This window comes from Chryseobacterium jejuense (assembly GCF_900100075.1).
GTDB lineage: Bacteria > Bacteroidota > Bacteroidia > Flavobacteriales > Weeksellaceae > Chryseobacterium > Chryseobacterium jejuense.
Window position 1 is genome coordinate 115344 of record NZ_FNEG01000003.1, and the last position, 57671, is coordinate 173014.

Sequence of the window (57671 nt, forward strand, 5' to 3'; positions counted from 1 at the left end):
AGCAGAATATTAACCCGTTGCTTGACTACAAAGAATTTCAGGATGAACAGGAAGAAGATGTAAACATCTGCGAATAAACACAAACACAAATATGGGAAAATTAACAATCATCGGAAACGATAAACCTGTGATAGGAAAACAGCAAATGTATTCCGTTACTACAATAAATGGCTGGCTGAATCCTTTACAACCTATTAAGAACCCTTTACAAGTACCTAAAGCACATTGGGAAGTGATGGTACAGACAAAAACAGGTTGGAGAAAAGGAGGAAGCGATAAAGAGGGGCAAATGGTTCCTTATATTTTCGGACAGAAAAGTTTATTTCATAAGGGGATAAAGATCATTGTACGTCAGGGTGAAGACTATGGAGAACTGATTGTACATCCACAAAGGGCTAAAGAACCTAAAATAACCAGGGTTGAACTTCTGGATGCTAACTATAAATCTATTCCAAAAGATAAAAAGTTAAGCTATAAAGATACCATTATTGCAAGGGCATATTGTGTAGAGATGTTCGAGATGAATATTGCTTTTACCCTTTGGGAAGATGATGCTCAGGGAGAAGGACACAATCCCACAGTAAATGCTTTGAATAAAATAAACCTTGTCCCTGTTCTTAGCAGAGTGAATGAAAAAGGAATGGCAGAAGCTGTTTTCAGATTACCTTTTTACACGATGGCTGTAATGATTGCCAATGCACGTACTGCATCAGGTGATAAAAGTGAGGGAGCCACTCACGAATATTATGTAACAGCTGATGTAGTTAGTAAACATATACAAAAAGCAAGTCCTAATATTAATGTAGTTAACCCTACTCATAATCCAGAACCTCCAAGAAAAAGAGAGGTTCCTAAAGGGCATACTTCCTCACCACCAAAGCCTAAAACAACTCCTGCTCCAGAAAAACCCAAACCTAAACCTGATGGCAATTCAGCAAAGTTCCCAGTCACCACAGGCGGAAAAAAAAGTGATGATCCACAAGGAAAGATACTAAGTGCTGAATTTGTTGATGAAAAAGGAAACAAGCTCCATTCTTCCAAAGTAGGAACTACTGTAAAAATAAAGATTGTTACAAAAGAGATGAAAGGCAAAAAAGTGAAGGTGAAAATATGGGAGGAAGACAATTTCACATGGAGTAATGATTTGATATATGAAAAGGATTGGGTATTGGCAGGTGATAATAGTTTTGTAAGAGTACAACTGACAAAACAGCTGTTTGATAAAGCCAAAGATGGTGGTAGTGATAGCAGTAGGCAGGATTATTTTATTGAAGTGATACACCATGATACTTCTGTAACTTCTACCGTGATGCCTGTGAGTGCAGATGCTGAGCCTACAAAGGTGGAGACTGGGAATAGTGCAGTGATGGTGGAGAAAACGAAATTAAAATTTGATAAAGTTATAGGGCTAGGAAAAGAAGCTATTTTATATATAACTAGTGAAATTGCAACAGAAATAACCGTTGATAAAAATGGTAAAATAGCCTCTTATCCTGATTATGGAGGATATAATGGAATGAATGAATATAAAGAAGGAAATAAAATATATTCTAAAAAATTACCTAATGGTAAAAGTGCATTTCCATTGTATAAAATGTATATTTATAGAGGAAATAAAATAGGTGAAGCCGTTAATAAATTAAAACAAGATATAGAGAATAAAACCCATGAAAATGCAGAAACTACGGTTTTAACTGTCGCAAGACATGCGCAAACTAATAATAAAGATTATACAAGTTACGGACCTATCCCACCAAACATACTCAAAACATTGTATAGAGTTCGATATATGCAAGCATGGAATCACGCAGGAAAAGAAAGTTTTAGGTATAGATTTGTTGATAATACGACATCAAATTTAAAACCTGTGGCTGATTTAAAAAAAGAGGTTTCAAGTGGTGCAATGACATTAGGAAATAGGAGTTCCATATCTATTGACCCTTGGAAATCTAAAGATTTGATAGGTTGCTTAGGTATAAGAAATTCAAATGGAGAAAATCATTCAAGTTATGCAGGTGAAATTGGAGACTTAAGTGCTTCAAACTATAAGTTTGTTTACCATGCGTTAAACAATTATTTGGAATCAATAATTCCTGAATTAACTGGTGTATATGGAAGAAGAGGTTATTCTAGCAACGGGAAAATAGTTGTTAAAGCCTCGGAGTATAAAGAGGAAATTAAAGTTTATGCACTTGTAGAACCTTTACCAGAAATCAATAACTGTAAATGTAATGAATTAAAAAATGATGGTAGGAAAGAGTATTATGATTCTTTTGGTACTAAAGTAATTAATTATGTATCTACACATACGTCTGCAAATAAATTCAAAGGATTATATATGATTGCACAAAGAAGGCAGGAAAATGGTTTTAGTTTGAAAACACCGTTGAATAACCCGATGAATATAAAAGGTTCTGGGGATGCTGGTAAAAAAAGCATGTCAACACACGAAACATATGAAGGTAAGTACCAAGCAAGAGTTGAAAGTTTTGCTAACTTCACATCTGAAGAAGCAGGTTTTAATGGATATATTGAGCTTCTGAAAAAGAATTTCCCAGATGCATATACTGCATTGACCGACAATTCAAAGACTATAGAAAATTTTGTTGTCGGATTAGAGGATACTGGAAAAAAAGGTGCATATGCCACTGGAGAGCCTAAGAATGGTTTGACAGGACCTCAACAGTATAAAAAAGCAGTCAAAGATAATTTTGTGTCAACATTAAAGGATTATAAAAAAATGTTAGAATGTAAGCTTTGTAAAACAAAAAATGAAAAAGAGAAAATAGAAATCCAAAAGGATATTGAACTTTTAAATCAATTAAAATGAAAAAAAGAATAGCATTCCTAATTTTGTTTCAATTATTATCTTGCAAAGGTCAAGACAATGATAATTGCAGTAAAGAAAATGCTTATAATAAAGTAACTCAAATACAAGAGGTTGCTGAAGCTATGCAATTGTATAAAAATAGTAATCAGAAAATAATTTTTGAAATTGACGAAAGCGTTTATAATAAGAAAAAATATTATGTTATAAAAGAAGAGCAAGAAGGTGAATTTCATAACAGCGTTTGGAATATTTTTTATGTTGACAAGAAGGATTGTTCATTATATTACTACGACACGGTAAATGGAAATTTACTAACATTAGAAAAATGGAGATTATTAGGGAAACAAGATAATGACAAAAATAAAATTATGGAAGAAACAAAGTTTACTGACCTTTTTAATGAAGGAACAGTAATAAAATTTACTCCTCAGGATTTAGATAAAAAATCCCCCAAAATTCAAAATTTTAAACAAAAACTTGAATTATACGAGAATGAGAATCCTTTAATAGAAGATTTTGACAATAAGAATTTATCATATTTGATTAATAATGAAACTTTTTTTGATGTACAGTATTATATTGATAATAGTTGGTTACAATATTTTATTACTAAATATAAAGTTGATGTTTCAAAACTAAATGATTTAATGAATCTTTCTATACATCAAGAAGACTTTAATGCAGTTAAATTGCTTGCTGATAATGGTTATATTATTTCAAAAAAAGACTTGAATATTCTAATTGATACAGAAAATAATATAAAAGAGAAGGTACAAGAAAATAAATCAGATGGATATGAAAGTTATACAATTACAAATTCTAAAATAAACCAAATTTCAAAATATTTAAAAGAAAAGCACCTTCTCAACAAAATTGTTGATCCAGATGGCTATACCAATTTAAGAAAAGATAAAAATACTTCCTCAGAGGTTCTACAAAAGTTAAAATCAGGAGAACATATTGAGGTTCTGAATAATACAGGTGATTGGTTTTTAGTGAAAACTAAAGAAGGAAAAGAAGGATATATTCATAAGAGCAGGATAAAATCAAAGTGATGTATTAGTAAGAAACTATCAGTAATGAAATATTTAATCGGCTTATTAATTGGTTTTTTTTCAATATTTAGCTGCCAAAAAAATAACCAGAAAGAAATTAATCAATCATCTGGAAAACTCCCAACAGAGTCAAAAAATTATTTAAACATTAAAATTAATAATGATTTGAATGTATCAATTGGTGAACTAACATCAATAGATGAAAGCATTAATGAAGACTATGAAGTTATAAACAAGCATGATACAATCTATATTACTAAACAATTTTTAGAATCGGATAATATTGATGGAAAAAACATAAAAGTTTTAAGTAATCATAAGACTGATATTAATATAAAATATGATATTAGTTTTAATTTTATTGGGAACGAAAAAGAATCAAATTATTTACCTATAAGTTATATTATTTCAAAAAAAATAAATTCAGAATCAATTCTTCCCTCATTTGAAAAGATTTACAATGATATTGGGGTTCAAAATTTTGTAAAAACGAATAAACAAAAAATTTATAATCAATCATATAATACTTTTATAAAATATTACGGAAGTATGACAGAGAATGATTTGAAATCCTGTTGTCCCGCAGACTATGAAAATTATTCCAAGATTAAAAAAATAGATAATAATCATCTACTTAGCTTAGATTTAGAAAAAGATCTGATTACGGTTCCAGATTATAAATCTATAATCATTGATATTAAAGATCTTGATTCATCAAAAAATTATGTAGTAGTATTTAAAAAAGACAAGGTAGAAGATTTATCTAAGAATTCAATGATAACGCAAAAAATAAATTGGGATGGTATTTACTGGCTGTATCCTTATAATATTGACAGCGAAAAACAAGGAAACTACTACATAAATATTTCTAAGGATAATAATGAATTTGGATTTAGTGGAGATATTCAATTTAGTTATAAAATTAACTACAAATCCACAGACAACAAGTTATATATTTTTGATAATAATCAATCAACTGTAGATCCTTTAGCGGTTATCTACAAAGAGAAAGATAAATATTATATAAAAAGTGATTTGATAAAAATGGAACGTACCGATTTAAAAGAAACTAAAAATGGCTACCCAATACGTTGGGCAAAATCAAGTGATGATGTTCCAGACTCTCCCCAGTAATTAAAAGACAATAAACACAAAATGAATTACGAACAATACAACAGGCAAAGTTTTGATAATTTAATTCAGATTCAAGAGAAGTTTAAAGAAACTTTTGAAATTGATTCGTATGCAAACTGGTTTTATGACGGTGAAACAGAACTTTTAAGGTTGTACAACAATGATGATGATGAAATATATTTTAAATATGTTTCTGTAGGAACTCACTCTTTAAAATCAGAAACATGGATGTGGAGCTGGTTTAATAAACATTCCATTGAAAAAAGTAAAAATCAACTTTTGGTAGTTAAAGAATTTGGAATTGAAAATAATTATGAAAAACTTCATAATGGGACTTTTTCAAGTGATGAATATGACGGTTGGGAATTATCGTCAATCTGCTTAAATTTTGTTAACGGTATAGGTGTTTATAAAGTCAATACTGATAATTTGGATATATTTATGTTGATTACAAATCTTGTTGATAAATCTTCACCTGAAATAAAAAAGCTAAAACAAAAAACAGTTGATTGTGGCAGTCATGGTTATTCAAGACCTGCATTTGTTTGCCAACACCTAAACCTTGAATCCCCAAAAGGTTTTGAAGAAGCATTTGAAACTTATCTTGGAATGGAATTAGATGAAGAAGATGATTTTCAAGCATGGTGTAGTGAATGTGAAAAAGTCAGAACTGAATATAATGGCTGGAATGAAGAATCAGAAAAATTTGCTGGGATAAAACTAATTTGTGAAAACTGTTATTTTGAATTAAAAGACTTTAATCAGACAAATTTACTTGGTTAAAATGGATTCAGATAAAGAAGAGTGATCCTTATCGAATAAAAATCTAGCATGAACAACATCGAAAAATTATTAAACTCTTTGATGGAGCAAGCAGAATTATTTCTAAAAGAAAATGGTGAGTTTGCTCTTTTTGGTACATACGTTAGAGCAAATGGCGATTTGACTTACATTGGTGCTTATTCTGAAACAATTGATTCAAACGAAATGTATGATCTACTAATACAAGGAGTAAGAGAAGATCTAAAGGACGAAGATATCCCAGCTACTGCTATTGCCTGGAATGGTACAGTTGATGGAAAAGATGTTATTGTTACAGAAGTATTTCTTTCTTTAGATGGTAATTACCAAAGTATTCACCCATATACAATTGAAAATGGAACAGTGATTTTTGGTGATGAAATTAAACCCCGTATTAACCAATAATAAATTAATTTTATAAAAAAAAGAAAATGACAGAAAATATTGAGAAAATATCAAAAATTATTCCCTTTTTTTCTATACTAATTTTATTTAGTAGTATAATTAGAAACTTTATTTTTTATCAATATTTTGGCATTAATATAAATGAATATATTGGATTATCAGAATTCACATTGTTATTTATTAATGATTTAGCATTTTATTTAATATCTGTTTTATCTTTTCTAATTTATTTACCTTTTATATATATCAAAGATTATTTTAGAAAAAAATATGGTGAAGAAATTCTTAGATTTACAAATACGAAAAAAATTGCGAAGACTGTAATGGTTTTAGCAGTAATAAACTCTATTCTAATATTTATCATTGATTTCCCTTTAGATATTCAGTTATATTTTTTACAAACGTTTATAATAGCTTTTTTTGCTTCATTATTACTTTGGCTGGATAAAAGCATTGAATTTTCTAAAAAATATAGTTTAATATTCATTTCTTCTTTACTAATAATATTTCCAATACTAAAAGCATTTACTGATATTAATAATATTAAAAATGAAAAGCCTTATAATGAGATTATTTTTAACTATAATAACAAACAAATTCAATCAAATAGATCTTTTTTATTTTTAGGCAAAACCAATGAATACTTATTTTTATATAATAAATCTACTAAGTATACCGAAGTATTTAAAATGTCAGAAATTAGCAATCTGAAAATAAAAAAAATATAGGGATCGCTTTTATAGCAATCCCTTTTAATATTAGACTTTTAAGCCACTTTCAGGCACTCATCCGTATACACATAACTCACCTCCAGAATAGCTTAAAAATAGCTCCTATACCATATATTCCAGAACTGGAAACCAACTTTGTGTAGTACAGAAAGAATCGTGTATCGTCCAAAGTGGCATATCAGGATTTGTTTTTGCAATCTGTTTTGTAATAGTATCAATCACACAATCCGATTCAACATGTTGCAAAAGTCTAGGAGACAGCTTGAACGATCCTTGCTCATCTATAGTAACCTTAAAGATCTCAATATCCTCATACAACAAAGGAAAATGAGTTTGAATATTAGATATTCCTTTGAAGGTTTTTTGAAATTTAGCAAACCTATAAATAATTAGCTCATATTGTATACTTGTAAAAAAGTATAAAATGATTTTAGAAATTAATAACAACAGGGTTATTTATAAAGCTCATGTAACTAAGGAAAAAGATTTTTACATTTTCAGACTCTTAAGATGTGATGGGTTTAGAGATTATTATGAACCGTATAATTTTGGTCGTTTCACCTGTTCACTACAATGCAGGCTAAAATATTACAAAGATTTTAAGGATCGCATTTTTAATAATGATAATTCACCAAGAGTGTTTAAAACAATTACAAAAATGTAAATAAAATTAACCTTGACTTAATTCGGTCAAGGTTTTTTTACAATATCAAAGTATCGACTACTTCATTAATCTTATTCAGTATATTCTTCCAAGTAGATATTTTGTAGCGCTCTTATTAATCTATTTTGATTTCTTATATATTGTTGAACAAAATCTTTTATAATAAATATATCAGCCATAATCACCATATATGCAACCATAAATAAAGCTAATAAAAGACTTATGGCTCCTGCTTTAAAATCCTGTATATCTTTTGCAAAATCTAAAAACTTGGATAAAAAAGCACCTGTAACAATTGATATATAAATTATAATAGTTTGAACTGTGATTGTGTAAGAGTATTTTTTTTGTTGATTAGGAAGTATATCTATCAGAAAAAGCAGACTATCTTTCTTAACCAAGGTATTTCCTAACAATTCCTTTAATTCTACTTTTTGGATTTCTAAAAATGATTTGTAATTAAAATCATTATCTTGATTCAAAGCATAGCTATAATTTTTTCTCAGAATAATTTTAATTTTATTATTTCTAAATTTCAATAATTTAACCAATAGGTAGGTCATAATAGCCATAGATACAATTGTCCAAATATACATTTTGAATGCTAAAAAGATAAACGCTCCTATTGCAGGAATCAATTGTGGAATAATAATTATGAGCCACCATTCAAACTTAAATTTCTTATAAATTAGATTGTAAATAGAAATCTTGGCATTGTACTTAATAATTTCTTCTGTGTAATATTTCATAATAAATAATTTAAATAAATATAATGATTGTCTGATATTAGATATATTTGACAATACAATTTGAATATTGTAAATGATAATTTTATTATTCAATCTTAATTATTATCTTGGCATTTCTAAAGAGAAAATTAGTAATGATGAAAGATTTACAGATTAGTTATCTAAGTAATCTTAGAAATTCAAATTCGACTGTTATAACTTTACATGATATTTTTGAAGAAATTAAAAGTGATAAAGCTAGGTTATTTACTCTTGAATTAAATGATTTATATAAATCTGGAAGTGAGCTATATTCAATTAAGAAAAAGAATCTTCCTGTGGTCACCTTTTGTGCTTTATTTAAAGAGAATAATAGGAAGAAAGAAGGAATTATTAAATATAACAATATATTAGTAATTGATATTGATAAACTAGATACTCAAACGATTGAATCTATCAAAGAAATTTTAGATAATGATAATTTTATAATTGCTAATTGGGTTTCCCCATCGGGAGCAGGATTAAAAGGGATTATTAAACTGAAATTTAATGATGTTCAATTAAATAATGAAAATATAGACTTTCATCATAAAAGAGCATTTAAAAAAGTTTCTGCTTATTTTTTAGAAAAATATAATATTGAGCTTGATAAAAGTGGCAGTGATTATACTAGACTATGCTTCATCTCATGTGACGAAAATATCACCATAAAAAATTCATATTTTGAGTTTGAAATTAATCAAGATGAATATCTAGAATTAATAAGTCAATCTGCATCAAGGATAAAGATAAACATTAATAAAAATTTAGGTGCAACAAATAAGTTCGCATTACATAATGCTATTGGAAAAAATTCTCCATCTAATAAGAGAGAAATACTAAAAATCATCAATTATCTTAAAAGAGAAAAAAGGTCTATAACTCATTCCTATGATGAATGGTTAAGAGTGGCATTTGGAATATCAAATACATTTACCTTTGATTTAGCAAGAAAATACTTTATTGAATTGAGTAAGTTGGATGAAATGAAATTTAATGAGTCGGAATGTTTAATATTATTACAGGATTGCTATTATAATTCAAAAGAAACTATTAACTTTAGCACTATAGTTCATTTAGCAAAAGAAAAAGGTTACAAATAATAGCTAATAGAGAGTACCTAGACAGCGGCTAAATTTTATTTAGCAGGTTGTTAGTGTTGACACTGTAATCAATATTGAAATTAAGTGGCAGGAAATTCAAAGACAATGTTCAGTATTTATCTTTTTAATTCAGGGACTCTCTATTGCTTATAAAAAAACTATAATCGTGTTACAAACTTATTTTTCTGAAGAAGAAATATTAACTCTCATTTGTAAAATTAGAGCTAAAATAGCTAAACAAAGAAGTAAAAAACACTTGATTCACCTTCTTTCATCAGATAACAGAACCAATTATCATCTAAACCACAAGAAAAATCAAGATAAAACTGATGAAGATTTAGATTTATTAAATTCTATTTTGCCACCACGCAGAAAATGGAAAACACTTAAAAAGAAAAGACGTTATATTACTAATTATCAAAAGATAGATAGTATAAAAAACAATGCTGATTCTTTATTTGAAACCATCCGTTATTATAAGGAAAAACATCCTAATGAATTATTTATAATAAACCTTAATAAGTTCGTAAAAGATATTCAGGACTCAATTTTAAATACTAATTTTTGTTTTACATCTCCAAAAATAATTCCTCTTTCCAAAAAAGATCAATCAAAATGCCGTCCAATTGCCCTTTATAATTTAAAGGATAGAATAATAATAAGTTTAACTAATAAATATTTATCAGAATATTTTGATGAGCATTTTTTTCCAGAGTCACATGCATTCCGACCAAAAAGAATTTATAAAGGAAAAAAAGTGGTTACATCTCATCATCACGCAATGGATTCTATATTAAAATACAAATCAGATTATAAGGGGAAAAAACTGTATGTTAGTGAATGTGATATTAGTAAGTTTTACGATTCAGTGAACCATACAATTGTAAAAGAGTGTTTTAAAAAACTAATTTCGCAAAGTAATCTAGTTATTGATTCCAACGCTAAAAGGATTTTTTATAAATATTTAGAATCATATTCCTTTGTTCACAATGTTAAAATTTACAACCATAAAAAATACTCTGATTATTGGCAACAGTATAAGATTGATAATGGTTATTTTGGATGGATTGATGATGATTTGAAAGACCTGAAATATTATAAAAGCGTCAATCATAATAGAGTTGGAGTACCACAAGGCGGAGCAATATCAGGACTTATTGCAAATATGGTATTACATTTTGCAGATTTAGAATTATTAAAGAAGAAAGACAGCAAACTACATTATGTAAGATTTTGTGATGATATGGTAATTATTCATCCCAATAAAAAACAATGTGAGGATTACTATCAAGTCTATAATGAAAGTCTAAAGAAACTTAAATTAGTTCCTCATCTACCTTTGAACTTCAATTTTAATAATAAACAAATTTTAAAGGAGTTTTGGTCTGAAGATACAAAATCGAAAAGCCCATACAGATGGTCAGGTTCATTTCGTAATTCAACAAAATGGATTGGATTTGTAGGATATGAGGTTTCTTTTAATAATGAGATTAGAGTTAGAAAAAGATCATTAAAGAAAGAAAAATTAAAGCAACAAAACCTTATAGATTTAACATTAAGAAGCCTAAAAAAAGGACAAAGAAAATCTAAAGATACTATAATAGAATCTGTATGTAATAGATTGGTTGGGATGTCTGTTGGTAGAGTTAACATAAAAAACTACGCTTATATAGAAAATGATTTTTGCTGGGCAAAAGGTTTCAATCGGTTATCAAAAAACAATCATATTGCTAGACAATTAAAGAATTTAGATAGATGTAGAAATAAACAAATTGCTCGTTTGAAAAAGGAATTGTCAAATGCAAATAATAAAAAAGATGTATTCATTCCTAAGTTTTTATTTAGTTGCATTCCTAAAGTATCCATTTTTGATTCAATAATAATTCGAGATGAATTGGTTTCGCTCAAAGTATTATCATCTAAGTTCAAGCTAACATCTTCAATGTATAATAAAATCAATGAGACTGATTTTAAGTTACAACTAAGTAATAAGTATATTAATAAAGAGAGGATTATACTAAAAACCCTAATATCTTATAAAAATAAGGAAAGAAATGTAAATTACTATGGAAAACCTTTTAGCTATTATTTCCATTTATTGGAAAAACAATATAGTTAAATAAAAAATAAAAAATACGACACCTTTTGACGCATTACTTTTATATGTTTGGAAGGAATATCTAAGAATCAGATTTAAAAAGTAATAGCATTGAATAATTATGAAGAATAAATACAATAGTAAAATTTGGAAAGAATTTCGTGATGACATTATTGAATCTGATGGTTATAAGTGTGCTATATGTGGTAGGAACTCATTTGAAGTTATTCTTCAGGTTCATCATAAAAAATATGTAAAAGGTAGAATGTTATGGGAATATGCTTCCGAAGAATGTATCACTTTATGTAAAGGTTGCCACGCGATGGAACATGGGAAAATAAAACCTAATTTTGGATGGGAATACAGTGGTGAAGAAGATTTAGAAGATCTAATTGGAGAATGTGAAAATTGTGGAAGTAATATCAGATATATTTTTCATATTTATCATGAAAAATGGGGGGCATTGCAAGTTGGGACACTTTGTTGTGATAATTTAACTGATAGTAGAGAAGCGTCAAATCACCTCGAATCATTAAGAAGATTTGAAAGTCGAAAAAAAAACTTTATTAATTCTGTGAAATGGAAAAGTTCTGGAGCCATGCAGTCAATTAAGAAGAATCTATTTGAAATCATAATAGAGGGAGTAGATGATTATTTTAGTCTTAAAATTCATAATATTAAGAGTAAAAAACATTATGCAACAATAGAATGTGCAAAGTCTTCAGCATTTGAAGTAATTGAAAATGGTAAATTCATAGATTATTGTATAAAACATGACATAGCCTTACCTGGTAAGGTCAAAATTAGATTATCACATTAACTGATTTATAATTTAAAATTCGATTTTAAAAGACCGAAAATCAGGATTGAAGTTTTTGGTTGGAAGATTACAATAATGAAAGAACTCATACAGGAAAACATTGTTATGGCAAAACTCCTATGCAGACGTTTTTAGATACTAAAAATTATAAATAGGAAAAAAGAGAAATTGTTGGAAACTACACCGCTGCGCAAAGTCTCCAGACTTTGAGCCTAAAGAAAGTTATACCAATTATAAACAAGAAAAATCAACTCTGATTTCATGCAAGGTTGGCTAATGATGTTTTTTGGAGAATGCTCTACAAAATTTATTTCTGCAAATGAAAATCAGCCATTATTCAACCGGAAAGCAACAACGGGAAAAAGTTTTTGCTAAATTTGGAATATCGGTTTCATAAAGAAGTTTTGTGGTGAAAATCTAATGACATTATGGATTTAAAATCGATAACTGCTAATAATTCCAAAAGAAAACATATTTTCAACGAATGAATATTGACAATCAAATATTATTTTTTTTAAGCGCTATAGGTGTTTTTAATAGTGTTATTTTGGGGTTCTATTTTTTATTCTTCAAGAGAAATAAAGAGATATCAGATTTATTTTTGGGGCTTTTGTTGCTAGCTTTAAGTACGAGGATCGGAAAATCTGTATTTTATAATTTTAATCCTCAGTTGTCAAAAACATATTTGCAAATAGGTTTGTCGGCTTGTTTTTTTATTGGTCCGCTATTGTATTTTTTTGTTAGGTCAATACTGCAAAATCTTAATTATTCTTTTGCAAAATATAGTCTCATTTTTCTCATGATAGCGATAAGCGTTTTTGGTTTTCTTCTTCCATACAAGGAAAACCCTGAGCTATGGAGACGAATAATTTATTATTTTATAAATACTCAATGGTTTATTTTTATTGTATTATCCATTTATGAGGCCAGACAAATTTTTAGGAAGCTGGTAACCTATCGCAACCAAATTAGCTATCAAGAAACTTGGGTATTATCAGTTATTGGTGGTGTTTTTGCCATTTGGCTTTCCTATTCTTTATCCAGATATACCTCCTATATTTCCGGAGCCTTGACTTTTTCCTTCAGTTTTTACATTTCTTTCCTTTTGATTTATTATGCAAAAAACAAAACGTTAATTTCGGTCATTAGTAAAGAAAAATACATCAACAAAATAGATGAAAAGTTGGTAAAGGAGATTCAGGAAAAAATTAATATACTTTTTGAAACAAAGAAAATCTATACTAATCCTGATCTCACCTTATCCATTTTAGCAAAAGAATTAAGTATTCGCCCTCAATTGCTATCACAATTTATTAATGCTAATTTGAATAAAAGTTTTACTCAATTCATCAATGAATATCGAATTGATGAAGCAAAACGACTTTTAAAAGAAAGTACTCAGTTGAAAATAGATGCTGTGGGTTTTGAATCCAGGTTTAATTCAAGCAGTACATTCTATAGTTCATTTAAAAAAATTACAGGAACTACGCCTTCAAATTATCAAAAAACGTAATTTTTACTCCTAAAATATACATTCGTACTTCATGATGATAAACTTGGAATGATTTAAAAGGGAAGCAATATATTTTTGCGAAACGTTTTTAAATCATTAAAATCCAACGTTTATGGAAAAAATCTTTTTCGCAATTTTATGTGTATTCTTATCAAATGGATGCTTTGCACAATCGGAACAATCTCTCATTGAGAATTGTATTCAAAACTATATTAATGGTACATCTTATAATGAACCTGATAATATAAGTAAGGCTTTTTATGCCGAAGCCAATCTTTTTCTAAGCCACAAAGAAAAACCTTTATGGATCGTTCCGGCTTCAGAATATGTCAACTGGTTTCAAAAAGGAAATAAAGGAGAATTTAACGGTCGTATCGGGAAAATTATCTCTATAGAATACTTTAATGATATTGCTATGGCAAAAGCAGAGATTCTTATTCCTGAAAGAAAGCAAGAATTTATGGATATGTTCTTGTTAAAGAAAATTCAGGGTGAATGGAAAATAATCAGTAAATCAGCAAGCAGCAAAACAAGCAATAAAAGCGGGGAAAAAATATTATTCATTGTTTCCAATGCTCATTATTATGGAAAATCTACAATTTCGACGGGAAATAGCTTTGCTGAAATTGTAAATGCTTACGATACTTTTGTCAATTCAGGGTATACTGTTGATTTTGTAAGTCCGAAAGGCGGTGATATTCCTTTGGCTTATATCAATACCTCTGATAGCTTGCAAAAGCAATATTTATATAATCAAGACTTTATGTACGCTATAAAATATACTTTGAACCCTAAACAAGTTGATTATAAAAATTACAAAGCAGTTCATTATATTGGAGGTGGAAGTGCGATGTATGATGTTCCTGAAAATTCAGATATTCAACGCATTTCGATGCAGATATATGAAGATAACAAGGGTATTATCTCTTCGGTATGTCATGGAACAGCAGGTATTGTTAACTTAAGAACTAAAAATGGCAAATTCTTAGTTCAGGGAAAGATAATAAGTGGCTATCCTGATTCTTTTGAAAAACAGGATGGTGAATATTTTAAACATTTTCCATTCTTAATTCAGAAGACCATAGAAGAAAGAGGAGGAACTTTTAAATTTTCAAAAGGAAATGTATCTCATGTTGAACAAGATGGTAGAATTATTACTGGACAAAATTTTCAATCCTCAAATGGTGTCGCTCTAAAAATTATTGAACTGATTGAGAAAAATAAGTAAGATAAAATTTCTCGTCGGTTAATACACATTCACGCTATTGCTTTGTTTTTGGAAATTTAAAATTTCGAAACAATGCTTGATCAGTGAAGATCTTAAAGTCAAATTGATAGAACTATAAAGAACGTAATAGAAAACGAGATCTTAATTAATCCAATGAAATATGTAATAAAATTTGATTAGCATTTTGTAATTAGTTTTATTTGGTTATATTTGGAAATAAGAACTATATGTTCTAAAAAACTAATATATTAATAAATAACTATGAAAAATTTAAAGAAAATCACAAGAGACAGTATGAAGTCAATCAAAGGGGCAGGTCCAACTTATTGTAGAGTTGGATATATCTATAGATGTGAGTCTATTTATGAATGCCATCCAGAGCAGGACATTTGGGACTGTGCTTGCGGATGTGTACCTGTAACGAAAATTGTGTAATTGATATCTTTTTATAAAGTACATAATTAAGCCTTCTCTTTGAGAGGGCTTTTTTATTATAATAACTGGAAAACTATTTTACTCAACTCTATATAAGCAAACAAAGTCTACCCTGATTGACAAGGTAGACTCCTATTGAGATAAGTGGATTTCTTATTTTGGATATACTGTTGCGATAAATTGTTTATCTGTGGGAGATAAAACTGTATTGCTTCCAACACTGAATCCATTTGTGGTTAGCGTTGAGCTGATGCTGTAGTGCATAATAGATTGTGTATCGTAAGCACTATATTGTGTTTGTGAAGTTGAATATTTTGCAAAAAGGTTATTGTCTACCTGAGCTTGAGTCCAGTAATTTGGAGCACCTGCATAATAAGCATATACTTTTGGCTTATCCCATGGAATAGCAGCTAAAGGATGTTGATGTTCATGGATCATTCCAAGGGCGTGACCGAATTCATGAATGACTGTTCTGCTGAATTCTGTATCACTTGTGGAGTCTGTAAACCAGCCGAAGTTCATGGTTTCTTTATTAGAGGCGATACTAAGAGCATCTTTTCCTATATATGAATAAGATCCGGCACCAGATGTAAATGTTACACGAATCTGTGGTGTTCCACTGGAAACAAAATTAAAAGTAATATTGGCATATTTGGACCATTCATTAGCGTATTGTATCACTTTGTTACGAACATAGGTACTACCTCCATAAAGGCCTACAGTGATAACACTACCATTTGTCCATTTTTTACTGGTAATAACAGCTCCCTTTGAGGCTGCTCCTGGAGCCTTATCCTCTCCTGGAAGATAAACATCTTTACACATTTGTGTTTTTTCGAAACCTGCAGGGATGTCTGATTGAGGAATGGCTAATAATCCTGAAAGTGATTGTTGGTCTTGTGGAGCTTTTTCTTCTATGCTGTCATTTGTAGTATTACATGATACCATAGCCATTGAAATTAATGATCCTAATAAGATCTTTTTGTGTAGTTCCATAACGTTGTTTTTTTATATTGATTAGTGGTTTTTTTGAACACAGAAAAAAAATAATCTATTCTGTGTGAATTAAAATTAAAATAAAAAACAATGTTCCTTCTTATTTTCTTTTGTAAATTAAGATTAGGCTATGTCTACACACATACTACATTTAATTTAATTGCCCTTCAATAAAGGGATTTCATAAATGTGAAATCATATAAGTTTAATTTTATGCTATTCTATATTAGTCTTGTATTATTGTAGATTAAACAAAATTTAGCATATGATGAATGTAAATATAGTTAAGTAAATTTCCTTTTATTAGTTTTTTTGTCTTAAAAAATCAAAAATTAGTAATTAAAGTGTAAGCGTTTTTTGTGCTTTTCAATTGGATTTTAAAGTGTAAATAAGCTAGATATTGATGAGCAACTCCTGATGATTTTTTATGATAAAGATTTTCATTTTATTATGTTAGAAAGATTGAAATATCACAAAGCTATTGGAGAAAAAAGGTTAATTATATTGCTATCATCCTATATAATGTTATTTAAATTTATGGGTCTGATTTTTATCTCCCAATCTCACAAGATCAACTGTATTTTTTATATTCAGTTTTTTATAAACCCTTGCCTTGTAAGTGCTCACGGTTGATAGGTGAAGGTTGAGCTCATTTGAAATCTCGATATTGCCATACCCTTTCACCAGTAAGTCGAATATTTCTTTTTCTCTTTCAGATAATATTTCAAGCGGGTTGATAGGAGTGTCTTTTTTAGCCGAAGAAACCAGTCTTTTTACGATATCCTGGGAATAATAGGTTCCTGTTTCAAATATCTGTTCTACTGCTTCCAGAATATTATTTTCATCAGATAATTTATTAATGTACCCGTCTGCTCCTTCAATAATGTATTGTACCGCAATATCATTATCATACACTGAGAATACTAAAATTTTAAGGTTAGGCTGTATTGCTTTTAACTCACCAATCATGCTCAAATACTTACTTTCCGGCATATTGATATCTAGAATTAATAAATCAAAATGCTCAGCATATAGCTGCTCAGTGAGGTCTGTATAAGATTCTGCGCAGGAAATCTTTACATCTTTGTAATGTGACTCCAGAATAAGTGTGGTTCCTAATCTTACTACAAAATGATCATCTGCAATAATGATTTTTCTATCCATATTTTTGTTTTTTTATTTTGATTGAAACAATTGTTCCCCTAGGTATATTGTTTTTAAATTCTATTTTCCCGTTAATCATCATGAGTAACTGAAGGATAAGGTGTAGCCCTAAGCTGTATTTCTGTAAAACCAGTTTTTCATTTTCAATATTGTTCTGCAGTTTTTCATAATATTTCATTTGTTCCTGGCTCATGCCTTTTCCTGTATCTCTTACTTCCAGGAAAAAGATATGTTCATCTTCAATGGTAGACAGTTCTATGATCCCATTGGTGGTGTTTTTTATAGCATTGTCTATTAAGTTATGGATAATGACAGCAATAACATTCTGGTTAATATTTGATTCAGTAGGGTCTTTCACATTATTGATAATACGGGTGTTCTGTTCCCTGGCTGCAACCTCGAAAAGAGTACTTTTATTTTCAATGACCTCAAAAAGATTATAGACTTCATTTTTTTTAGGAATATTATAAATTTCGGCATACTCTTTTAAGGTTTTAACGAAATTGTAGAATTCTATAGAAGATTTGTAAAAGCTTTCAAAATGCTTTTTTTGTATATAATGATCATGTTCATCGGTTTCGTATAATTTCTTGGCAGTGATTGATAAGAACTTTACTGGAGTGATAATGTCATGGCTTATAGTCTCTAATAGTTTTTTCTGCTGTACACTCTCTTTTCGTAACTGTTCTTTAGTATATTCAAGTTTTGAAACGGTTTTTGATAATTTCTGAGTTCTTATTTCAATGATTTTTTCAAGTTCCTTCTTTTTCAGTTGCTGCCTTCTCATTCTCAATCTTATCAGTTTTAATGTTATAAGAGAGAGACATAAAACAAAGAAAAACTTAACGATGAATATTTGATAGAATAGATGTTGTACATTGATGTTGAGTGTTCTATAAATATAATTTCCCTTTGGAGATGTTAATACCCTTACCAAAAGCTGATACTGGCCCGGCTCTAGGTTCGATATATAATATTTACCATCCTTGTTTACTTTTTCCCATTTTTCATTGTTAGAGCCTTTCAATTTAGCTTCAATAATAAGGTTGGCCCTATTGGCGTAATAAGGTATGTCTATTAAAATCAAAGCTTTATAGAAATCATTTTCAAGATTGATTGTATTCCCTTTTATATTGCTTTTGGGATCGTAGAATACAACTCTTTCCATAAAGAAGTTTTTGGGATAATAACTTCGTATTTTTTGCGGATTAAAAAATACCATTCCTTTCATAGAAGGCAAAACGAAATCTCTATTCGGAAGAATGGAGGAACTGGGAGAACATCCTCCATTAAATTCATTGGTATTAAACCCGTCTTCTTTACTGTATCTATAATAATACACTGGAGATTTTTGATCTTTAGAATAACTGAGCAGGTTATTTTTCAGTACTTTAAATAGCCCATTATTCGTGCTGATCCAGAAAAATCCTTTTTGATCTTCCAGAATGGTATGGGAGAATAGGAGATATCCATCTTTGTCTTCAGGCATTTTGATGAGCTGGCCATTTTTATAGAGAAAAAAGCCGCTTCCCTGGGTCATGATCCAAAAATTTCCATCACTTGTTTTTACAATCTCTCTAATATTTAGAGGCCTGGCAGATATTTTTCTGAGTTTGTAGGAAGGTGCTTCTATGATATATAAAGCATCCCTTGTTCCTACCATCCATTTATTATGACCATATTCATGTAAAGTAGTTACAATATTGGGGATAGCAAACTGTAAAATAGGGGTGGTGAAGCTGTCGTCTTTGTAGAAAACAAGTTGGGATCTTAATGAAGGGTCATGAAAAACAATAATATAATGACCATTAAGATTCCAAGCATAAGAGGGGGTTTTTCTGAAATATAAATGTTCTTTTTTCGTGTAACCGGAGTTGCTGAAGAAACGAAGTAAAGACTGGTTATTTTGAACAATTATATTTCTATGATCGTCATATAATAGGAAATATTTGCTGGAAGTCTTGAAGTGATATTGTTTTACCAGTTTGTTGTCATCGTATACATCTCCCGAAGAAGTTATTACTTTGTCATTTTCGAAAGGCAGTATTGAATAGAAAATATTCTCATAAGACGTATTTGATTTATTAACCACATGAAAATTATTAAACTTGATGACATTCAACCCATCAGATAAAGTTCCCAGATATAGTTTGTTGTTTACTTCATCATGATAGATAGAGGAGAGCGAGTTTTTATTAAAATCATACTCTGCTATTTTTTTTATGCTAAGGGTGTTTTGTTCATAGAATATTTTATATAAGCTATGATCCCGGATAATAAAAGACTGATTGTTGATTTGGCTCCAATACACTGTCATATCTTTTTTGAAAAAAATCTCAGGGGCGTCCAGATACGTTATTTTTTCACCGTTAATTGTAATCACTTTTTTCAGTGCCTTAGAAATAATGAAAATGGTCTGGTCAAAACAGAAGGTTCCTAATATATAATCCTTACGAAGGTGCTTCAGGGTTTCAATTTTACGATCTTTGTATTGGATGGTGGCATCGTTCAGTAAATGATAGTAATTGTTTTTATCAAAATAGATAAAAAAGTCTTTACTATCAAGCTTCTCCAATATTCCGTTTTTTGTAAAAACTGAATGAGACTTACTTTCATACAACACTTTTTGTAAACAGTTTGACGGTTGGTTTAAGCTGCTGATATTCCTTTTAGAAATCAGTACCGTATTTTCATTATAAGCTGTTAAATTATAAATAGAATCTTTCTTTTTACTTCCAAAAAAAGAAGTAAATCTGTTATTTTTAAGGTTAAGATGGTTATAGGTAACAAAATTATATCCATCATAACGCACCAACCCGTTTTCTGTACTCAGCCAGATAAATCCGTAGTTGTCCTTAGTGATGTCTTTTACGCTGTTTTGGGGAAGTCCGTTATTCGTATCATACCATACAGCAGCTTGCTGACTATTAAAAAATTGTATGTTTATTAAAAATAAAAATAGAAGTGTTTTATAAAACATTTTTTAATGTTAGAAATGATAAATATGCTGATAATGTAATCGTTTAAAGTTAGTACTATCTGGCAGTTGACTGAAAAATCAGATATCGTTTTTAAACTACAGAAGATTAGATTTAAAATTACAGGTTATGTAGATTATGGAAGTTTTACTCCATCTTTTTTTGATCAGATTTAAGAGTGTAATATTTTGTAAATGTGATATTTAAGTATGTTAATTTTAGCCCTGTTAAATAAATGCGAAGTCTTTCGTTGTTACATAATTCTAGAGTGATTTTGAAAAGATCTTATTCTTATATTTTCTATTGCTATAAATACAGGAATAGCCTTACACAAATGAAGATTAGATGAATAGAAACAGATGTAAATAAGAACAAGAAATAGGTATCAAAATCTATTTCTCTTTATTATAAGTTTGTTCCATGCCAGAATTTCCTATTAAAGACGTAACTGTTAACTGGTTGTTATCAAGCTTTTTGATAAGTAAGGTGTCAATGTCATTTGACATATTTTGCACTCCTTCAGTATGATACCATAGATAAAGAGTATCATGAGAAACCCTCCATTGATCATACAGTAAAGTATGCATATTTAATGATGAAGCAACTCCATTGTCATGAAGTTCAAAACCCTGTTTCTCTTTTTCCTGTCCGGGAATCGGTTGTAGCCATTTTCCTCTAAGTTCAGTGGTTTTGGCATCGGTGTTTAAGGATAGGTCTGAATTTTCCCCTGAACTTTTATTTTGAGAAGATGGATTACATGCTGTCAAAATACCAAGGGCAATGAGTGAAATAATCTTTTGTTTCATACAATGAGTATATGAGTGTTTTTTTATTTTGAAGTATTCGTCTTTTTTTACATCATCAGGTAATTATATTTCAAAAAAGATAAGCCGCATAGACCTATCTTTAATAACTGCTGATGTTCGAAGTTTCTACTTTTTAGCAATTAAGTTAATATGAAATATTAATGCTGCTGATTTTCTTAAACGAAATTATTCGAGTGTTTTTTAGGGGATTGCCCAGTTTTTTTCGCCATGTTTTAATTCAGCAAAATTATGTAAATCCTTGGTAAAATAAATTATTAATACTGTAGTTATAAAACTACATGAAGCACAATTTTAATTGTCGGACTTCTTTTTGGATTTCTATTTTAGAATTTCTATTATATTAAAAATAGTAGATAATATCTATTGAATAAATTTTATTGATAGATTTAATAAATTATCTGAATTGAATTTATTGAGATGAAACCACGAAGTCATCTTTCTATATTTGCCCCACTATAAATAAAAATTATGAAAAAAAATGTGTTTTTAGCTGGGATTCTTATTACCTCTACGGTCTTTTCTCAACAACTTACGACGAACACCGGAAGTCCTGTGGGAGATAATCAAAACTCTAAAACGGTAGGGAATAACGGACCGGTTTTATTGGAAGATATTCATTTAATTGAAAAGTTAGCGGCTTTTGACAGGGAGAGAACTCCGGAAAGGGTAGTACACGCCAGAGGGGCTGGTGCTTTCGGAGAATTTGTTGCGGATGCTGATTTTTCAGACGTTACAATGGCAGATTTTCTATCCAAAGCAGGCAAAAAGACACCTTTGTTGGTGAGGTTTTCTACAGTAGTCCATCAGCAGGGGTCTCCGGAGACCTTTAGAGATCCACGAGGGTTTGCAGTTAAATTTTATACAGATCAGGGAAATTACGATTTGGTAGGAAATAATTTACCGGTGTTTTTCATTAGAGATGCAATTAAGTTTCCTGATATGGTACACGCATTTAAACCATCTCCGGTTACTAATAATGCTTCCGATAATAATCGTGTATTTGATTTTATGTCTAATATTCCCGAAGCTACTCATATGTTAACCTGGTTGTTTTCTGATTATGGGATTCCTGCCAATTACAGGGAAATGCAGGGCAATGGCGTGCATGCTTTTAAATGGGTGAATGCAAAAGGAGAAGTCACTTATGTGAAATATAAATGGATTCCAAAACAAGGTGAAAAGAATCTTACGCAGGAAGAAGCAGATAAAATTCAATCTATACAAATTGAGTATGCTACCAGAGATCTGTATAATTCTATCCAGAATAAAAACTTTCCAAAATGGGATTTATACGTACAGATGCTGAAAAAGGATGATTTTGAAAAACTTGATTTCAATCCGGTTGATGTAACCAAAGTATGGCCGGAATCTATTGCAAAGTCTGTTAAGGCTGGAACAATGACTCTTAACCAAAACCCAACAAATTATTTTCAACAGATAGAACAGGCTGCTTTTTCGCCAGGGACTCTTGTTCCAGGAATTGAGCCGTCAGAAGATAAGCTGTTGCAGGGAAGGCTTTTTTCTTATTTTGATACCCAGAGACACAGAATTGGAGGAAATTTCCAACAGCTACCCGTTAATGCTGCAAAAGCTGATGTAATGACCTATAACCAAAACGGCTACATGTCTATGAGAACTCAGACTGGGGAAGTGAACTATCAGCCTTCAGTGGCTAGGCCTGAAGTTACTGAAAATAAAAAGTTCAAATATTCTCAAACTGTTTTTCCTGCAGGTACATCAACAGTACAGGAGAAAATAGATAAGGAAAATAATTTTAAACAGGCCGGAGAGCTTTACAGGTCTTTCTCTAAAAAAGATCAGGATAATCTGATTAAAAATCTTGGAACTGCTCTGAGTGGTGTGGAGAATAAGAAAGTAGTAGCTAAAATGATCTCTTACTTCTATCAGGCAGATGCTAACTATGGAAAAAGATTGGCCCAATATATTAAAATGGACCGTCAGCAACTGGAATCTTTATTATCTTCAAAATAAGAATAATGAAATATTTCATCTCTGCCATTATGATACTTTTGGCAATCTGCAAAACGAATGCACAAGACATTTTTTCTAATGCAAAGACTGGAAATGTAGAAGAAATTTCTAAGTTTAAAAAAGAAATTAACGCTAAGAATGCTGAAGGTTATACTCCTCTTATTCTGGCTGTATACCATAATCATTATACCGCAACCAAATGGCTGCTTGAAAATGGAGCTCAGCCTGATCTGCAGGATCAAAGCGGTAATACTGCATTAATGGGGGCAACATTTAAAGGGTACAAAGAAATGATCTCATTATTAATTTCCTATAAAGCGAATATGAATATGAAGAATTATAATGAGGCCACCGCTCTTATTTATGCAGCTGTTTTCAGCAAAACAGACATCATCAAACTGCTCTTAGAAAATGGAGCAGATAAGAATGCGAAGGATAACAGAGGAAATACAGCCTTGAAACATGCTCAGATGCAAAATAATGAAGAAGCTGTAAAGTTGCTTCAATGATGATTAATCGTCAATAATAAGTTGGTTATTTACTAATTTTAAATACATAATCCCTCTTTTCGATTTGATAAGAGGGATTTTTTGTGATAGAGCTTCCCTCCACGTATATGGGAGATGAAATACTATTATCATAGTTATTTTTTTCTATCAGCAACAATTCTTTTTGTAATTTTTAAACTACATCAGCAGGACAAAATACTATAAGGGTGACGGTTTGTTTTTACATGTATAAATTTAATTTTTACATTTCATATTCTAAATTTGTACCGTTAAAAGTTAATTAATTCAATACGTAAGAAATAGAAGAATTATCTAGCCGGCAATGATGAAAATACAAATAAAAAAATATTATTTAAAATCCCCAGGTAGTAACAAAAAAATTCGATAGAACTATATTTTATATAAGACTGAATTTCCTTTTGATAAGGAATTCAATTCTACTTGTTAATTCTTAAACCGTATTTTCTATATTTTTCGTTTAGCCTCCTTCAGTAAGGAGAGTGTTTTTCCTTGCTTTATATCAACCGGTACAAGTGGGATCTGTGAGGCACATCTATTTACTCTTCTAATATTTTTCACTTTTAAAATACTAAAATTAAGGCAATGAGAAAAAATGTAACAACTTTATTAACAGCAATCTTTTTGGGTATGTCTGCAAGCATTTTTGCACAGACTGCAGGAGTTGGGATTGATACTACAACCCCAAATTCTACATTGGATGTTCATGGAAAACTTGGACCTACTGATATTGATGGGCTTCAGGCACCCAGACTTACCAGAGCACAGCTTTCTGCTAAAGGTAATACGCTTTATGGAACTAATCAGAAAGGAGCATTGGTATATATTACCGATATATCAGCAGGGGATAATGTAGGACCAAGACTTAATATTGACAGTATTGGGTATTATTATTTTGATGGTACAGTATGGCAAAAACTGATCTATAATAATATTTATAATGCAGACGGAACTCTTACCAGTACCCGAACTGTTACTCAAAATGGTAAAGATTTAAAATTTGTAAATCAGCAGACTACAACCATTAATAATAGCAGTGGCTTGGGAATTGTTCAGGATTCCGGTATAGGGACAAGAACTTCAATGGGGTTTTCTAATGGAGGAGCATATTCCTTATTTATATTTTGTGATACCAACTCTGCTGCACAGATTAAGGCTGCTGGAAACAGTACTTCTCTTTCTTTAGGAACGGCGAATACAGTTACTCCTACTGGAATTGATTTTACAACAACACCCAGTGCAGGTGCTTTAGGACAGGTGCAAATGAAGATGTCTCCAGCAGGGAATGTAACTACTATGAAGAATTTAGCTGTAGGATATACTACTGAGCCTACTTTCGGTTCTGAAAAATTAAGCGTGAACGGAAGTATCAAAACAGCTGCAGCTACTTATCCTGATTATGTTTTTGACCAGTATTTCGATGGTACATCAAGCATTAATTCAAACTATACGTTCTCCAGTATATATGATACGGAAAAGTTTATCCAGCAAAATAAACACTTACCGGGAGTAACTTCTATTAAGGAATTGGAAAAAACGGAAGATGGATATTCTTTTGACCTTACCAAATTGTCTACCCAAACTCTGGAAAAAGTAGAAGAATTGTATTTACATATTATAGAACAGCAAAAGCAGATTGATCTGCAAAAAAAACAAATTGATACGCTTCTTAAGATAACCGATCAATTACAGAAAAAGAATAAATCAAAAAGGTATAAATAACTTTACGATTCTTATAGAATACAGATGATTGAAAACGGAATATTTATTCCGTTTTTTTGTGTTTTAAAAGTTGAAAATATGGATAATGATGGGTCATTTTTTACACCGTTTTAATTAACTCTTCGGATATCCCTGATTTTTATCTGCCAGTCTCACAAGATCAACTGCGTTCTTAATGTTCAACTTTTTATAAACCCTTGCCTTGTAAGTGCTCACTGTTGAGAGGTGAAGATTGAGCTCGTTTGAGATTTCGATATTTCCATACCCTTTCACCAGTAAGTCGAATATTTCTTTCTCTCTTTCTGATAATATTTCAAGTGGATTAATCGGAGTATCTTTTTTCGCTGAAGAAACCAGTTTTTTTACGATATCCTGGGAATAATAGGTTCCTGTTTCAAATATCTGTTCTACCGCTTCCAGAATATTATTTTCATCAGATAATTTATTAATGTACCCGTCTGCTCCTTCAATGATGTATTGTACCGCAATATCATTGTCATACACTGAGAATACTAAAATTTTAAGACTGGGCTGTATTGTTTTTAGTTCTCCAATCATGCTCAAATACTTACTTTCCGGCATATTGATATCCAGAATTAATAAATCAAAATGCTCAGCATATAGCTGCTCGGTGAGGTCTGTATAAGATTCTGCGCAGGAAATCTTTACATCTTTGTAATGTGACTCCAGAATAAGTGTGGTTCCTAATCTTACTACAAAATGATCGTCTGCAATAATGATTTTTCTATCCATATTTTTGTTTTTTTATTTTAATGGAAACAATGGTTCCATTGGGAGTATTGTTTTTAAATTCTATTTTACCATTAATCATCATGAGCAGCTGGAGAATAAGATGTAGTCCCAAACTGTATTTTTGTAAAACCAGTTTTTCATTTTCTATATTATTCTGCAGTTTTTCATAATATTTCATTTGTTCCTGGCTCATACCTTTTCCTGTATCTCTTACTTCCAGGAAAAAGATATGTTCATCTTCAATGGTAGACAGTTCTATGATCCCATTGGTGGTATTTTTTATAGCATTATCTATTAAGTTATGGATAATGACTGCGATGACATTCTGGTTAATATTTGATTCAGTAGGGTCTTTTACGTTGTTGATAATACGGGTGTTCTGCTCTCTGGCTGCCACTTCAAACAGCGTTCTTTTATTGTCAATAATCTCAAAGAGATTATATACTTCATTCTTTTCAGAAATATTATAAATTTCGGCATACTCTTTTAAGGTTTTAACGAAATTGTAGAATTCTATAGAAGATTTGTAAAAGCTTTCAAAGTATTTTTTTTGGATATAATGATCATGTTCATTGGTTTCGTATAATTTCTTGGCAGTAATTGATAAGAACTTTACCGGGGTGATAATGTCATGACTAATGGTCTCTAGTAGTTTTTTCTGCTGTACACTCTCTTTTCGTAACTGTTCTTTGGTATATTCAAGTTTTGAAACGGTTTTTAATAATTTTTGAGTTCTTATTTCAATGATCTTTTCAAGCTCTTTCTTCTTCAATTCCTGTCTTCTGATTCTTAGTTTGAACAATTTTATTATTATGAATAATAGGACTAAGATGATTAAAGCTTTAAAAAGCAGTGTTTGATAGAACAGGTGCTTTACGTTGATATTGAGTGTTCTGTAAATATAGTTTCCTTTTGGAGATGTTAAGACTCTTACCAAAAGCTGATACTGGCCAGGTTTCAGGTTAGATATATAATATTTACCATCACTTTCTACCTTTTCCCATTTTTCATTATTAGAGCCTTTCAATTTGGCTTCAATAAGAAGGTTAGCCCTGTTGGCATAATAGGGCACATCTACTAAAATAAGGGCTTTATAAAAATTATTTTCAAGATTAATTGTATTCCCTTCTATACTGCTTTTGGGATCGTAGAATACAACTCTTTCCATAAAGAAGTTTTTGGGATAATAGCTTCTTACTTTTTCAGGATTAAAAAATACCATTCCTTTCATAGAAGGCAAAACGAAATCTCCATTCGGAAGGATAGACGAACTGGGAGAACAGCCTCCATTGAATTCATTGGTATTAAACCCATCTTCTTTGCTGTATCTGTAATAATATACCGGATGGCTTTTATCTTTGGAGTATTTGAGAAGATTCTTTTTCAGTACTTTGAATAACCCATTATTGGTGCTGATCCAGAAAAACCCCTTTTTATCCTCCAGTATGGTATGGGAGAATAGGAGGTACCCATCTTTGTCTTCAGGCATTTTGATGAGCTGGCCACTTTTGTAGAGAAAAAAGCCCTTTCCTTGGGTCATGATCCAAAAATTTCCATCATTTGTTTTTATAATCTCTCTAATATTTATAGACTTGGTAGATATTTTTCTGAGTTTGTAGGGTGGTGCTTCTATGATATATAGAGCATCTCTTGTTCCTACCATCCATTTATCATGGTCATATTCATGTACAGTGGTTACTATGTTGGGGATGGCAAACTGTAAAATAGGAGTGGTGAAGCTGTCGTCTTTGTAGAAAACAAGTTGGGATTTTAGTGAAGGGCCGTGAAAAACAATAATATAGTGACCATTGAGATTCCATGCATAAGAAGGCGTTTTTTTGAAATATAGCTGTTCTTTTTTCGTATAATCGCCATTTTTTAAGAAGCGAAGTAGAGTGTGGTTATTTTGAACAATTATATTTTTCTGATCATCATATAATAAAAAATATTTACTGGAAGTAGTAAAATGATATTGTTTTACCAGTTTGTTTTCATTGTATAGGTCTCCCGAAGAGCTAATTACTTTATCATTTTCAAAAGGAAGTATTGAATAAAAAATATTTTCATAAGATTTATCTGATGTGTTAGCAACATGGAAATTATTAAATTTTATAATATTCAACCCATCAGATAAAGTTCCCAGGTAGAGTTTATTGTTTGTCTCATCATGGTAAATGGAAGCTAGGGAATTCTCATTAAGATCATAATTTATTAATTTTGTTAAGCCAATGCCATTACCATGGTGCTGAAAGGAGACTCTATATAAAATATTATTATAAAAGACAAAACATTGATTATTAATTTGACTCCAATATATTTTAATATTATTTTGGAAGAAAATGTCTGGGGCATCTAAATAGCTAACTTTTCCTGATGAGATTTTGATAATCTTTTTCAATGTTTTTGAGACAATAAAAATATTTTGTCCCAAGCAAAATGTATTTGCTATATAATTGTCATGTATTGATATTATTTTTTTTCCATTATACTGTATTGTTCCATTCTTAAAAAAATGGTAGAAGTTGTTTTTATTAAAATAAAGAAAGAAATTTTTATAACCAATTTTTTCCGGGGTTTCATTTTTTATAAATAATTCATAGGATTGGCTTTCATCCAGTGCTTTCTTGGTGTAATTGGTCTGCTCATGTAAAATACTTACATTTCTTTTGGATAGTAGAACAATATTTTCAGCATAAGCTGTGAAATTATAAATAGAGTCCTTTTCTACACTTCCAAAAAAAGCCGAAAATCTGTTATTTTTAAGACTAAGTTGATTATAACTTACAAAATTATTTCCATCATAACGTACTAAACCATTTTCTGTACTCAGCCATATAAACCCATATTTATCTTTAACAATATCTTTTACACTGTTTTGTGGAAGCCCATTGTCTGTATCATACCATACAGAAGCTGATTGTTGGCTATAACAGAATTGTAACCAGACTAACAGAAGGAATTGAAATGATTTAAAATACATTGTTGTAGACTGTTGTGATTTTTGAATTTATGATTAATGTATTTAATTATTATTATAAATGTAGTAAAAATTAATAACTGTTAAAAGTGTGAAAATGTCATTAAAAAACTACATGTTCTTAGGTGTAAAATTACAATCGTAACTATCTATTTTTACAATGATTATTTTATAGTCTATATAGGTTGTCAGATCTTTGCAGCATCAATTTATTACCTGATTTAACATTGAAAGTTAAATATGTTCCCAAGCATTTTAAATAAAACTTCAGGGTCATTTATACAGGGGAGAAATCATGTCTCCTCTGTTTAAAAATATCAGGAAATAAAGCAAATGAATGTCAAAAAATTAAACCTAAGTATGATTAAAAACACAAAAATTGCATCTTTGGCAGCTATACTGTTGGGGATGTCAACCAGCAGTTTCGCACAAACTGGGAGTGTCGGAATAAACACGACGTCTCCTACAAAAACATTGGATATAAACGGGCAATTACGCGTGAGAGATTTACCTGTTATTCCAGCTGGAACTCCTATGGTTGCTGATGAAAATGGGAATGTTGGAATTTATAAACCTGTAAATCCTAATGATTTTATTCTGTATAATATAGACAGTAATGTAAGACAAAATGAGAGTATCAGTGTTCCTCCGGCTTCTATCTTAAATCCAGTGCAGACCAACGCGCAGGATGGTGGAAGCGGAACTACCATCCAGCCTGAGAATTGTTGGGTAGTTCCTAACTCTGAAGTGATATTCAAATTCCCACAAGGATCTGTACGAAGAGGTACAGCTTCATGGAATACATGGTTTGAAATGTCGTACGGATTAGGACCCTGGACTCAAACGAATATCATTGGCGGAACAGGAAGAATTAAGGTTCCTGCTTTCTTTCATAGCAGAGCGTATGCACGCTTATATAAAAAAACAGGAGTTGCATGGGTACTGGCAGATGTTGTTACAGTAACCATGCAGACCACACAGGTTTCTCCCTACCTTGATGATGCAGCAAATAAGGATGAGAATGGAAATTTACATGCTGTTACAGCCAGTAGTAATTTAAACTTCCGATATTCCATTTCCGCCTTTTACAGCATAGGTGATGGTACTGATGTTACCGTACAGGCAGATACAGAATATAAAGTAGAATTACTATATGGGATAGAGAGTTATTCCCCAAGAACTCCGGTTACTAACCCGAATTTTTTACAAAACTGGGGAGTGCAATCTGTTGCCTATAGTTTTTATAAAAATTAAGATTTTATTACATTTTTGAATGAGCGGGACAGAAATGTTCCGCCATTTGAATGAAAGCTAAAGAGGTAAGGTGTTTATAATAAGCTTTTAATGAAGATTTAATGAAAATAAGCAATAAGAAAAAAGTAATGAATCATATGATATTACAATGGGGAGTAATTGCGGTGCTTTTGCTTACGGTTGCTGTTCTCAGGTATTTTAATTATCATTTGTATTCGGTGGTGTTCATGATAATGACCACCTTGGTATTGTGTTACGTTATATTAAAAAACCGGTTTATATTCGAATATGAGAACTCTGGAGAAGTTTTTTCCATTAAAAGTTATAAATGGCCTTCTAAAGGTAAAAAGAATCCGGTTTTTGAAATGCCTCACAAGAAGATTTTAGATGTTAAAATCAGGAAGGTTCTATTTCAGAAATATCTAATCATTCTCTTTTCAGGTTCTTCGGGCAGAGTATTAAAGATGAAGATTGATATTACCTTTTGCTCTACAGAGCAAATAAATGCGCTTTTTGGAAATATCACCAAAAATTTGACCGGGAAAAAAACTGAATTTATTTCTGAGAATAGAGGATAATGTTTTTGAATAGTAAATAAATAATTAGGATGGAAAATTTAAAAGATATTCATATTGGGACTTTGGTAGATCAAAGAGTGAAGGAGCAGAATGTGGATATAGTCAGAATATGTAATTTTTTAAAAGCAACAGAAGAAGAAATTGTAGAAATGTATTCTATGAAATCACTGGATGCAGAGATCCTTTTAAAATGGTGTAAGTTGCTCGAATATGATTTTTTCAGACTGTATTCCAGTCATTTGATTTTGTTTGCCCCTGTAGCAGGTTTGAATAAAAAAAAGGAGAAATCAAAGCTGCCTCAATTCAGAAAGAGTTTATATACGAAAGAGATTATAGATTACATACTGGAGCTTATAGAGAGTAAGCAGAAGACCTCTTTGGAGATCATTAATCAGTACAGAATTCCGAAAACAACTTTACACAAATGGCTAAGCAAGTACAAACCTTAAATACGGGACCTAACTACAAACAGATTTACCATGATTTTATAGCTGCTAAATGTCCAGATAAAAAAGAATCTGTAAAAGCCTTTTTATCAAAGGATAGCTTGTCTTTGTCAGACGTATTAAAAATCAATCAGATTATATTTTTTGATGGTTCATCCGAAAATCAAAAATTTAAATCATACGATAAGCAGGCTATTTTTGAAATCCTGCAGTATCAAAAAAAACATCAATTAAATAATCGTCAATTGGCAGCTCATTTTAAATTAAGCAGAAATACAGTCTCCAAATGGAAACGTATTTTTTTAATATAAGCAGCATGTTTTTCCTGTTAAAGTAATGTTATATATTACTTTATTTATTCTAAGTATATCCGAATCGGATATACTTTTTTTTTGATTTCTAGAGACCGTATGATAAAGTGTTCTAAAATATGTAATATTTTATCTACAAATACCTGTGTTTGTTTTACATGATGCATTGATTTTGTTTACAGGATATTTTTGTCTTTCTATGGCAATTATCAGACCTTTGGTTCAGATTAATAATTAAAAATGGGAGTTAATTACCATTGATTCTAAAAACTCAGGATGAAATTATTTTAAAATTAATTAATCAATTTTAGCCCCTTTTGGGGCTTTTTTAATTTTTATCCTGGTTGATTTCTTTATTTACCATTCAAAAGCTGTATAAAACAAAAAAATCCCCGAATGACTTCGAGGATAAAAACTAATAACCATGAAAACTCAAATTAAACATGAGAATCGGGTGCAAATTTAATACAAATTTAATTACTGGGCAATTGTAGTTATCAATGAGTTATATAGTGCATTTCATTTGCTTTTTAAATTATTAATCTGATATGGGAAAATTTAAAATTAAGATATATTAATATTGGTTATTTTTGAATTAAATTTTATATAAAGTCTATATTGTAATAAATTTTATTTTTAAAATAAAAGAAAAAATAATGACTTCACCTTAAAAAATGGAATTGATCGTAATGATTTGATGATAAAGAGCATTATTTACCGAAATAAATAAACTTTTGCAGTCATTTAACTTCTAAAATGACTTTATATCGATGCTAAAAGCAGGATAGCTTTATTACATTGAAAACATGATAAACCCTATTAAACTCAATGGGTCTAATACAGACCGAAAAAGAATTCTTTTAATTCTTGCAATGATGTTGTTCGGAGGCTATACCGAAGCCCAATCTATAGGAGATGTTTTACTGAATGTCAACTATGAAAATGGAACTCTTGATTCAGGGATTACGGGAGTAAATCCTACGAACGCTACAGCAGTAGATGCCGTTTACATGGTACAGCCGGGAGCAACTGGTAATTATGCCATTGCTCATAAAGTAGTATATGGTGATCTGGGATACTATTCTAATGATAACTGGAGAAGTGAAAGTGCAGCAGATCAATTTCTGGCAGCTCGTTTTTGGCCAGGTGATGAACGCCGTTATGAATTCAGTGTATTACTGAAAGATTGGACACCCTGGAAAGCTGGAGGTCCCACTAATGAAACAAATATTTTCCAGCTTAAAATTTCCGGTGGAGCAGGTGTTCCTCTTCAGGTAAGAACACAACGAAATGCGATGCGATTAAGATTTGCTGTGGCTAATAATGTACCTCCTGTAGATATTATACCGGATGTAAGACCTTATATTAATCAATGGATTCATTTCAGAATCGATGTTAAATGGACGGATATGGCTACGGGATATATGAAGACCTATATGAAACTGCCTAATCAAAGTGACTATGCTTTAGTAGATAATAAAATCAATTATACAACTTATAATAACGGTCTTGTTGGCGGAGATCACGGATATATTAAATGGGGAGTCTATGTAACACCTCCGGATATTACACGTATTGTTTATCATGATGATATAAAAGTTATTTATTTGGGCGGACCAGCTGTTCCGGATTTTGAAAGACGGCCTGCTGAAATAGTATACGCCAGCCAATCTCATTTACCTTAGAGATTAATAAATCAAACAAATATATGGCCTGGAAGTTTTTAAAAGCTTCCAGGCTTATTGTATGGTAATCTCAAATGATTTCAGTGGTTACATTGTCCGTCTTTGGAATGTATAGCAAACAGACCAATGAAGTAAATAAATTTATAAGGATCGACTCCTAAAAAAATAGGGTGTCAATAGAGAATCAATTGCAAAAAATTAATTAAGATTATAGTTTGCAATCACCAGACCCAATATAAAATGTACATAATTCTGATCCGTTTCCTGTCTGTTAATCAGCTTGTTTTTATATTCGTAAGAATTTAATGCCTGTGTTAATCTCTGATAAGTCTCAAAATTGTCATCTTTAATTTTTACCCTTATATTACCATCCTTCCTGTTAATAAGTTGATTATCTAAGGTTCTTACTTTAAATAAAACGTTAGATAATTTCGGACGGAAATTCATTGCCCCGATATATCTTTCAACAATATTGATCTTGAATGTATCAAATATGATGTTGTGAAAAACAATTTTAGAGTTAGGCTCTTGAGTATTGAGCTCGAGCTTATAATTCATTATAATTTAAATTTTAGTAAAGATAGGCTTAATTATACCACATAATAATGCCTTGTTAATAGATCATTCACATAATCACGATAGTACATTATCTGTCATCGGAATGAATGAGTAAAGATAAAGTTTTTTATTGATAAAAAAGTATGAGAAGATTAAATATAATGCATAAATACCTACTTGGGACATATGATAACCCCATGAAATAGGTTTCTGTAAAGGGCTTTGAAAATTATTTTTAGGATTTAAATATTTCAACTCAAAGAAAATATCTAAATTTATAGTTCTCTATTTTTCCAAAACATTCAAAAAACTAATTCAAAAAATTGAAGAAAATAGTAAGTATAACGCTTGTCATTTTAGCAGGCCTGAAATTATGCGCACAAAATACCTATGTATTTTTTGGTTCATTTAACCATGATAAAGAAACTGAGGGAATCTATGTCTATGAGTTAGACACCCTAAAAGGTAAATTATCGAAAATAACATCTGCTAAAGGAGTCTTAAATCCATCATTTCTAACACTTTCACCAGATGGTAAATATGTTTTTGCCTGTACAGAAAGTAAAACGAAAAATGCAGGAAGTGTAAGCAGCTTTGAGTTTAATCCTGAGAAAAAGACCCTTACATTTATCAATAGCCAGAAAACAGGTGGAGAAAATCCTGTTTATCTTGCCGCTCATAAGAACGGAAAATGGCTCATTAATGGAAACTATACCGAAGGCAGTACTTCTGTTTATCCTATCTCAGAAAATGGATTGATACAGCCAAGAGTTCAGAACTTTCATTTTTCAGAAGGAAGTGTAAATCCGGATAGGCAGGACAGAGCTCATATTCATTCAACTGTTTTTTCTCCTGATTTTAAATATGTCTTTTTACCGGATCTGGGAGCTGATAAAATCCGGACATATCAATTTGACGCTGATAAGAAAGAACCATTGATAGAAGCTGAAAAGCCTTTTATTCCAACTTCATTAGGAAGTGGCCCTAGGCATTTTACATTTCATCCCAATGGAAAATTTGCCTATTGCATTGAAGAAATGGGTGGTGCTGTAAGTGTTTACCAATATAATAACGGAAAATTGAATCCTATCCAGAGAATCAATACCCATTCTGATCAGTTTAAAGATAATTTTGAAAGTTCAGATGTTCATATTTCTCCTGATGGACGCTATCTGTATGCTTCAAATCGGGGAAATGAAAACAATATTGCCATTTTTTCAATTTCGAATGATGGTACTTTAAAAACGGTAGGGTATCAATCCACAAAAGGACATCATCCAAGAACCTTTACCATTGACAGTTCCGGAAAGTTTTTAATTGTAGCTCATCCGGTAAGCGGAACTGCTGTTGTTTTTAGGCGAAATGCGGAAACAGGATTGTTGAAAAAAGTGGGTAGGGAAGTGAAACTGAACGGAGTTTCTACGGTACAGATCAGGAAATATGAGCCCAAATAGAAATAAAAAAAGCAGAGATTAATTATTCTCTGCTTTTTCTTTTTTTACTACTTTATTCATAACTAAGATCACTCCAAATAGGAGAATGGCAATGATAAGGTATCGCCAGGAAAGGTCTTTTTGTTCCGTTACCGTTCCGCTTACAGAAATAATAAAGCTGGTAATCGAGGTGATTACATAAACCAGACCACCCATCAATCCACCGGCTGTTCCTGCGTTTTTAGGAAAATACAGCATACTTGTTGTAAAGAATGAAGTAAATAAAACTCCCGAACAGATGTGAATAAAAAAAGCAAAAGGAATCATTATATAAAGACTTTCCGCATAATAGCTGGTTGTAATTAATCCTGCAATCAGTATCAATTGAAGGATAATGGGCAGTAAAATCCTCGATTTAAAATCCAAACCAAGTCTGCGTTTCCCGATAAATCCTCCAATCATCCATGAGAAACCTAAAATCAAGGTACAGTATCCGATGACTACCGGGGTAAAGTGGAAAGTGTTTTCAATAATAAAAGGTCCGGTAATATTGAATAACATTACAATAGAATAACTTAACCCAAGAATAATAATCCCCAGCATGAAGATCTTATTCTTAAGCATCATTGAATACAGACTGATATTCTCTGAAAGATCCAGTTTCTTTTTCTCTGGAAGGCTTTCTCCACTGAAAAACCATTCAAACAGAAATAAAAATCCTGCATAAAAGGCCAGAAAATAAAAATTAGCATGCCAGTTAAAAAGCTTTTCAAGATAACCGCCAAGGAAAGGTGCCAGAATAGGGCCGCAGGACCATGCAATGGTAAAGTAGCTCAGATAATGCTTTACCCGTTCGGCATCATAAATATCCACAAAAATAGCACGGGTGGCCACCACAAGTACAGAAACCGCAATCCCCTGAAGAATACGAAGGAGGCATATCAGAAAAATACTGTTGGTCATGGTAATGAAAAGGCTGCTTAGGATTAAAACTAGTAAAGCAACTAATTTAGGACGGTAACGGCCAATACTGTCCAGAATTCCCCCCACAAATAGCTGGGAGATTCCATAACTCAGCAGATAAGACGTTAATGTAATCTGTATATCTTTTTCCGAAACCATCATTTCCTTGGCCATAGAAGGGAAGGATGGCAGGTAAATATCAGTGACAAACCCCGAAAGCGGGATAGACACAAAGGCCATAATGGTTATTAATCTGATACGTTTCTCAGATGCTTCTCTCAACATATTCATTCATTTTTTTACTATGCAAAAATACTTCAAGAATAGAAAATCTAGTTTTAAAAGACAAAGTAAAAATTACAAAATTCAAATATTTAGAAAGCATTTTTAAATTTCAAAGGAGAAGTCTCGGCATGCTTTTTAAAGAAATTATTAAAATGGGAAGGCTGCTCAAAGCCAAGCGTATAGCCAACCTGTGCAATATCCCAATTCGTATATTTCAGAAGGTTTTTAGATTCCTCAAATATTTTTTCTTTAATAATTTGCGTGGTAGTAAGATTGGTGACCGATTTTACAGATGAATTCAAATGGTTCACATGTACATTCAGATGATCTGCAAAATCAGAAGCTGTTTTTAAAGCTAAAGGATATGCAGGAGAGTCCAGCGGAAACTGTTTGTTCAGAAGCTCATCAAATAGTCTGTACAGGCGTACATTGGCGGGAAGCTCATTAAGGCTTACATCTTCAACACGGTTTTGGAGGGCAAGATGTAAAACAGAAGCGAGATTACTTTTAATACCACTGCAGCGGAAAGGATAAGTGGAATGGTTCATCTTGAACATCTGGTCAAAATACATCGTAGCCAGTTGAATCTGTTCATCATCCAGAAATATAAAAGGTTTACTCCATTCTTTAAATAATGAAGTCTTTTTAAACAGGTTAAACTCCGAATTTACATTAAAAAATTCCTGATTAAAAAGGCATGAAAACCCTTCCTGAAAATCATCTTCACATTCCCAGGTGTAAGGGATATTAGGTGAGGGCAAGAAGAGTACAGGGCGGTCAACATACATGGTGTGAGATCCATAATGAGCTGTTCCTTTTCCTATGATAAAACAGATTTTGTAATAATCACGTCTGTTATAAGGACTTTTAAAGCTACAATATTTTCGAGGAATGATATTGAAGTGGGTTTTTCCAGTCTCAAGATCAGCATCAGATATTTCGAGAATATTTCTGCGCGTACGTTTGTAGTAGTCTTTTATGGTTTCCAGTTGATCACTCATTGTTCCAGAATTATAAAAATCAAAGATAGGCAAATCTTTGGGTTTTAAGATTTGCCTTCAATAGTTTTTATGATTGGTATTGATTGAAGATCCTTTGCTAATTTTTACTAACCTGCATTTCTATAATATAAGACGGAAGCTGAAAAGGCGTTGTTTTTGAATTTTCTTTAATAACAAAACCAGATTCTTTCAAAAATTCCAGGAGTGGATCCTCTGTAAAGATGTTGGTCCAGATGATATCAGTGAATGAGGCAGCCGCTTTGCATTTTTTCCATAGAGATTCACGGGTTTCAGATGTATCATATTCCTTAAGAATAACAAAATTAAGTTCTGTAAATCTTTTTCCTTCCGGTGAACCAGAGTGCCCGGAACCACTTTTTACAATGCCATAGCCTACAGGTTTTTGACCTGCATACGTGATAATAAGCTGATTAGATAGATTATTCAGCTCATTGATCATTTTTCTTGGATCCCAGTTCTCTATATATTGTTTGATCTCTTCCTCTGAAATAAGTTCTCTATAAGTAGAATGTAAAGAAGATTTGATAACAGTAAAAAGATCATCAACACCTTCATCTGAACCTATGGTAAATTTTGAAACGATTTCCATTCTTTTTTCTTCAAAATTATGAGTTTAATCTATTCAGAAAGGATACAGATGGTTAAAATATAACCGGTACAGATTTTAATTTTGTAAATTTGTTCAGTACAGATTGGTGCATGACAATGAAAACTTACAAATACGAAGCTTTTACAGCAATTATTGAAGAACAGATCCGTAACGGAATTTTACAGACTGGTGACAAACTGCCCTCTATCCGGGAAATAAAGGAAAGATATCAGCTGAGTACAAGTTCAGTACAAAGTGGTTTTGAATATTTAATGATTAAAGGTCTTATTGAAAGCAACCCACGCTCAGGATACTTTGTGGCCAAGAGAAGGGAAGAGTATATTCCTGAAGTCAGGACGAAGCTTTCTCCGGTTGTTCGGGATGAGGAATTTATGAAAAATATACTGCTGACTTCCAAAAGAATTTCAGAATCGAGTTCCTTTAATACGACGGTGCCAGGTGACCTTTTGATTCCACAGAAACTAATTTTAAGAACCATGCAGGAAGTGATCCGTGAAAAAGGAGCATCTCTATTGAGGTATTATCCTTCCAATGGGCTTGAGGTCCTGAGAAAACAGATCGCCAAGCAAATGGGAATATATGGCTGCAGGTTTAATCCGGATGAACTTATTATCACAGATGGCGCTTTGCAGGCGTTAACCATTGCATTAAGCTCCGTAACAAAGGCTGGTGACGTTGTAGCAGTGGACAGTCCGTGTGTATTCTCCATATTGGAAGTTATTGCCAATCTGGATCTGAAGGTTATTGAGATTCCTGTACACTATCGAAATGGCTTTGATACGGAATATTTCCGAAAGGTTTGTGTTGAAAACGATATTCGGGCTCTTATCGTTACCCCAAATTTTCATAACCCCACTGGAATCATGATGAGCGATGAAACCAAAAAGAGTGTATTGACAATTGCAGAAGACCATCAATTATGTATTATTGAAAATGAGATGTATTCTGACCTTTATTTTGAGGAAAAAAGACCATCTAGCATTAAAAGTTTTGATGAAAAAGGATGGGTAATGACCTATTCTTCTTTTTCGAAAACACTAGCTCCTGGGATTCGTTTAGGGTGGCTGCATGCAGGGAAGTTTTATGCAAAGGCAGAAAGAACAAGATTTGCTCTGGGTAGATCTGTGTCTCCACTTTATCAGGAATTGATTTTGAAACTTTTACAGGAGACCAGCTACGAAAGACATTTGCGATCATTCCGTAAAAAATTAAATCAGCAGGCCAATCAGTTGTTGGAAGTATTAAGGAGAAGCTTTCCACGGGATTCCTATTTTCATAGGCCGCAGGGAGGATATAGCATTTGGGCGCAGATGCCGGAAAATATGGACATGAAAAGATTTTATCAGTATTGTGAAGAACATAAAGTTTTATTCACTCCGGGAAACACATTTTCCCTTACAGATAAATATGATTACCATTTTCGGGTTGTCTTTGCAGAAAGAATTACTTCTGAGAGTCTTCACCTATTACAAGAAACAGGAACAAAAGCCCATGAGTTTATTCTAAATAAAGAATAATTAAAGGTTGATAAAATAAAAGGGGCTTCAATATCCTATCTGCTTTATATTAATATTACAGCTGGAAGGCTTTATATTTTCTAACTCTGGAAAGGCATCATATCAATCTATTCAATCAGATATTTACTATTTTTACTTTTATCCATTTCCAATTGTGGAATTCCATCAGTAATTTGGAAAGAAAAAGCGTCTATCCATTTTTCTTTAGGAAGATCAATATCTTCACCATTGAGAATATGTTTTTGAAAGGAATAAGAGATGTCCTGGTCCAGATACTTCTGCACAAACTCAAGGAAAAGCTCATCCGTAAACCTTAATTTCTTTTCTCTACAGGTTTTCAGTAATTCCCGCATCAGATGATCTAAAGATTTTTTATAATGGGTTTTCAGCATAATTTGATTATCCAGCCAGAAGGCAAAAATAGCTCCGCGTCTGTAAGGAACTTTTTCTACATTCCTGCTTTTCCAGAAATCATCCTTTATTTTGTAATTGGGGATATTTCTCTCCGGATTTTTCCAATGGTTTTTAATGACTTCAGTGTTAAACAACTTTTGCCACTCGTCCATTGAGATGTCATGTATTCTTACCCTGTTTTTATAAGTATAATAATCGGTAAAACCTTCGCTGAACCAATAGTTCAGTTCCTCATGTTTATTTTTAATTGCATTCCCGATCCATTCATGCATTAATTCATGGTGAAATAAATACAGATAAGAATTCTTATTATTAAAAGGATTATTAGTTCCCTGGATTATAAATGCATTTTTAATAGCAGAACCTGTAGTACTATAGCCTTTATACAAGCTGTCTTTTTGAGAAACAGTAGGAGTCATTGTAATTGTAAAATAATCCTGATCGTAGTCTTTCCAGAAATCCCTTTGAGATTGAACCGCTTTCTTCAGATTGGAAAATAAAAAATCATCCGTAAAACCATTGTTCCAGTCACCTCTCAATGCAAAATAAACAGGTTTGTCATGTATTGTAAAAGAATAAAACCTGTAATCACCTCCTATAAATAAAGAATTATAAAAGCCGTCCCAAAGTATTGTTTTTATTTTCTGTTTACGAATTTGTGAAGCAAAATTATTATGAAGGCTGAACTTTTCCGGGAAATTCATCCATTCAACAGAGAATTCAAATTCCTGTTCATCCGGCATTTTTGTAAAAGCGAATGGAACCATGAAAAGACTCTTACCCAACACATGAAAGAAGGTGTTATTGATTCTCGGTCGGTTGAAGATTTTATAATTAGGATCAGTAAAATCTTGTTTGATATGATAAACCAGGGAAAATTGAGTTCCCTTTTTCTGATGGAACTTTATTTTGTTATTTTCAGGTTTGATTTCATACTTAATACCAGGATTTTCTTCCTGTAAAAGAACAAGATTTTTAAAAAGGTCATTCTCACCCCAGTTTTCATTAGCATAATAGAAAGATAAAGTATCCGATGCCTTTTTCAATGTATAATCTACCTGTACTTTTAGGCCGTTCTTTGCAAGGTTTTCATCATAATATACTTTATAGCTTATTTTATTTTGAGAATAAGCCATGAATGGTAGTAGTAATATCAGAAAAATTAGTTTTTTGAACATGGATTAAGTCGTTTTTCCAAATTTAGTATAAAAATCCAAAAATTACAGACCGTTTATGGCTCGTTTTGAAACCGAAATTTAAAACTTTAAGAGCTTGCTGTCAATACAATAGAAATTGGAGGGAAAATGAATGGAGAAGAAAGAGGTGAAATTTGATCCACTACGGATTACAGCAGGTTTTTTAAGAAAATAAGAGGTCAAAAATCGATAAAAATCGGTTCAAGGATAGAAATATGTTAAAATTTCAGTCATTTTGCCCAAACTTTTTTCTTTGCTACTAGGCTGGAATCACCATAAAACCTATATTTGCAGCCTAAATTTTTAAATATAATGAAAGAACTAATTGAAAAAATCAACGCAGAATTTGAAGCGTTTACAACTGAGGCAAACCAACAAGCGGAAAAAGGAAACAAAGCAGCTGGTACAAGAGCTCGTAAATCAGCTTTAGAATTAAGCAAATTGTTCAAGGATTTCAGAAAAGTTTCTGTAGAAGAATCTAAGAAATAATTCAACCTTTAGCCGGCTTTTGTAGCCGGTTTTTTTATGTCCTATCGCAACCGGTTACTCATGGTGTGCACAATTTCTCAAAACATCAAAGGCTTCGATTAAAAAAATGAAAGTCTGAAATCAATTCACCCTATCGATTTTTATTTTTTTATTTCAAATATTAAATTTTCCCTTCCAGGGTGTTTGTCAGCCGTATAATTTGTATTTTAGGAATATCAATTACGCGAAATATGATGAAACATTCCTATTGGCTGTTTATTCTGGTTTTTAATTTCTTTTCAGCACAAAAACTGCAGGTAGTAGATGCTGAAAATGGAAAACCAATTCCTAACGCAAGAATTCTCCTATATAACCAGATTGTGTATACTAATGAAGAAGGGTTTGCGCCCGTAGATCAAAGTTCGGTAAACTTTGAAATTTCAGCGTCGGGATTTCAAAAGACAACAATCCGGGATTTTTATTCTCCGGTAAAACTGAAAAGAGGATATAAAAAAATTGATGAAGTAAAACTGAAAAAAGTCGATTTGAAAGAAATCTTTGAAGATGTTGTCGGGAATTACAAAAAAAGATATTATAGTGAACCTTCCCTTTATGATGTCACTTATAAAGAAAAAAGGAGTGATAATAACCAAATCCATTTTCTAGTTATTGCCGAAACAAAGTTATGGAGCAAGACTAATTTTTATAATCCTAACAAATCTTTTGATAACAACCTCCAAATGCAGCTGAATAATGTGAAATATTTTAAAGACCTAAAGTCAGATAGCATTTTTGTAAAAGGAATAAAGAAGTTTTCTGAGGAATATATGGGAAACTATTTCTTTAATTTCGAGTTAAAGAGGACGCTGGCTCACATAAAAAATAAGGCATCAAAATATTCCGGATGGATATTTTTCGAGCAGGGCAATGAGCAGTTAATCACATTTAGTATCAAGTCAGGATTAGGAATTGAGATGAAGGGAGAATTGAAATATAATAAGGCTGATAAGGTGATTACTTACTTTGAAATTCAATATTTGCAGGATCAGTACCCAATTGTTAAAAGAAGAACCGGAGGTGGGGAAGAATTTGATTATCAGTTAGGAAATGCAATCCTTGCTTTTGATTTTTACAAAAACGGAGGAGTATATGTTCCTGCTATGAGCAGGATTGAAGCTAATAAATATGTTGCTTACTATAAAGGAGTTAAACATGAGAGAAAAATAAGCAGAGAACTTATTTACAACACATTTAAGAAATCAGATGAAAAAGAGCTAACGCCTAGAGTGGCTTTTGATAAGGATATCTGGGATAATATCTCCGTAAAGGAAAATAAAAATAATACCATTTTACTTACCACAGAAGAACAGGCTTTTGTGAACAAAAAGTTATCGGATTTCTGATCAAAAAACAGATGGAGAATATCATATTGGTAAATTAATAGATTATGATAATCATTTCATTTTTTTCAAAAATGGATGTAAATGCTGATGTCTAAAGACTTTTTTACTTTAATTCCTTTATCATCTCCACAATTTCCTTTATCTTTAATGCAATCAATATACATTATGAGGATAAATAGATTTTTTGCAGTACCGGCTGTAATGTTGGCTACCCAATTTTCATGGGCTCAGGTAAAGGTGGACCCGAAAGAGAACCTTAACCCAATCGTAAAAAGTTTTGTAGATGAAGTAAACAACAATTCCCAGCTTGAGGGGATGGCTTATGAACTTCTGGACGGAATCGGACCACGTCTTGTAGGAACTCCGGAAATGCTTGCTGCTAATGAGTGGAGTGCTGAAAAGCTTCGTTCATGGGGAATTGATGCCAATCTTCAACAGTTCGGAACCTGGAAAGGGTGGCAGAGAGGAACTACCCACGTAGATATGGTTTTCCCAAGAGTAAAATCTTTGTCAGCCACTCAGCTGGCGTGGAGCCCTGCTACCAAAAAAGCGGTTGAAGCTGTTGTAGTTGTTCTGCCAAAAGTATCATCTAAAGCAGAATTTGACAAATGGCTTCCTTCTGTAAAAGGAAAAATTGTGCTGATGGCTCAATATCAGAAGATAGGGCGTTCTGATGAACAGATCAAGGAGTTTGCTACCCCGGAACTGTATGAAAAACTTAAAGCAGAAAAAGAGCAGGCAACCAAAGATTTTACAGCGTATGTAAAGAATATTGGATATGATAATAATACCCTTCCTGAAGCACTTGAAAATGCAGGAGCAGCAGGGATTGCCATTTCAAACTGGACTGGAATTATGGGTGCAAACAGGATTTTCGGAGCAAAAACATCTAAAATTCCAATGATAGACATTGATGTGGAAGATTACGGTATGCTTTACAGAATGGCAGAGAAAGGCGCTCAGCCCAAAATTAAAATAGATGCTCAATCCAAAGTACTTCCTGAAGCAAAAAACTTTAATACAATCGGGATGATTAAAGGGAAGGAAAAACCGGATGAATACGTTATTCTTTCCGCTCACCTGGACTCATGGGATGGTGCTCAGGGCGCTACGGATAACGGAACAGGTACGCTTACGATGCTTGAAACCATGAGGATTCTTAAAAAATACTATCCTAATAATAAAAGAACAATTGTTATTGGGCTTTGGGGAAGTGAAGAGCAGGGATTGAATGGTTCAAGAGGTTTTGTAGCAGATAACCCTCAGATTATAAAAGGAACACAGGCTGCATTTAATCAGGATAACGGAACCGGGCGTGTTGTCAATATCAGTGGCCAGGGGTTTGTAAAAGCATATGACTACATCGGAAAATGGCTGGATGGAGTTCCAAAAGCGGTAAGAAGCCACATCAAGACAGATTTCCCTGGAATGCCTGGTGGCGGAGGATCTGATCATGCTTCATTTGTAGCAGCAGGAGTCCCTGGGTTTTCATTAGGTTCATTGAACTGGGGATATTTCGGATATACTTGGCATACAACAAAAGATACCTATGATAAAATTGTTTTTGATGAGGTAAAGAATAATGTGATCTTAACAGCAGCATTAGCTTATATGGCTTCTGAAGATCCTGAATTCACCAACAGAGAAAAAAGGGTAATGCCTAAAGACGATAAAGGAAATCTGGTACAATGGCCAGAAGTAAGAGAACCTAAAAGAAGTTCTAAAGATTATAAGTAAGATTTTATTACAAGAATATAATTTTCAAAAGGTTGCCCGAAAAGGTAACCTTTTTTAATTTTTCAATATTTAATCATACTTTTTCTATGTTCTATTAGAATCAAAAAATAAAATAATCTAAGGAAAAATACGTCAACTTCTGTCGTTTCGCATATCTATTTTTGGGTAATCAAAGTACTGGAGAAAGTGCTTTAATATAACCTAAAAACAAATTTATTATGATTTATGCTAATGATTTTTTCACAATCGGAAATTCATATCCAAATGATGACACAGTACAACTTATAGATAATTATACTCATGAGGCTGTTGTGTACAAAAAATGTGCTCCCGGAATACCTGTGAACGGTACGGAAGATGGTGCTATCTACAGAAAAAAAGATAATGATTTCTATATGAGACAGTGGCTGGGTGATGTGAGAGTAGCCTGGTGGGGAATTGAAAATAAATCTGTAGATGAAAGAACTCAGCTCATCAACAAAGTATTAAGCCTTGGATATGACGTATTTTTTGATAAAATGGAGATTACGATAAAAGGTAAACTAGTAGTGAATAGTAACCAGAAGCTTTTATCTAATGGATGTAAAATAATTCAGATTGAAAAATATATTGAGATTTTTGACTGCGAAGATAAAGAAGATATTATGATTAAAGGATTTGTGCTTACAGGACATGGGGATGATTATGAACCCAGTTCCAGTTCGCGCTCAGTAGGGGTCTTATGCTATGGTGCAAAAAGACTTTTGATAGAGGGAAATACTTTTGAAAATTTTACTTATTCAGCAGTTTCAGGTTTGAGAGAGGTTAAACATTTGATTTTTAGATTCAATGCTGTTGAAAATTCTTTTAATGAGGCTTGGGGTAAACAGAATGCTCCTACAGGAAGAAAGGATAATACCGGGATTACTGTAGGCGGTCAAAATATTACGATTTTAAAAAACCGTTTTAAAAATTCATCACAAGGAATTGTTATTGCAGAAAAATCTGATTTTGTAAGTATTTCAGATAATGATATTGAAAATACAATTCTTGAGCATGGGATGTATGTGGATGCAGGAGTATCTAATATTACGATTATAGGAAACAGGGTTAGGAATACTGTAAAAATGGGGATTAAACTTCAAAATTTTGATTATAAAAATTATGTAAGCCACAATATTGTTATTTCTAATAATACGATTGAGAATACAAGAGGTGGCGGAGATGGTATTTCCATTAACAATACCACTGGAGTAGTGGATGCTCAGCTTTATGCCAAAAATGTTGTGGTTTCAGGAAATATTGTTAGAAATGCAGGGCAGCATGGTATCAATATCAGATTTGTAGACCAGGGAGTCATATCAAATAATGTGATTAATGATATTCAGTTTGCTGGTGTTTATATCTCCAATGTGAAAAGTGTTGAGGTTTGCCATAATAATATCAAAACAACCGCAGAAAACGGTATTATGATAGAAGGTCATAATACGGTATTATCTGTTAATTCCAATACGATTGAGAATCCTGGAATAAGAAATACAGGATTAGATGACTTATTGACCGGAGTTACAATACGTGGATTCTTTAATAAAGAGATTTCCTTGAAATACAATAAAATAATTGGAGGTGGAAATGCGATGAAACATGGTGTTTTTGTGGAATTTATACTACCAACGGATGAAAGTCCTGAAAAGAAGACTTTTCAGGAAACTTATGAAATAATCGGTAACACGGTATTGGATGCTATAGATGGATATTCATATAGATTTTTAAATCATAACGTACCCTTAAGGCTTTTCAATAATAACTATCAATATTTATTGAACACCCCAACACAAGCATAGAAATTCATTATGCTTTTAAATCAAATACAAAAGGCTGCCTGATAGAGGTAGCCTTTATTTCTTAAATAATATTTCCTAAACCCGAAAATTCTGGAATTGAAACTGAATGTTCTGTTATAAGCTTTCCAAAACCAAATTCACAGAAGATAAATGGTAAATTATTCGAAGATGCAGAATCATAATCGGTTTGCGTGTCCCCAATATATACAGAATCTTCGATAGATAAACCATTTCTTTCCATGAGGAGCTGTATGTTTTCTGCTTTAGGCTTTTGAGTTCGTCCATGAGATTCAAAATCTACAAAGAGATTACTGAACTGATAATATTCTAAAAACGCTTCAATATATCCGTCCTGACAATTGCTTACAATGAAAAGGTTGTGAGTACTGACAAGGCTTTTCAATGTTTCTTCAACTCCAGGATAAAGAATCCCGCCTTGTATTCCTAATACTTCATTTTCGCGGGCTACAACCTCTGAAAGAAGCTCCTGAATCTGCTGGTCTGAAACTCCGGGAAGCATATCCTTCAGGATATCATGAGCCAGCAAACCCATATATTGGTTCATATCGTCAGCCTTCAGTTCCTGTTGTATCAATTGATGCTTATTTAAAACATCATTCCATATTTTGATGATCGTTGCCCTGGAATCCCATAAGGTTCCATCCAGATCGAAAATTAAATTCTTATATTTCAAAGTGTTTCTTGTTTAATTGATGAATAATGACTTTTTTAAATTTTATCAAGCAATTATTTAACCATTAAGGTGAATTCAGATATTAATAATTAATTAAGGAAAAAATCTTTGATTTTTTTGTCAGCAAAATAGCTTAAAGCGAAGCTCTGCTTAATATTCTAAACACCTTAAAATATCTTAATGGTTAAAATAATAAATAAAGCGTTTATAAAATCATACTTAGCTGCACTCTTTTCCTAGCCTCGTCCACTTCTGTTACCTTTACTCTCACATGCTGATGCAGCTTCACGACTTCATTCACATCTGATACAAATCCATCTTTAAGCTGTGAAATGTGAACCAGCCCGCTTTCTTTAATCCCAAGATCCACAAAACATCCAAAAGCAGTAATATTGTTAACGATTCCCGGTAGAATCATGCCTGCTTTCAAGTCTTTAATGCTCTTTACATTAGGATCGAACTCAAATACCTTGGCTGCTTTTCTCGGGTCCAGGCCTGGTTTTTCAAGCTCCTTTATAATATCTTTGATTCCAAGAATTCCGATGTCTCCGGTAATATAATTTTCAGGCTTTATCAGTGCAATCTTTTCTTTGTTGGCAATCAGTTCATGGGTTTTAATACCCAGATCTTTAGCCATTTTTTCTACAATTCCATAGGCTTCAGGATGTACTGCAGAATTATCCAATGGATTTTTAGAATTGGCTATTTTTACAAATGCTGCCGCTTGCTGAAATGCCTTTTCTCCAAGTCTTGGAACCTTTTTAAGGTGTTTTCTGTCTTCAAAAGCACCGTTTTCAGCCCGGTAATTCACAATGTTTTCAGCCATTTTCTCTCCAATTCCGGAAACATAGCTTAGTAAGGATTTGCTTGCTGTATTTAGGTTAATTCCTACAGAGTTTACACATTTCATCACGGTAGAATCCAGTTCATTCTTCAATTGAGTCTGATCTACATCATGCTGATATTGCCCAACACCAATGGATTTCGGATCAATTTTTACCAGTTCAGCCAGTGGATCAGAAAGTCTCCTTCCAATAGAAACCGCACCACGAACTGTTACATCATAGCTTGGAAATTCATCCCTTGCAATTTTACTGGCAGAATACACAGAAGCTCCGGCTTCTGAAACTACAAAAACCTGTAAAGGCTTATCAAAAGCTATTTTCTTAATGAAAAATTCAGTTTCACGACTTGCCGTTCCGTTTCCGATGGAAATCGCTTCAATGTTGTAAGCGTTCACCATAGAACGGATTTTTTTCATCGCCATTCCGGATTCATTCTGAGGAGCGTGAGGGTAGAGGGTCTCATTATGAAGAAGATCTCCCTTTTCATCCAGACAAACCACTTTACAGCCACTTCTGTAACCGGGATCGATAGCCAGAATTCTTTTCTCTCCCAATGGCGGAGCTAAAAGGAGTTGACTCAAATTCTCAGAGAAAATTTCAATCGCTTTTTTATCTGCTTTTTCTTTAGCTTCCTGTAGAGCTTCATTGGAAATAGCAGGCTCCAAAAGTCTTTTATAGCTGTCTTTGATCGCTAAAGCAATTTGTTCTGAACTTTCATTATTAGACTTAATGATAGCTTTTTCAATAAAATCGATGGCTTCTTCCTTATCAATTCCCACATTGGTTTTTACAAAGCCTTCTGTTTCTGCTCTTAACATCGCCAAAAGCCTGTGAGAAGGAGTTCTGCTGAGGTTTTCTTCCCATTCAAAATATTGGGAAAACTTCTGGGCATCCTCTTCATCCTTTTTAGCCTTCACAACTTTAGAGGTAACAACAGCCTTACGTTGAAATAAACGACGCAGGTTCTTACGAACATACATATTTTCATTGATCCATTCTGCCATGATATCTCTGGCTCCCTGAAGTGCTTCTTCCTCAGAAGAAACTTCATTATTCAGATATTTTGAAGCCAGAAACTGGATATCATTGTTCTTCTGGCTCATAATGATCTTGGCTAAAGGTTCCAGACCTTTTTCCTTAGCAGCATCTGCTTTGGTCTTTTTACGTTTCTTAAAGGGTAGATACAAATCTTCCAGCTCCTGAATATCAAAGCTGTCTTCAATTCTTTGTTGAAGTTCGGAAACCAAAGCTCCTTGTTCTTCAATGGATTTTAAAATAGATTCTTTTCTCTTAATAATCTCTTCAAACTGCTTACTGATCTTAGCAATCTGTTCAATTTGGACTTCATCCAGATTTCCTGTTTTATCTTTCCTGTAACGGGAAATAAAAGGAATAGTACAGTCTTCTGCTAATAATTGTAAAGTATTGTTGATGCTCTTCTCAGAAATATCGAGCTGCTTCTGTATAAATTCTACGGTCGTCATTGTTCTGTTTTCGGAAGGCTAAAATAGGGTTTTAAAACGAAAAAAGGCGAGTTGCCCCGCCTTGAATATTTTTTATAGTGACTTTAGATCTTGATCTGTATTAAATATAAACACTTGTTAATTAGTGGCATAAAGAATATGTAATGCACTTTTTAAGAATTATTTGTGTAAAAAGCTGTGACTAATCACCAAGAAAATAAGTTTAAAAAACTTCTCCCCACAAGAATATGAAACAGCAAAAATCACTCTAGTTGAGGGATTATATTTTATTAAATAGGAACGCAATAACAATTACAAGCTGCGTCTGGTTCTGGCCCGCAAATTCCAACTGCATCGCAAATCAGCATGTATTGTGGCTGACAAATACCATCTCTGTTACCGCCACCATTTACTTTTTTTAATTGATCTCTAGAAATTTTTTTGAATTTTTTCATAGTATAGTTTTAATTTGTAAGTCCTAAATATATAAAATATTCTCGGTTCGGAGATTTAACATAAAAATATTTTTAGAAACTTGCCAGAACCTTGAAAATGAATTATAATTGACTAAGAAGAAAATAAATTAAGGACACAATATAAGGCAAGAAAAATCCCTCAAATCGAGGGATCTTGTTTATGGTACATATGGAATACATCTGCAAGAACAAGGGATACCAAGCTCTGCTTCACATATAGCCATGTCATCACAAGTATACAAATAACCGGCTGCACAGTAATCGATTCCTCCTTTAATAGATTTTAGATGTTCTCTTGTAACTTTTTTGAATTTTTTCATGGTATAATTTTAATTTGTAAGTGTTAAATGTATGAATTATTCTTGGTTTAGGGATTTAACATAAAAATATTTCCTATTAATTTTCTAATATGTCTTTAAAATAAACTTAGGCTTGTAGTGAAGAAGATCAATTTTAAAGAGTAGGATGAAATAAATGCTTTCAGTTTTCGTTTATTTCTTACCATGTTATAATTCCTAACATTGGTAAGAAAAATTACATTTCTTGATGTATGATAAGAGAGAGACCATATGGTTTTTCTATTTTTGTATCCGAAAACAACAAACTTTTTTAAACAGTTCAATAATATGAAAAAAATTAGTGTAATTGCATTAGTAGGAGTAGGATTGCTTTTAGCATCATGTGATAAAGGAAAATCTGCAGATACTGCAGCAACAGCTCAGGAACAAACCGTAGCAGAAAGCAAAGGTGAAACTTTGGCAGTAGATGCAGCAGCTTCTGTAGTAAACTGGAAAGCTTTCCATAAAGGAGGAATGGCTCCTCGTTGGGGAACACTTGCTGTAAAGTCTGGAGATATCAGTGTTGACGGAGGTCAGGTTTCCGCAGGAAACTTTATCATTGATATGAATTCAATCAAAGTAGATCCGGCTTCAGTAACTGAAAAAGATAAAAAGCCAGCAGATCTTGAAGCACACCTTAAAAATCCTGATTTCTTTGATGTAGCGAAAAACCCTACTTCAGATTTCAAAATTACAAGTGTTGCAGATTTGAAAGATGCACCAAAAGACGCTGTAGCAGGAGCTAATAAAACAGTAAGCGGAAATCTTACATTATCTGGAAAAACAATGAATGTTACTTTCCCGGCTAAAGTAGATGTAGCTGAAAACTCAGCGGCTATTCAGGCTAAATTTACAGTAAACAGAGCAGATTGGGGAATCAAATTCGGAACTTCTGAAGCAGATCCTGCAGAATGGATGATCAGCAAAGACATCGAAATTGCTATCGATGTAAAAGCTAAAAAATAATTTTTAGATTTATCAATAATCTATGGGCTGCTTTCTTTGGGAAGCAGCTTTTTTGTTTTTTGGAATTGAAGTTTTTATTGGGTTGCAACAATTATTATGTGAGAAAAGAAATGAGCGTAAACTTATCTGGACACCATAGTGGGAGCAATTACCTGTAAAAGTTCCAATTTAGAAGCTTTGATGATGATTTAATCTTGATTTGCAGCTGAAAGGATGGAGTTTTTTTATTATCTGAATATTTCTTTGAAAGTTGCAAAGTAATATTACCGATTGATTTAAAATTACTAAAAAACAACATGAAATATATCTTTTTATTGATATAATTGAAGATTCTTGTAATTGTGAAAATAGTTTTTTTGGTTATATTTGAAAAAAACTCAAAATCCGTGACTCAATATGAATCAAAATCCTGAACAACAAGTCAGAGACAGAATTGATGAAATGCTGCGTAGAGCAGGTTGGTTTGTTCAATCAAAGAAAGATATAGACTTTAGTGTTGGAATTGGAATGGCCATTCGTGAGTATCCAACGAGTGTTGGTCCTGTAGATTATATGCTTTTTGTTAATCAAAAGCCTTTGGGGGTGATTGAGGCGAAAAAGGAAGATGAAGGGTATCGTCTTACCACAGTTGAAGAACAGTCTACAGATTATGCTAATGCTGAGATTAAATTTTTCAAAAATACGGAAGGATTAAAGTATGTTTATGAAAGTACAGGTGTAATTACAAGATTTACAGATTATACTGATCCTAAGCCAAGAGGAAGAGAATTATTCTATTTTCATAAACCAGAAACTTTATTAGAATGGTCTAAGAAAGAAAAAAGTTTAAGAGATAGATTCTTTGATTATCCTGTACTGGATGAAACAGGATTGCGTCCTGCTCAGATTATAGCAATTAATAATCTCGAAAAATCATTTAAAGGCAATCGTCCGAAAGCTTTGATTCAGATGGCTACAGGTGCTGGGAAAACCTTTACTGCTGCTACTTTTATTTATCGTCTACTAAAGTTTGCAAAAGCAAAACGTATATTATTTTTAGTAGATACGAAGAACTTAGGAGAACAAGCAGAGCAGGAATTCAGAGCGTATCAACCTCAAGATGATAATCGTAAGTTCACAGAATTATACAATGTTCAAAGACTCACTTCCAGTTATATTGCTGATGAAAGCCAGGTTTGTATTTCTACTATTCAGAGAATGTATTCTATTTTGCGTGGAGAAGAGATGGCGGAAGATGAGGATGAACTTAATCCAAACGAAAACTCTTCGTGGATGAGCAACCAGCTAACGAAAAAAGAAGCAGTTCCTGTTGAGTATAATCCAAAAGTCCCTATCGAACAATTTGATTTTATTATAGTAGATGAATGTCACCGTTCTATTTATAATCTTTGGAAACAGGTTTTAGATTATTATGATGCTTTCTTAGTAGGTTTAACAGCTACCCCTGATAAAAGAACTTTTGGTTTCTTTAATCAGAATGTAGTGAGTGAATATACTTATGAAAATTCTGTAATTGACGGGGTAAATGTTCCTTATGATGTTTATTTAATTGAAACTGAAATTTCAACAAGAGGTGGTTTGATTGAAAAAGGATGGTTTGTAGATAAAAGGGATAAACTTTCAAGAGCCAAGCGTTGGGAACAACAGGATGAAGATACGGAATATTTCAGAAATGATTTGGATAAAAAGGTTGTTAGTCCTAACCAGATAAGAACTGTTATCAAAGCGTATAAAGACGCTTTAGAGAAAGAAATTTTCCCGAAGAGAATTGATGAAAATGGGGAATATGAAGTACCAAAAACTTTAGTCTTTGCTAAAACTGATAGTCACGCTGATGACATTATCAATATTATCCGCGAAGTATTTGATGAAGGTAATGATTTCTGCAAGAAAGTAACTTATAAAAATGATGAAAAGCCAAAAACGGTACTAAATAATTTTAGAAATCGCTATAATCCACGTATTGCAGTTACGGTAGATATGATTGCTACAGGAACTGATGTAAAACCTTTGGAAGTTTTACTTTTTATGCGTGATGTACGAAGTACCAATTATTTTGAACAGATGAAAGGGCGTGGAACCCGTACGATCTCATCAGATAAATTAAAGTTGGTCACCAAAACAGCAGACTCTAAAACCCATTTTGTTATAGTAGATGCGGTGGGAGCAACGAAATCTAAAAAGACGGATAGCCGACCATTGGAACGCAAGCCAAGCATTCCTTTAAAAGATTTATTGCAAGCTGTGACAATGGGTGTGAAGGAAGAGGATGTATTTCTATCTTTGGCTAACCGACTGATACGATTGGAAAAACAATTGACCGATTCTGAAAAAGAAAAGATAGAAGAATTAGCTAAGGGCAAGAGCTTAAAGCAGATGACGCGAGAATTGATAGAAGCTTTTGATAATGATATCATTGCTGATAAAGCTAAAGAGATCATAGAAAGAATTCCTGTTGATGAGCGTACTCCTGAAAAACAAGAACAGGCTAAAATAGAAGCACAGGAAGAACTACTCAAAACAGCATCGTTAACTTTTAATGGCAAGTTGAATGATTATATAGATAATGTACGAAAGCAACACGACCAAATTATCGATCATATTAATACAGATGAAGTCATAAAATCTGAATGGGATACAGAATCTGTGGATAAAGCCAAAATTCTGATTAATGATTTCAGTGAATATCTAAAAGCTAATATAGATGAAATACAAGCATTAAGTATTTTCTATAACCAGTCATACAACAGAAGAGATATCACTTTTAAAATGATTAAGGAATTGATGGATAAAATAAAGGTAGAAAAGCCGATATTTGCACCCTCAAATATTTGGAACGCCTATGCAAGTATTGAAGAAGTAAAAGGTGATTGTCCAAAAGATGAATTAACAACTTTGGTTTCCTTAATTAGAAAGGTTTGTGGTATTGATGAAGAACTGAAACCTTTTGATAAAACCATAGACGAAAACTTCAAAAAATGGATATTTGCGCAAAATGCGGGACAGCATAATCGGTTCAGTACTGAGCAGATGGAATGGCTAAGAATGATAAAAGACCATATTGTAAGTTCTTATCATATAGAATTAGATGATTTGGATTACACCCCATTTGATTCTAAAGGCGGAAGAGGAAAAATGTACCAATTATTTGGTAACGAAATGGACAGTATTATTAATGAATTAAATGAAGCGTTAGCTGCATAATGAGAGAAGATTGGATAGAGTGTAAGTTGGGAGAAGTTTTGTTTCTTACATCTGATAAATATAAAGGTAGTGGTGGCGATGATATATTTTATATAGGTTTAGAACATATAGAGAAGAATTTGGGAATTCTGACTAATAATGTTGGAGTAGAAAAAATCTTTACTGATAAAAATAAGTTCCATCCAAATCAAATTTTATACGGTAAATTGCGACCATATTTAAATAAGTGTTACCTATCAAAAGAGTCAGGAGTATGTTCTACAGATATATTAGTTTTCGATATATCAAAGGCGGTAAATTCTAAATTGATACATCTATATATGTTGAGTAGAAATTTTGTGAATGAGATGTCAAACAATACAAGTGGCGTCAATCTTCCTAGGGTATCAACAAAGTTTATTCAAAATTATATTCTCTCTCTTCCACCCCTTCCCGAGCAACGAGCCATTGTTAAGAAGTTAGAAAGTTTATTTAGCAGTTTAGATGCCGGTGTTACCGATTTAAAAAAAGTACAACAACAATTAAAGATTTACAGGCAGGCGGTTTTGAAAAAGGCTTTTGAGGGAGAGGAAAAAGAACAGGAATTAATCAATATTTCTGATGCAATTGGAGGATTTGCTTTTAAAAGTCCTGATTTTTTAGAAAAAGGAATTTATCAAGTTATTAGAATTGGGAATGTTAGACCTGATTTAATTAGGTTAGATTCTAATCCTGTTTTTGTTAATAAACTAACTGATAAGACAAGAAAATATCTTTTAAAAGAGAATGACATTGTAATATCACTTACTGGAACAAGAAATAAAAGAGATTACGGCTTTGCAGCTGTCATTAAAAATGAAAATCTTTTACTAAATCAGCGCTTAGCAGCAATAAGGTTTAATCAAGATTGCAACCCAAAGTACTATTTGCACTACTTTTCTACAGATTATTTTAAAGATGATTTCTTCTCGGCAGAAACCGGAAATACTGGACAAGGAAATGTCGGAATGAATGCTATCAAAGAAACTTTAGTACCATTCCCTTTACTTTCAGTACAAAATGAAATCGTTAAACAAATCGAATCCCGTTTATCTGTTTGTGATTCCATAGAACAAAACATCAAAGAAAGTTTAGAAAAAGCAGAAGCTTTGCGCCAAAGCATTCTTAAAAAAGCATTTGAGGGTAATTTGTTAACTGCACAGGAATTGGCAGAATGTAAACTAGCTACTGATTATGAACCTGCGAGTGTGTTGCTGGAAAGAATAAAAACGGAGCAAACTGAGACTAAGGTAAAATCGAACAAAAAGAAAGTAGTTGCACCTGTAGTTGTCACAAAAAAAGAAACGCCTATTGTAAAGGTATCAGCAGATATTCACGCAGGTTTAATTGCCAAAGTAGTTAAGATTCACGAAGAAAACCCTAATTCTTTAGATAAGTTAAGTCACATTAAATGTGAGAAGATTTCTCATTTAGTAGAATATCATTTACAAATTCCATTAGGCAGACAACCTGTAAAAGATGCAGCTGGTCCCGATGATTATCCACATTTAAAGAAAGTAGAACATCGGGCAAAAATGGCTGGTTACTTTGCTGTTGAAAAGAAACCAATTGGATATTCTTATTCTTCTGGAAAAAATTCTGATAAAGCCATTGCGAAATTACACTCTGCAATTTCAATTGAAAAGAATGAACAACTGGATGCTTTAATTGCATTATTTTTAAATTTCGATCTGGAAGCGGCAGAAATTATCGCAACCACGTATGCAGGATGGAATAATTTAATACTAAGTGGAAATACTAATCCATCAGATGAAGGAATTGTTTACGAATCAAGAGAAAATTGGTCTGAACGAAAGTTGAAGATTGCAAGAGACCGTTTTTTTAAAGCGATTGAATGGATGCGTAAAAATGATTTGATACCAATAGGTTATGGAACAATCGTTCCTTTCCCAAAAAAGAAGAAGTCTTAGAAATATCAATGAAAGAATTTATTTATTCCCTTGAAGATTTGTTTTTATCAGACGAACTGCTAGATAGTTTACAGGCTGAAAAATATTATATTGGTGCTTATCAAAGAGGTTACAAATGGAAATCTTTTGGAGCAAATGATCAAGTTCCACAATTTCTAACCGATATATACAATGCTTATCAAGAAAATGCTCCAGAATATTACCTTCAATATATTACTATCAAAAAAAATGATGAGCAAAAAAGTTGGTTAGAGATAATTGATGGGCAACAACGGTTAACCACTATTAGCTTACTCTTTTACTCATTTGCAAAAGGGTTTGGTTTTGAAAATATCACTGAAGATAAAGTAACTTATGAACGATATCTTGGTAGGGCAATCTTCGATGAGGTGTTGGATTTTTGTGATAAAGACGAATCAACAGCATTATTACTTAAAAAGCATCAAGACCTCTATTATATCTATCACGCTAAAGAATGTATCAAAAATTTTTTAGAACTTTTACAAGATGAAG

46 protein-coding genes (2 of these 46 cut by a window edge) are annotated in these 57671 nt (G+C 32.1%); 30 read left to right on the forward strand and 16 right to left on the reverse strand.

Annotated elements, in window-relative coordinates:
- The 7 genes in view from BLS98_RS09670 to BLS98_RS09700 are tightly spaced (at most 48 nt apart) and all read left to right on the forward strand, a layout consistent with a single transcriptional unit that may run on beyond the window.
- A protein-coding gene (locus BLS98_RS09670) for a DUF4280 domain-containing protein (protein WP_089735960.1) crosses the window boundary here: on the forward strand, positions 1-77 show its end. It extends 427 nt beyond the left edge of the window; only the last 77 of its 504 coding nucleotides appear in the window; the start codon falls outside the window, past its left edge; its stop codon occupies positions 75-77.
- 14 nt (positions 78-91) lie between these two features.
- On the forward strand, positions 92-2830 hold the full coding sequence (locus BLS98_RS09675; RefSeq protein WP_089735961.1) for a hypothetical protein: 2739 nt from the start codon (positions 92-94) through the stop codon (positions 2828-2830).
- Positions 2827-3885 (forward strand): SH3 domain-containing protein, encoded by a 1059-nt coding sequence (locus BLS98_RS09680; protein ID WP_089735963.1) that lies wholly within the window; start codon positions 2827-2829, stop codon positions 3883-3885. The genes BLS98_RS09675 and BLS98_RS09680 overlap by 4 nt, the downstream gene beginning before the upstream one ends.
- Before the next feature lie 24 nt (positions 3886-3909).
- Positions 3910-5019: a hypothetical protein gene (locus BLS98_RS09685; RefSeq protein ID WP_089735965.1), complete on the forward strand. Its 1110-nt coding sequence runs from the start codon at positions 3910-3912 to the stop codon at positions 5017-5019.
- A 21-nt stretch (positions 5020-5040) separates the two neighbouring features.
- Positions 5041-5802, forward strand: a complete 762-nt coding sequence (locus BLS98_RS09690; RefSeq protein ID WP_089735967.1) for a DUF6882 domain-containing protein — start codon at positions 5041-5043, stop codon at positions 5800-5802.
- Positions 5803-5850: 48 nt separating this feature from the next.
- Positions 5851-6225: a hypothetical protein gene (locus BLS98_RS09695; protein WP_089735969.1), complete on the forward strand. Its 375-nt coding sequence runs from the start codon at positions 5851-5853 to the stop codon at positions 6223-6225.
- A 26-nt stretch (positions 6226-6251) separates the two neighbouring features.
- Positions 6252-6953 carry a hypothetical protein gene (locus tag BLS98_RS09700; protein ID WP_089735971.1) on the forward strand — a complete coding sequence of 234 codons (702 nt, stop codon included), beginning with the start codon at positions 6252-6254 and terminating at the stop codon, positions 6951-6953.
- Between the two features lie 738 nt (positions 6954-7691).
- Here the strand turns inward: BLS98_RS09700 and BLS98_RS09715 are convergent.
- Positions 7692-8369, reverse strand: a complete 678-nt coding sequence (locus tag BLS98_RS09715) for a hypothetical protein (protein ID WP_089735977.1) — start codon at positions 8367-8369, stop codon at positions 7692-7694.
- A gap of 137 nt (positions 8370-8506) precedes the next feature.
- On the opposite strand from BLS98_RS09715, the gene BLS98_RS09720 reads away from it, so the two are divergent.
- The 6 genes from BLS98_RS09720 to BLS98_RS23805 all read left to right on the forward strand — a co-directional run bounded on the left by BLS98_RS09720 (position 8507) and on the right by BLS98_RS23805 (position 15584).
- Positions 8507-9490: a BT4734/BF3469 family protein gene (locus BLS98_RS09720; protein WP_167356202.1), complete on the forward strand. Its 984-nt coding sequence runs from the start codon at positions 8507-8509 to the stop codon at positions 9488-9490.
- Between the two features lie 166 nt (positions 9491-9656).
- The gene (locus tag BLS98_RS09725) at positions 9657-11609 is read left to right on the forward strand and encodes a reverse transcriptase/maturase family protein (protein WP_089735981.1); all 1953 of its coding nucleotides are present in this window, start codon (positions 9657-9659) and stop codon (positions 11607-11609) included.
- A 100-nt stretch (positions 11610-11709) separates the two neighbouring features.
- Positions 11710-12408, forward strand: coding sequence for an HNH endonuclease (locus BLS98_RS09730; protein WP_089735983.1), 699 nt, complete (start codon positions 11710-11712; stop codon positions 12406-12408).
- Positions 12409-12892: 484 nt separating this feature from the next.
- Positions 12893-13921 (forward strand): helix-turn-helix domain-containing protein, encoded by a 1029-nt coding sequence (locus BLS98_RS09735; protein WP_089735985.1) that lies wholly within the window; start codon positions 12893-12895, stop codon positions 13919-13921.
- A 112-nt stretch (positions 13922-14033) separates the two neighbouring features.
- Complete coding sequence (locus BLS98_RS09740) at positions 14034-15149, forward strand: nuclear transport factor 2 family protein (RefSeq protein WP_089735987.1); 1116 nt, start codon at positions 14034-14036, stop codon at positions 15147-15149.
- A gap of 261 nt (positions 15150-15410) precedes the next feature.
- Complete coding sequence (locus BLS98_RS23805; RefSeq protein WP_428140907.1) at positions 15411-15584, forward strand: bacteriocin-like protein; 174 nt, start codon at positions 15411-15413, stop codon at positions 15582-15584.
- Positions 15585-15737: 153 nt separating this feature from the next.
- Here BLS98_RS23805 and BLS98_RS09745 read toward each other — a convergent pair whose 3' ends face one another.
- From BLS98_RS09745 to BLS98_RS09760, 4 genes are all read right to left on the reverse strand, one after another.
- Entirely contained in the window at positions 15738-16580 is an 843-nt protein-coding gene (locus tag BLS98_RS09745; RefSeq protein ID WP_089735989.1) for a M12 family metallopeptidase, read from the reverse strand.
- Positions 16581-17105: 525 nt separating this feature from the next.
- On the reverse strand, positions 17106-17744 hold the full coding sequence (locus BLS98_RS09750; RefSeq protein WP_089735991.1) for a response regulator transcription factor: 639 nt from the start codon (positions 17742-17744) through the stop codon (positions 17106-17108).
- Positions 17737-20724: a ligand-binding sensor domain-containing protein gene (locus BLS98_RS09755; protein ID WP_089735993.1), complete on the reverse strand. Its 2988-nt coding sequence runs from the start codon at positions 20722-20724 to the stop codon at positions 17737-17739. The genes BLS98_RS09750 and BLS98_RS09755 overlap by 8 nt, the downstream gene beginning before the upstream one ends.
- A gap of 390 nt (positions 20725-21114) precedes the next feature.
- Positions 21115-21528 carry a lipocalin-like domain-containing protein gene (locus BLS98_RS09760; protein ID WP_089735995.1) on the reverse strand — a complete coding sequence of 138 codons (414 nt, stop codon included), beginning with the start codon at positions 21526-21528 and terminating at the stop codon, positions 21115-21117.
- 489 nt (positions 21529-22017) lie between these two features.
- Here BLS98_RS09760 and BLS98_RS09765 point away from each other — a divergent pair, with 489 nt between their 5' ends.
- The 3 genes from BLS98_RS09765 (at position 22018) to BLS98_RS09775 (ending at position 25790) form a co-directional block, all read left to right on the forward strand.
- Positions 22018-23541, forward strand: a complete 1524-nt coding sequence (locus BLS98_RS09765) for a catalase (protein ID WP_181575085.1) — start codon at positions 22018-22020, stop codon at positions 23539-23541.
- 5 nt (positions 23542-23546) lie between these two features.
- Positions 23547-24050 carry an ankyrin repeat domain-containing protein gene (locus BLS98_RS09770; protein WP_089735999.1) on the forward strand — a complete coding sequence of 168 codons (504 nt, stop codon included), beginning with the start codon at positions 23547-23549 and terminating at the stop codon, positions 24048-24050.
- A gap of 603 nt (positions 24051-24653) precedes the next feature.
- Complete coding sequence (locus BLS98_RS09775; RefSeq protein WP_089736001.1) at positions 24654-25790, forward strand: hypothetical protein; 1137 nt, start codon at positions 24654-24656, stop codon at positions 25788-25790.
- 114 nt (positions 25791-25904) lie between these two features.
- On the opposite strand, the gene BLS98_RS09780 is transcribed toward BLS98_RS09775, so the two are convergent.
- Together BLS98_RS09780 and BLS98_RS09785 are read right to left on the reverse strand one after the other, a co-directional pair.
- Entirely contained in the window at positions 25905-26543 is a 639-nt protein-coding gene (locus BLS98_RS09780; RefSeq protein WP_089736003.1) for a response regulator, read from the reverse strand.
- On the reverse strand, positions 26536-29523 hold the full coding sequence (locus tag BLS98_RS09785) for a ligand-binding sensor domain-containing protein (protein WP_089736006.1): 2988 nt from the start codon (positions 29521-29523) through the stop codon (positions 26536-26538). Before BLS98_RS09785 ends, BLS98_RS09780 begins: the two co-directional genes overlap by 8 nt.
- Before the next feature lie 357 nt (positions 29524-29880).
- Here BLS98_RS09785 and BLS98_RS09790 point away from each other — a divergent pair, with 357 nt between their 5' ends.
- The 4 genes from BLS98_RS09790 (at position 29881) to BLS98_RS09810 (ending at position 33794) form a co-directional block, all read left to right on the forward strand.
- Complete coding sequence (locus BLS98_RS09790; RefSeq protein WP_139166097.1) at positions 29881-30774, forward strand: hypothetical protein; 894 nt, start codon at positions 29881-29883, stop codon at positions 30772-30774.
- Between the two features lie 607 nt (positions 30775-31381).
- Positions 31382-31801: a transposase gene (locus tag BLS98_RS09800; protein ID WP_089736012.1), complete on the forward strand. Its 420-nt coding sequence runs from the start codon at positions 31382-31384 to the stop codon at positions 31799-31801.
- Complete coding sequence (locus BLS98_RS09805) at positions 31777-32109, forward strand: helix-turn-helix domain-containing protein (RefSeq protein WP_089736015.1); 333 nt, start codon at positions 31777-31779, stop codon at positions 32107-32109. Before BLS98_RS09800 ends, BLS98_RS09805 begins: the two co-directional genes overlap by 25 nt.
- Positions 32110-32915: 806 nt before the next feature.
- Positions 32916-33794, forward strand: coding sequence for a heparin lyase I family protein (locus BLS98_RS09810; protein WP_089736017.1), 879 nt, complete (start codon positions 32916-32918; stop codon positions 33792-33794).
- A 198-nt stretch (positions 33795-33992) separates the two neighbouring features.
- On the opposite strand, the gene BLS98_RS09815 is transcribed toward BLS98_RS09810, so the two are convergent.
- Entirely contained in the window at positions 33993-34352 is a 360-nt protein-coding gene (locus BLS98_RS09815) for a hypothetical protein (RefSeq protein WP_045497910.1), read from the reverse strand.
- A gap of 323 nt (positions 34353-34675) precedes the next feature.
- On the opposite strand from BLS98_RS09815, the gene BLS98_RS09820 reads away from it, so the two are divergent.
- Positions 34676-35806, forward strand: coding sequence for a lactonase family protein (locus BLS98_RS09820; RefSeq protein WP_089736019.1), 1131 nt, complete (start codon positions 34676-34678; stop codon positions 35804-35806).
- An 18-nt stretch (positions 35807-35824) separates the two neighbouring features.
- On the opposite strand, the gene BLS98_RS09825 is transcribed toward BLS98_RS09820, so the two are convergent.
- The 3 genes from BLS98_RS09825 to BLS98_RS09835 all read right to left on the reverse strand — a co-directional run bounded on the left by BLS98_RS09825 (position 35825) and on the right by BLS98_RS09835 (position 38644).
- On the reverse strand, positions 35825-37033 hold the full coding sequence (locus BLS98_RS09825; RefSeq protein WP_089736021.1) for an MFS transporter: 1209 nt from the start codon (positions 37031-37033) through the stop codon (positions 35825-35827).
- Between the two features lie 89 nt (positions 37034-37122).
- Positions 37123-38034 carry a helix-turn-helix domain-containing protein gene (locus BLS98_RS09830; RefSeq protein WP_089736023.1) on the reverse strand — a complete coding sequence of 304 codons (912 nt, stop codon included), beginning with the start codon at positions 38032-38034 and terminating at the stop codon, positions 37123-37125.
- Between the two features lie 97 nt (positions 38035-38131).
- Positions 38132-38644, reverse strand: coding sequence for a hypothetical protein (locus BLS98_RS09835; RefSeq protein ID WP_089736025.1), 513 nt, complete (start codon positions 38642-38644; stop codon positions 38132-38134).
- 116 nt (positions 38645-38760) lie between these two features.
- On the opposite strand from BLS98_RS09835, the gene BLS98_RS09840 reads away from it, so the two are divergent.
- A complete protein-coding gene (locus BLS98_RS09840) occupies positions 38761-40182 on the forward strand; it encodes an aminotransferase-like domain-containing protein (RefSeq protein ID WP_228425186.1) in 1422 nt (473 codons plus the stop codon).
- A gap of 107 nt (positions 40183-40289) precedes the next feature.
- Here BLS98_RS09840 and BLS98_RS09845 read toward each other — a convergent pair whose 3' ends face one another.
- Positions 40290-41774: a M1 family aminopeptidase gene (locus BLS98_RS09845; protein WP_089736028.1), complete on the reverse strand. Its 1485-nt coding sequence runs from the start codon at positions 41772-41774 to the stop codon at positions 40290-40292.
- A 330-nt stretch (positions 41775-42104) separates the two neighbouring features.
- Here BLS98_RS09845 and BLS98_RS09850 point away from each other — a divergent pair, with 330 nt between their 5' ends.
- The 4 genes from BLS98_RS09850 to BLS98_RS09865 all read left to right on the forward strand — a co-directional run bounded on the left by BLS98_RS09850 (position 42105) and on the right by BLS98_RS09865 (position 47223).
- Entirely contained in the window at positions 42105-42281 is a 177-nt protein-coding gene (locus BLS98_RS09850) for a histone H1 (RefSeq protein WP_034684091.1), read from the forward strand.
- 230 nt (positions 42282-42511) lie between these two features.
- A complete protein-coding gene (locus BLS98_RS09855; protein WP_089736030.1) occupies positions 42512-43663 on the forward strand; it encodes a carboxypeptidase-like regulatory domain-containing protein in 1152 nt (383 codons plus the stop codon).
- A 165-nt stretch (positions 43664-43828) separates the two neighbouring features.
- The gene (locus BLS98_RS09860) at positions 43829-45400 is read left to right on the forward strand and encodes a M20/M25/M40 family metallo-hydrolase (RefSeq protein ID WP_089736032.1); all 1572 of its coding nucleotides are present in this window, start codon (positions 43829-43831) and stop codon (positions 45398-45400) included.
- Positions 45401-45618: 218 nt separating this feature from the next.
- The gene (locus tag BLS98_RS09865) at positions 45619-47223 is read left to right on the forward strand and encodes a right-handed parallel beta-helix repeat-containing protein (protein WP_089736034.1); all 1605 of its coding nucleotides are present in this window, start codon (positions 45619-45621) and stop codon (positions 47221-47223) included.
- 61 nt (positions 47224-47284) lie between these two features.
- On the opposite strand, the gene BLS98_RS09870 is transcribed toward BLS98_RS09865, so the two are convergent.
- The 4 genes from BLS98_RS09870 to BLS98_RS23810 all read right to left on the reverse strand — a co-directional run bounded on the left by BLS98_RS09870 (position 47285) and on the right by BLS98_RS23810 (position 51021).
- Positions 47285-47917: an HAD family hydrolase gene (locus BLS98_RS09870; RefSeq protein WP_089736036.1), complete on the reverse strand. Its 633-nt coding sequence runs from the start codon at positions 47915-47917 to the stop codon at positions 47285-47287.
- Between the two features lie 205 nt (positions 47918-48122).
- The gene (locus BLS98_RS09875) at positions 48123-50246 is read right to left on the reverse strand and encodes a Tex family protein (protein WP_089736037.1); all 2124 of its coding nucleotides are present in this window, start codon (positions 50244-50246) and stop codon (positions 48123-48125) included.
- A gap of 269 nt (positions 50247-50515) precedes the next feature.
- Positions 50516-50680 carry a bacteriocin-like protein gene (locus BLS98_RS23280; protein ID WP_164465364.1) on the reverse strand — a complete coding sequence of 55 codons (165 nt, stop codon included), beginning with the start codon at positions 50678-50680 and terminating at the stop codon, positions 50516-50518.
- 179 nt (positions 50681-50859) lie between these two features.
- Positions 50860-51021 (reverse strand): bacteriocin-like protein, encoded by a 162-nt coding sequence (locus tag BLS98_RS23810; protein WP_449384769.1) that lies wholly within the window; start codon positions 51019-51021, stop codon positions 50860-50862.
- A 306-nt stretch (positions 51022-51327) separates the two neighbouring features.
- Between BLS98_RS23810 and BLS98_RS09880 the strand changes: the two genes are divergently transcribed.
- The 4 genes from BLS98_RS09880 to BLS98_RS09895 form a co-directional block, all read left to right on the forward strand.
- Complete coding sequence (locus BLS98_RS09880) at positions 51328-52005, forward strand: YceI family protein (RefSeq protein ID WP_089736810.1); 678 nt, start codon at positions 51328-51330, stop codon at positions 52003-52005.
- 396 nt (positions 52006-52401) lie between these two features.
- Positions 52402-55209, forward strand: a complete 2808-nt coding sequence (locus tag BLS98_RS09885) for a type I restriction endonuclease subunit R (protein WP_089736039.1) — start codon at positions 52402-52404, stop codon at positions 55207-55209.
- Positions 55209-57158, forward strand: coding sequence for a restriction endonuclease subunit S (locus BLS98_RS23050; RefSeq protein ID WP_111994753.1), 1950 nt, complete (start codon positions 55209-55211; stop codon positions 57156-57158). The genes BLS98_RS09885 and BLS98_RS23050 overlap by 1 nt, the downstream gene beginning before the upstream one ends.
- Before the next feature lie 8 nt (positions 57159-57166).
- Positions 57167-57671, forward strand: the beginning of a protein-coding gene (locus tag BLS98_RS09895) for a DUF262 domain-containing protein (RefSeq protein WP_089736040.1). The gene runs 1334 nt beyond the window's last position; only the first 505 of its 1839 coding nucleotides appear in the window; it begins with the start codon at positions 57167-57169; its stop codon lies off the right edge, out of view.

What these genes read in the sequence shown, in the direction of transcription:
- BLS98_RS09675 (WP_089735961.1), top strand. Translation starts at nt 92, where the DNA reads ATGGGAAAATTAACAATCATCGGAAACGATAAACCTGTGATAGGAAAA.
- BLS98_RS09680 (WP_089735963.1), top strand. Translation starts at nt 2,827, where the DNA reads ATGAAAAAAAGAATAGCATTCCTAATTTTGTTTCAATTATTATCTTGC.
- BLS98_RS09685 (WP_089735965.1), top strand. Translation starts at nt 3,910, where the DNA reads ATGAAATATTTAATCGGCTTATTAATTGGTTTTTTTTCAATATTTAGC.
- BLS98_RS09690 (WP_089735967.1), top strand. Translation starts at nt 5,041, where the DNA reads ATGAATTACGAACAATACAACAGGCAAAGTTTTGATAATTTAATTCAG.
- BLS98_RS09695 (WP_089735969.1), top strand. Translation starts at nt 5,851, where the DNA reads ATGAACAACATCGAAAAATTATTAAACTCTTTGATGGAGCAAGCAGAA.
- BLS98_RS09700 (WP_089735971.1), top strand. Translation starts at nt 6,252, where the DNA reads ATGACAGAAAATATTGAGAAAATATCAAAAATTATTCCCTTTTTTTCT.
- BLS98_RS09715 (WP_089735977.1), bottom strand. Translation starts at nt 8,369, where the DNA reads ATGAAATATTACACAGAAGAAATTATTAAGTACAATGCCAAGATTTCT.
- BLS98_RS09720 (WP_167356202.1), top strand. Translation starts at nt 8,507, where the DNA reads ATGAAAGATTTACAGATTAGTTATCTAAGTAATCTTAGAAATTCAAAT.
- BLS98_RS09730 (WP_089735983.1), top strand. Translation starts at nt 11,710, where the DNA reads ATGAAGAATAAATACAATAGTAAAATTTGGAAAGAATTTCGTGATGAC.
- BLS98_RS09735 (WP_089735985.1), top strand. Translation starts at nt 12,893, where the DNA reads ATGAATATTGACAATCAAATATTATTTTTTTTAAGCGCTATAGGTGTT.
- BLS98_RS09740 (WP_089735987.1), top strand. Translation starts at nt 14,034, where the DNA reads ATGGAAAAAATCTTTTTCGCAATTTTATGTGTATTCTTATCAAATGGA.
- BLS98_RS23805 (WP_428140907.1), top strand. Translation starts at nt 15,411, where the DNA reads ATGAAAAATTTAAAGAAAATCACAAGAGACAGTATGAAGTCAATCAAA.
- BLS98_RS09745 (WP_089735989.1), bottom strand. Translation starts at nt 16,580, where the DNA reads ATGGAACTACACAAAAAGATCTTATTAGGATCATTAATTTCAATGGCT.
- BLS98_RS09750 (WP_089735991.1), bottom strand. Translation starts at nt 17,744, where the DNA reads ATGGATAGAAAAATCATTATTGCAGATGATCATTTTGTAGTAAGATTA.
- BLS98_RS09755 (WP_089735993.1), bottom strand. Translation starts at nt 20,724, where the DNA reads ATGTTTTATAAAACACTTCTATTTTTATTTTTAATAAACATACAATTT.
- BLS98_RS09760 (WP_089735995.1), bottom strand. Translation starts at nt 21,528, where the DNA reads ATGAAACAAAAGATTATTTCACTCATTGCCCTTGGTATTTTGACAGCA.
- BLS98_RS09765 (WP_181575085.1), top strand. Translation starts at nt 22,018, where the DNA reads ATGAAAAAAAATGTGTTTTTAGCTGGGATTCTTATTACCTCTACGGTC.
- BLS98_RS09770 (WP_089735999.1), top strand. Translation starts at nt 23,547, where the DNA reads ATGAAATATTTCATCTCTGCCATTATGATACTTTTGGCAATCTGCAAA.
- BLS98_RS09775 (WP_089736001.1), top strand. Translation starts at nt 24,654, where the DNA reads ATGAGAAAAAATGTAACAACTTTATTAACAGCAATCTTTTTGGGTATG.
- BLS98_RS09780 (WP_089736003.1), bottom strand. Translation starts at nt 26,543, where the DNA reads ATGGATAGAAAAATCATTATTGCAGACGATCATTTTGTAGTAAGATTA.
- BLS98_RS09785 (WP_089736006.1), bottom strand. Translation starts at nt 29,523, where the DNA reads ATGTATTTTAAATCATTTCAATTCCTTCTGTTAGTCTGGTTACAATTC.
- BLS98_RS09790 (WP_139166097.1), top strand. Translation starts at nt 29,881, where the DNA reads ATGATTAAAAACACAAAAATTGCATCTTTGGCAGCTATACTGTTGGGG.
- BLS98_RS09800 (WP_089736012.1), top strand. Translation starts at nt 31,382, where the DNA reads ATGGAAAATTTAAAAGATATTCATATTGGGACTTTGGTAGATCAAAGA.
- BLS98_RS09805 (WP_089736015.1), top strand. Translation starts at nt 31,777, where the DNA reads ATGGCTAAGCAAGTACAAACCTTAAATACGGGACCTAACTACAAACAG.
- BLS98_RS09810 (WP_089736017.1), top strand. Translation starts at nt 32,916, where the DNA reads ATGATAAACCCTATTAAACTCAATGGGTCTAATACAGACCGAAAAAGA.
- BLS98_RS09815 (WP_045497910.1), bottom strand. Translation starts at nt 34,352, where the DNA reads ATGAATTATAAGCTCGAGCTCAATACTCAAGAGCCTAACTCTAAAATT.
- BLS98_RS09825 (WP_089736021.1), bottom strand. Translation starts at nt 37,033, where the DNA reads ATGTTGAGAGAAGCATCTGAGAAACGTATCAGATTAATAACCATTATG.
- BLS98_RS09830 (WP_089736023.1), bottom strand. Translation starts at nt 38,034, where the DNA reads ATGAGTGATCAACTGGAAACCATAAAAGACTACTACAAACGTACGCGC.
- BLS98_RS09835 (WP_089736025.1), bottom strand. Translation starts at nt 38,644, where the DNA reads ATGGAAATCGTTTCAAAATTTACCATAGGTTCAGATGAAGGTGTTGAT.
- BLS98_RS09840 (WP_228425186.1), top strand. Translation starts at nt 38,761, where the DNA reads ATGAAAACTTACAAATACGAAGCTTTTACAGCAATTATTGAAGAACAG.
- BLS98_RS09845 (WP_089736028.1), bottom strand. Translation starts at nt 41,774, where the DNA reads ATGTTCAAAAAACTAATTTTTCTGATATTACTACTACCATTCATGGCT.
- BLS98_RS09850 (WP_034684091.1), top strand. Translation starts at nt 42,105, where the DNA reads ATGAAAGAACTAATTGAAAAAATCAACGCAGAATTTGAAGCGTTTACA.
- BLS98_RS09855 (WP_089736030.1), top strand. Translation starts at nt 42,512, where the DNA reads ATGATGAAACATTCCTATTGGCTGTTTATTCTGGTTTTTAATTTCTTT.
- BLS98_RS09860 (WP_089736032.1), top strand. Translation starts at nt 43,829, where the DNA reads ATGAGGATAAATAGATTTTTTGCAGTACCGGCTGTAATGTTGGCTACC.
- BLS98_RS09865 (WP_089736034.1), top strand. Translation starts at nt 45,619, where the DNA reads ATGATTTATGCTAATGATTTTTTCACAATCGGAAATTCATATCCAAAT.
- BLS98_RS09875 (WP_089736037.1), bottom strand. Translation starts at nt 50,246, where the DNA reads ATGACGACCGTAGAATTTATACAGAAGCAGCTCGATATTTCTGAGAAG.
- BLS98_RS23280 (WP_164465364.1), bottom strand. Translation starts at nt 50,680, where the DNA reads ATGAAAAAATTCAAAAAAATTTCTAGAGATCAATTAAAAAAAGTAAAT.
- BLS98_RS23810 (WP_449384769.1), bottom strand. Translation starts at nt 51,021, where the DNA reads ATGAAAAAATTCAAAAAAGTTACAAGAGAACATCTAAAATCTATTAAA.
- BLS98_RS09880 (WP_089736810.1), top strand. Translation starts at nt 51,328, where the DNA reads ATGAAAAAAATTAGTGTAATTGCATTAGTAGGAGTAGGATTGCTTTTA.
- BLS98_RS09885 (WP_089736039.1), top strand. Translation starts at nt 52,402, where the DNA reads ATGAATCAAAATCCTGAACAACAAGTCAGAGACAGAATTGATGAAATG.
- BLS98_RS23050 (WP_111994753.1), top strand. Translation starts at nt 55,209, where the DNA reads ATGAGAGAAGATTGGATAGAGTGTAAGTTGGGAGAAGTTTTGTTTCTT.